Consider the following 56233-nt stretch of genomic DNA (forward strand, 5'->3'; position numbering starts at 1 on the left):
GCGACATCCCGCTCCTCCATCCCGCCAACGACCATAGCCATCAACAAGACAAACGACACTGTCACGCCCGAATCACGACTTTCCCAACGGAGTCCTAAAGGACGGAGATTCCCACCTGCCTGCCGGTGGTCACCGGCTGGGGCTTCGGGTGGGTTCCTGTTTCTTCGCGCTGCGCCGGTACGAGTACCGGTCTTACCCGCGCTCCGCAGGCTGATACGGCCAGTCCGGCCGCCTTCGCGATGTTGACCGCCGCATTGATGTCCCGGTCAAGGACGGTCCCGCAGGCCCCGCACGTCCACACGCGGAGGCTGAGGGGCTTGGGGCCGTCCTTGACGCCGCAGGCCGAGCAGACCTGAGAGGTCGGTTCGAAGCGTCCGATGCGGTGGAAAGTCCGCCCATACAGGGCGGCCTTGTACTCCAGCATCGCGGTGAATGTCGACCATCCGGCGTCGTGCACAGACTTGGCCATGCGGGTGCGGGCCAGTCCCTTGACCGCCAGGTCTTCCACTGCAACCGCTTGGTTCTCGCGAATGATCTTCATGGAGAGCTGGTGGTGGAACTCGCGCCGCGCGTCGGCGGTCTGTGCGTGGGCGCGTGCAACCTTAATTCGGGCCTTCGCCCGGTTTTTCGATCCCTTGGCCTTCCGGCTGAGATCCTGCTGAGCCTTCTTCAGCTTCTTCTCGGCCCGGCGTAGGAAGCGGGGGCTGCCGATCTTCGTTCCGTCGGAGAGGATCGCGAAGTGGGTCAGGCCCACGTCGATGCCGACGACGTTGTCCGTGGCGGGCAGCATCTCGGGGTCGGTCTCGACCACGAACGAGGCGAAGTACCGGCCCGCACTGTCCTTGACCACGGTCACCGTGGACGGTGCCGATGGCAGGGAGCGGGACCACTTCACGGCCACGTCACCGACCTTGGGTAGCCGGAGCTTCCCGCCGGTCGTGATCTTCCATCCGGCGTTCGCGGTGAACCGGACCGCCTGCCGGGTGTCCTTGCGGGACTTGAAGCGGGGCGGTCCCATCTTGGGGCGCTTGCCCCTGCGGCCGTCGAAGAAGTTTCGGTACGCGGCGTCCAGGTCCCGAAGGGACTGCTGCAACACGACCGAGGACACCTCGTCAAGCCATGCCCGCTCGGGAGTCTTCTTAGCGACGGTGAGCTGCTTGGACAGTTCGGCCGAAGGGACGAACGGCAGCCCCGCCGCACGAGCCTCCTCGCGGACGCGGAGCGCGTCGTTGAAGACAACCCGAGCGCACCCGAACGCCCGCGCCAACGCTGTGCGCTGACCGAAACTCGGGTACACGCGGAAGCTGTACCGAAGCTGCATGACGATCACCATACTCTTTGGTTTATGTCACCACGGTGGAATCCCAATCCGGACGTACGTATGTACGGGTTCTACAACCTGCATGTCCATTTGGCTTTCGTCACGAAGTACCGGCGTAAAGCCATCACGGACACCATGCTCACCAGGTGCGAGGAGATCATGCGGGAGGTGTGCGCGGACTTCGAGGCCGAACTGAAGCAGTTCAACGGCGAGGACGACCACGTGCACCTGCTCGTGCACTACCCCCCGAAAGTCCAGCTCTCCAAGCTGGTCAACTCCCTCAAGGGCGTGTCCGCCCGAATGCTGCGCAAGGAATACGACGCGCACGTCCGGCGGTACTTGTGGGGCGGGCACTTCTGGTCCGGCTCCTACTTCGCCGGTTCCTGTGGCGGCGCCCCGCTGACCGTCGTACGCCAGTACATCGAGAGCCAGAAGCGGCCTGCCTGACCGTCACCCCGGAGCCGGCAGCGAACTCCGCCGCTTCGCGGCTCCGGGCCAAGGATGGCCTTCACCCCCGCCCTAAAGGACGGAGCACTGGCCAAGATCAGAGGTAGACCGCGCCCTTGCCGTCGTCGCCGTCGGTGTCCGGCCGGACGAAGGAGCGGGTCAGGCTGGCCAGGACGGTGCCCGCGAGCGGTTCGCGCCGCCACACGCAGTCCTCGCCCAGCACCGTCCAGGTCGCCGGCCCGGTCTCGTACGGCTCGCGCTTGCGGTATCCGGAGCCGAAGTAGTCCGGCCGCACGGTCAGCCCCCGGACGAAGTCGGCCGCCTGCGCCCGGGTCTTGGGTGCCGCGCTCTCGGCCAGCGTGTACGGGTCGTTCACCGCCGACGCCGAGGGGGCCGGACTCGCGCTGCCCCGCCCGTTCGGGCTCGCCCCCGTCGGCGACTTGGCGCCCTGGTCCGGTGTCCTCTCACTCGTGCACGCCACCAGCAGCAGCGCTCCTGCCGCCGCCAGCAGCGCCGGTCTGCGTAAGCCCACTCCCACCCACCCCTTCGCACTCGTCGCACCGTCTTGACGACCGGCGACCGCCGCTTGCCGCGTGCACATGCCATGGTGCGCCAACTGGGTTGCTCAGGCTACGAGTTGAGATGAACCGTGACCCCCCGGCCACGGCTCGGTGACAGTCCTACGGCCGGGTGACGACGGAGTCCCGCAGCGGCCCGTCCGCCCAGCGGGCCGCCTCGACCCGGCTCCGGATGCGCACCACGGTCAACTCCGGCCGGTCGTCCAGCAGTCGCGTCACCCGCGCGGCCGTCTTGCCGTGGGTGTTCCACGCCCAGCGGACGATGTGCTCGGGGTCGGTGAGGATCGTCCACAGGGGCGGCTCGACGTTGCCGTTCCACAGCCGCTGCCGGCGAAGGCGACGTACCAGGGTGCGCCGGATCACCTGCCGCATGACGCGGCGCCGGGGGAGGTCCAGCCAGAGCAGCACGTCGGCGCGGGCGGCGAGGTGGGCACGCACCGAGCCGTACTGCCACTCGGTCACCCATCCGGCCTCGGCGCTGAAGCGGTGGACGTCGGCCTCGAACGAGGGGCGCCTGGTCCAGCCGGGGCCGTGGAAGAGCGCGTCGATCTCCACGTGCGGCACCCGCAACGCGACGGCGACACGGGCGGCGAGCGTCGTCTTGCCCGCGCCGGAAGTGCCGGCGACGAGCACCCGCCGCGGTCGGTGGGGCAGTGGGTCAGCCGGTCCCAGGAGTGGCACGCCGCCACGGTAGCAACGCCGCCGCCGGCCACCGCGCGGGGGCGCCCCGACGCAAGCTCGCCGGGCGGCTCTCGTAGGCTCCCCGCGACCACCCCGCCCGTCAAACGACGCCGGCGGCCCGGCACCGAACGCGCCCGACACGTACTGGACACCGTCCCTTCCCCGCAGCGACACCCGTCCGGCCGTACGGCTGCTGCACGATCTTGGGACGTGACCACCAGCCCTGCACTGCGCACCCTCGACCGCCGCCGCTTCCTCGCCCTCGCGGGGGGCACCTTCGGGGTCCTGGCCGCGGGCCAGTTGACCCAGGCGCTCTCCGCGCGCGCCGCGGAACTGGACCCCGCGCCCTTCTCCCTCGGCGTCGCCTCCGGTGACCCGGACCACCACAGCGTCGTGCTGTGGACCCGCCTGGTGCCCGACCCGCTCGACGCGGAGACCGGCGGCATGCCCGCGACGCCCGTCGAGGTGCGGTGGGAGGTCGCGAAGGACGAGTCCTTCCGGAAGGTCGTCGCGAGCGGCGCGGTGACGGCGCTGCCCGAGTCCGCGCACACCGTGCACGTCGTCGTCGACGACCTCGCCCCCGACCGCTGGTACTGGTACCGCTTCCAGTACGGCGAGGTCCGCAGCCGCACCGGACGCACCCGGACCATGCCGTCGCCCGGGGCGAAGGCCGACCGGCTGCGGTTCGCGTTCGTGTCGTGCCAGTCGTGGACGGGCGGCGCCTACCCCGCCTACCGCGACCTGGCGGAGCAGGACCTCGACTTCGTCCTCCACCTCGGCGACTACATCTACGAGACGACCGACGGAGGCCTCACCGAGTTCCGCCGCCTGCACGCCCTGTACAAGACCTCGCCCGAACTGCGGGCGGCCCACGCCCGGTTCCCCTTCTTCGTCACCTGGGACGACCACGAGGTCCAGAACAACTACGCGGCCGACGTGCCGGGTGGCGCCGGTGACGGCCGTCCCTTCCTGGAGCGCCGCGCCAACGGCTACCAGGCGTACTACGAGCACCTGCCGCTGCGGCCCGAGCAGCGGCCCACCGGCCCGGACGCGCTGATGTACCGTCAGGTGCGGTTCGGGAAGCTCGCCGAGTTCAGCGTCCTCGACACCCGCCAGTACCGCACTGACCAGGCGTACGGGGACGGCCGCAAGGAACCGGGCCCCGAGGTCTGGAACCCGGAGCGCACGATGACCGGCCCGGAGCAGGAGAAGTGGCTGCTCGGCAACCTGGACCGCTCCAAGGCCCAGTGGAACGTCATCGCCCAGCAGACCATCATGGCCGCCTTCGACTACGACCTCGGCCCGGGGAAGATCGTCAACCTCGACCAGTGGGACGGGTACGCGGGTGCCCGCGCCCGTATCCTCGACTTCCTCGCCGACCGCGACGTCGCCAACCCGGTGGTGCTCAGCGGCGACTGGCACACCCACTGGGTCAACGACCTGAAGACCGACTTCGACGACCCGCACGCGCCGGTCGTCGCCACCGAGTTCGTCGGCACGTCGATCTCCTCCGGCGCCGGCTGGGACGCCGACGTGCGGGCGGGTCTCGTCGCCAACCCGCACGTGAAGTTCTACAACGGCACCTACCGCGGGTACGTGCTGTGCGACGTGACCCGCGACCGGTGGCGCGCCGACCTGCGCATCGTCCTCAAGGGCGACGACGCGGCCTCCCCGGCCTTCACCATCGCCGCCTTCGAGGTCTGCGACGGGCACCCCGGGGCCCGGAGGATCGACGCCGGCGACGGACTGGTCGGCCGGATCACCGACAAGGTCACCGGCAAGCCGCTCGCCAACGTCCAGGTGACGGTCACGGCGGCGGACGGCACCCGGTTCGCGGCCGTCACCACCGACACCACCGGCGAGTACCTGGCCTTCGCGCCGCCCGGACAGTACGCGGTCGCCGTGGGCGGCGTCGGCCACGAACCGGCGACCGCCACGGCCACCGTGCGCGCGGGCGCGCAGACCCGGGGCGACGTGGCCCTGACGCGTGCCGCCGTACGGGCCGGCACCGGCCGTCCGGTGCCCGGGCCGCAGTCGCAGGCGGCGGCCACGGACGTCACGCTGTCCAACGGCATGCTGTCGCTGGCCGTCTCCGCGGGCTCCCAGGACCCCCAGCTGTCCGGGGTCACCCTGGGCAAGCCGCTGGACCTGGCGGCCGTGGGCCACCTGGACCAGCTGGACTGGATGAACCTGCCGTACGCCTCGGCGGCGCGGCCGCGCGGGAGCAACGCCTGGCAGCAGCTGACCGTGCGGTCCACCGCCCTGGAGGTGCTCGCCGCGGGCGGCCCGGTCGCCTCCGCGCGCGCCACCGGGGCGAGCACCCAGGTCGCCGACGTCCAAGTGGTCACGACGTTCACGATCGGCGACGGCGAGCCCTGGGTGACCGCTGAGAGCGTCTTCACCAACCGGGGAACGGCGTCGCGCACCTTCTGGCTGGGCGACGTGCTGGACCACGACGGCGCCGGCCAGCGCAGCGGCGTCGCCGGGCACGGCACCGTGACCGCCTCCGCCCCGGCCGACTTCGAGCCGACGGCCCCGTGGGTGGGCATGACCGGCTCCGACGGTCAGACGTACGGGCTGCTCTACGACGAGCCGGGCTTCACCGTGTACGCCTGCGGGATCTGGGCGATGACCCAGCGTCAGGTGACGATAGAGCCGGGCGCCGCGTTCACCCTGCGGCGGCGGATCGCCGCCGTCGACAACGGCGGCGCGGCCGACCCGTTCGCGGTGCTCGCCGCGCTCTGATCAGGGCTCGGAGCCGACGCGGCGGCGGTCCCCCGGTCCCGGGGACCGCCGCCTCCGCAGCGCTCGGCCGGTCAGCGGTCGGTGGACTCCAGCGCCCGCGCGGTGTAGCGCGCGCCGCTGACCTCCCGGGCCGGGACGGCGGCGGCGAGCGCGGCGCGTTCGTCCTGCGACAGGACGAGGTCGGCCGCCGCGGCGTTCTCCTCTAGGTATTTCCGCCGCTTCGTACCGGGGATGGCGACGGCCCCCTGCGCGTCGACCCAGGCGAGCGCGACCTGGCCCGGTGTCGCACCGCGTGCTTCGGCGATCTCCCGTACGCGCTCGACCAGGACGAGGTTCGCGGCGATGTTCTCCGGCGAGAAGCGGGGCAGTCCGCGGCGCGCGTCGTCCGGCGCCAGGTCGTCGACGCTGCGGATGGCCCCGCTGAGGAAGCCGCGGCCCATGGGCGAGGAGGCGACCAGGCCGATGCCCAGTTCGTCCATCGTCGCCTTGCGGCCGTTGTCCAGCAGGTCCTGGGTGAACAGCGACATCTCCGACTGGACCGCGGTGAGGGGGTGGACGGCATGGGCCCGGCGGATGGTCTCCGAGGAGACCTCGGAGAGCCCGATGTAACGGACCTTGCCCGCGGTGACCAGTTCCCCCATCGCGCCGATGGTGTCCTCGACGGGCGTCGCGGGATCGACCCGGTGCATGAAGTAGAGGTCGATCACGTCCGTGCCCAGGTGGCGCAGCGAGCGCTCCACGGCCCGGCGGACGTGCTCCGGCCGCCCGTCGAGGGGACCGGGCGTGCCGTCGTCGGCGAAGTCGAGGCCGAACTTCGTCGACAGGACGACCTCGTCCCGGCGGTGTCCGAGCGCGCGGGCGATCAGCCTCTCGTTCTCGAAGGGGCCGTAGGACTCGGCCGTGTCGATGAAGGTGACGCCCAGGTCGACCGCGCGGTTGAGCGTGATCACGGACTCCCGCTCGTCCCCCGCCCCGTAGTCCACGCTCATCCCCATCGCACCCAGGCCCTGCACCGGCACGCGCAGTCCCTGGCCGCCGAGGTCCACCGTCCGCATCGCGATTCCCTCCCGCAGTGGTGACGATCCGCCCCGGTGCGCCGGTGCGCACGGCGGTCGTCAGCCACCTGCATGACCGGGCGGCTCCCGTGTCCGTGACACCGGCGGCGACGGGGTGTGCCCCACGGCTACGCGTTCCGGATGGCGTGCACCAGGCCCGCGACGAGGGTCGCCCGTTCGCCCATGGCGTCGACGACCACGTACTCGTGGTCGGCGTGCGCCCCGCCCCCGACGGCTCCGAGACCGTCGAGGGTCGGCACTCCCAGTGCGGCGGTGTGGTTGCCGTCGCTTCCGCCGCCCACGGCCCTGCCCTCGATGCCGGGCAGCAACCGCTGCGCCAGGGCGAAGAGCGCGGCGGACGCCGACTCCGGCATCGGGGGCCGCCGGACGCCGCCGCGGACCGAGATGGCGGCTCCCTCCAGGTGCGGGGTCAGAGCGGCGAAGCCGGCTTCGACGCGTTCCTTCTCCTCGGCCGTCTCGACCCGTACGTCGGCGACGACGGTCGCCTCGGCGGGCACCACGTTGTCGACGGTGCCCGCCGACGCCACAGTCGGGGTGACGGTCGTACCGGCCTCGGGCCGGCTGAGCGCCGCGACGGCCAGCACCTGGTGCGCGGCCTCGACGAGGGCGTTGACCCCGGCCTCGGGCTCCAGTCCCGCGTGCGAGGCGCGGCCGGTGACGGTGACCTCGAACGTGCCGCAGCCCTTGCGGCCCGTCTTCAGCGCCCCGCCCTCCGCTGCGCCCTCGAAGACGAGCACGGCGCCGCAGGCGAGGGCCCGCTCCTCGATGAGCGCCCGGGAGTGGGGGGAGCCGACCTCCTCGTCGCAGGTCACCAGGATCTCGACGCCCGACCGGTCCTCCAGGAGCGCCACACCGTGGACGGCCTGCACGAGACCGCCCAGCATGTCGAAGACGCCGGGGCCGGTGGCGTGGCCGCCGGCGACGGTGAACGGGCGCCGTGCGAGGGTGCCGAGCGGGAACACGGTGTCGTGGTGTCCCAGGATCAGCACCTTGGGGTCGCCCCCGGAAGACCAGCGGACGTGCGGCCCGCCGGGGCTCTCGACGCAGACGGCCTGGCCGCCGAGGCGCCTTTCGATGACGCCGGCGACGGCCTTGGCCGATGCCGTCAGGGCGTCGACGTCGCGCGACGGGGACTCGACCTCGACGAGCGTCCTGAGGTCCTCGATCATGGCGTCGACACTCACGGGGCCGATCCTGTGCATCGTCATCCCGCCAGGGTAGTGAGCACACCGGCCGGTACGCCCACGTCAGTTGCCGGCCTCGCGTGCCACGCGCTCGAGCCGGCCGCGGTACTCCTCCCACCAGGCCCGGTCGTCCGACGGGATGCTGTCGTTGCCCTGCAGGAAGCCGACGCTGCCGTCGATGAGCTCGCGGAGGATGTCGGCGTGGCCGGCGTGCCGCTGGGTGTCCGCGATCACGCGCACCAGGACGTGGCTGAGGGTCGTCGCCCGGCGTTCCTCCGGCCACCACGGGACGTGGCCGACCGCGTCGAGCGGCAGCGCCTCGATTGTGCTGTCCGCGTGCTCCCAGGCCCGGCGGTACAGCCCGGTGATCTCCTCGCGCGTCTCGTCGGCCGTGGCCCACATGTCCGCGTTGGCCTCCGCGTCCTCCCGGTACCAGGAGGGCCGCTCAGCACCGAAGAACGGCCGCCCGAAAGTGTCGCCCAGGTAGCCCAGCTCCACACCGGCGGCGTGCTTGACCAGCCCCAGCAGGTTCGTCCCCGTGGGCGTGAGGGGGCGGCGGACGTCGTACTCCGACAGCCCGTCCATCTTCCACAGCAGGGTGTCCCGCGCGTCCTGCAGGTACCGGAGGAGGTCCGCCTTGGGATTCGGTTCGATCATGCCGGGCAGTCTCCCACCCGGCACCGACAGCGGCCCCCCTGCGCGGGCGGTCGCGGACGCGGAGAAGCCGGGCGGCGCGCAGCGGTCGGCGGTCTGCCCTTCACCCTCCGCTCCCCCGGAGTTCGCGTGGACGATCTTCGGTCGCGTCAGGGTCGAACCCTGCCCTGTCACCGGATCGACCGAGGGGAACCATGCGCGTACGGACCAAGATCGCTTCAGCCGCGGCAGCCTGCCTTGCGGCGGCGGCACTCATGGCGGCCACGGGCCTCGGATCCGCCGAGGCCTCGACCCCGGCGGTCGCGAAGGCGGCGGTCGCGAAGGCGGCCCCCACGGAGTACACGGCCGAACTCCGGCACACCTTCGCCGCGTTCGACGCGCGGCAGGGTGTGGCCGTCGACCGGAAGTACTTCTACGCCGTCAACAACCAGACCATCACCAAGCACGACAAGGCGACCGGCGAACCTCTCCTGCAGTTCGTCGGCGACGCCGACGGCCCGATCATCCACATGGACAGCGCCACCGTGGTCGGCGACAAGCTGTACGCGGCGACCTCGAACTACAACACCACGCCCGAGAAGAGCTCCGTCGAGGTGTTCGACACCCGGACGATGAAGCACATCGACACCTTCGGCTTCGGCATCGACCGCGGCTCGCTGACCTGGCTGGACCGGCACGACGGGGCGTGGTGGGCGGCCTTCGCCAACTACGACAAGCCCCCGGCGGGCTCGACGGAGCCGTACGGCGGTACCGACAACACGCAGATCGTCAAACTCGACGACCGGTTCCGGGTCGTGGAGGCCTGGACGCTGCCGCAGGAACTCCTGGACAAGATCCGGCCGATGAGCAACTCCGGAGGTTCGTGGGGCCCCGACGGCCGGCTGTGGATCACCGGCCACGACTACGACGAGGCCTACGTGATGGACGTCCCGTCCGAGGGCTCGGACCTGCGCTGGGTGGCGACCGTCAAGCTGCCCGACGTCGAGGGCCAGGCCATCGCCTGGGACCGCTCCGGCAGGACCCCCGAGCTGTGGACCATCAAGCGCTCCACCGAGCAGGTGCTGGTCTTCCAGGCCCCCTACACCTCGATCGAGGACCCGCACACCCGCCAGTGGCGGGTCGTCGGCCCGGGCCACTTCGTGGAGTGACGCCGCTCGCGTCCGCCGGGTGGCGTGGGGCACCCACGCCACCCGGCGAACGCCTTCCGGCACCGTCTGCGGGGTGGTGGCCCGCGGCGGGTGGGGATTCCCGAGCTCGGAGCGCGGGTTCGATTCCCGTCGCCCGCTCCGGCGGAAAGCCCCGGGCAAGCAGCCCGGGCTCCTTTCCCGTCGAGTCCGGATGCGGCGTCTCGCGCCGGGCCCGTGCCCGATGCCATGTCATCCGCCTCCGCACGCCGGCTCCCGGACCAGGCGCATGGGGCTCAGAGCTCGGGCAACCGTATGGTCATCCCGTACAGTCGGGTGGTCTGCATGTCGCTCTGGTTGTCATCAGTGACCATGAGGACCTTCAAACGACCGTCCGGGGTGGTCCCGGTGATCGTCATGCCCTCGATGTTGCCGAGCAGGGGGTTGGCCTGCGACTGCTTGTTCGTGGCTCCGAGCGGCGGGCAGTTGACCATGTCGACCAGCAGGGTCTTGTTCATCAGGGAAACGTCGTCCTGGCCGGACAGGTTCTCGACGTGGGTGATGTCGTCCGCCTCGCGCGGGTCGGCGAGATAGACCCGGATGATATTGCCGACGCTCTTGTCGAAGCCTCGCTCCAGAACGAGGAGCCTGCCGTCACCGGACGCGCAAATGTCCGACAGCAACAGGCCCTTGTCGCGCACGTAGCCCCACTGCACGCCGATCCGGAACTCGTCGCCGGTCGTCTCGCGTTTCCACGCCTGGAAACGCACGTAGGCGCTCTCGTCACCCCTCAGCGCGCCCTCCATCGACGCCACCAGTGTGAGGCCGCCGGGCTGCATGGCGAGGCCCTCGAAGGTCTCGTTGACCACGGCCCGGCCCGCAGGCGCGAGGAGGAGGCTGTCCGGCACCGGCAGGCTGTCGATGAACTTTCCCTCCGGGGTGTAGCGACGAACGGCCGGTTCCTCGGAGGCGATCAGGAGCGTGCCGTCCTCATCGAAGACCAGGGCCTCGAAGTCCGTCTCCTTCCCGTTCTCGTCGTACAGCGCCACGACTTCGACGGGCTCGTGGGTGGCGGCGTCCAGGTGGAAGAGCAAGGAGCGGTCCGCGAGGGCGGCTACACGTCCCTCGGGGCTGACCGCCAGGGCCGACATGTTGCCGACGAACTTCTCCTCGAAACAGGTCTTGTCGAGGGCATCGGAGAACCAGTCGACAACGGCCCAGGCGGAGCAGGCGTTCGGCTCCGAACCCTCAGAAAATTCGGTCATCGTAAACCCCTTCGCATTGTTCGAAAACCCTCCACACCGGACTTCTCGGCCGGGCCCGTCACCTGGGATGTCCTCGCAGTAAGTTCCAGCGATTCCTCACTACCGCGCGCGAAGGCGTTGCCGCCAAGGAGCGATCCCGCTGCGCGGGAGTGATCACGGCGTCGGAACCCTACTGGATGGCCTCGATCGCCGGACCGGGTCCACGGCAGTCCGGCAAGCCGGTGATGATGATGCGCGGCCACGGCGAGGACACGGTCGGCACTTTCCACGGCCTTCGACGCCTCCGACGAGATCGTCGGCCGCATCGAGCAGTGGTTCCCCGGTTTCCTCACCCACGACACGACCATGGCGTCCTTCCGGGACCTGCGCCCGATGCTCTACCGGGCCGTCGCTCCCTTCGTGCAGGACAGCCACGAGAACAGGCGCGAAGCCGCCGTCATTGCCGCGCTCATCCTCGCCGAACACCCCGCACTAGCCGAGCAGCGTGATCACCTCGCCGTGCACGCGAGCCGCGTCCTCGACACCAACGGCCACGAGCCCAACCGCCGCATCGCCCGGAGGGCCCTTGAAGCGTGGGGCCACGACGTCCCCGGCCCCGAACCTTTCCGGGCGGAGCCCTGGGACCGGGGGCCGCACAGCGACGGCCGCGGCGATCTCGAACCTCCCTTCTGACCCATCCGCGCAGGGCCCACCGGCGGAACACCGCGGCAGGTGGGAGACACCAGCCCAAGGACGCGCGACTTCCGCGGACCCGCGAAGGGCGTCCCGGGGCGGACGCGGCATCAGATGTCGCACCCCCGGCGGACGATCAAGAATCGCTTACGATCCAGCCATGGGCGCTTTGTCAGGATCTCAGGCGATGTGGTCGAACCTGCGGCGACGGGACCCCGTTCTGCTGTCCCCCGCCGCCCTGACCGCGGTCATCGGGGTCCTGGCGATCCTCACCCCTCAGGACGTCCCCTTCACCCGCCTGCTGCCGGCGGCGCCCGCGCTCGCCGCGTCGCTCTGGTCCGTGCGGGCGACCCTCACCCTCGGGATGATCTGCCTGCTCCCGGTCATCGGCTACGCCCTGGCCTTCTCCGACATGTCCGCCCTCTACACCGCCGGGGCGATCGGCGCCGTCAGCCTGGCCGCCGCCTACGCCAGCCATCTGCGCCTGCAGCGCGAACACACCCTCGCCCAGGTCCGCGCCGTCGCCGACGCGACGCAGGAGGTCCTCCTCAGGCCGGTGCCCGAACGCATCAGGAACCTGGAGATCGCGACCTTCTACCTCGCCGCGGCACCCCAGGCACGCATCGGCGGCGACTTCTACGCCGCGGCCGACACCCCCCACGGCCTGCGCCTGATCCTCGGGGACGTCCGCGGCAAGGGCCTGCGCGCCGTCGGGGTTTCGGCCGCCCTCCTCGGCTCCTTCCACGAGGCCGCCTACGAGGCCCCCGACCTGGCGCACCTCGCGCACCGTCTGGAGACCACCATCGCCCGGTACACCGCGGCGGTGCCCGCCGAGGACGACTGCGAACGCTTCGCCACCGCCGTCATCGTCGAGATCCCACCCGCGGCCGACCATGCCTCCGTGCTCAGCTGCGGGCACCCGCCCGCCCTCCTGGTGCACGACGGCCGCACCCGGGCCATCGAACCGGTGGTCCCCTCACCACCGGTCAACCTGGCGGCACTTGTCGGCTCCGGCTACCACGTCGACCGCGTTCCCCTGGCCGTCGGCGACCTGCTGCTGCTCTACACCGACGGCGTCAGCGAGACCCGCGACCCGGGCGGCGCCTTCTTCCCCCTCACCGCATGGACCCGGCAGGCCGCCACCACCGCACCGGCCGGGTTCCTGCGCCTCCTTCACCAGGCCCTCCTCCGCCACAGCGACGGCGTCCTCAACGACGACATCGCCTGCGTCGCCATCCGCAGGACCGCCGCGGGCACCCCGTGAGGCTGCCACCGCCGAGTATTTCCTATTGAATTGATGGGAAAGCATTGACGGTGGTCCGACAGGCTGCGCAGGATGAGGAACGTGCCCCAGACGCCCATGGACGTTGAGACCGCGCCGTCCGGCTCCGCACCGCCGCCGGAACCGGAGCCGACCGGGCCCGGCCGCGCCCACTGGCTGCGGGTGGCCCGTGAGACGGCGGACGACCTGGCCACGGACGCGGTCGCCAGGGACCAGGCGGGCAAGCCCCCGTTCGACGAGGTCTCCCGGCTGCGCGAGGCGGGGCTCCTGCCGTTGCTGGTGCCCGCCGGGTCCGGCGGCGGGGGCGCGGACTGGGCCACGGCGTACGCCGTGGCCCGCGAGATCGCGGCGGCCGACGCCGCGATCGCCCAACTGCTCGGCACGCACTACTTCGTGTCGTGGAGCGCCCGGCTCCTCACCGGGCCCTCGGCCGCCACGGGGCTGGAACGGCGTTCCGCGGCCGGGCAGTGGTGCTGGGGCGGTGGATTCGCCCGCCATGATCCGCCGCTGACGCTGGCCAGGACCGCGGGCGGCTACCGGCTGGAAGGCCGGCAGAGCTACGTCACGGGCGTCCTCGTCGCCGACCGCATCGCCGTACGCGCCGTGCGGGCCGACACCGGGGAACCGCTCGCCGTCGCCGTCGACCCCGCCCGGCACGGCGTCGCGGTCGGCGCGGAGGACGATCCCTTCGGCCAGCGGCTCGCCGCCGGGGGCGGCGTGGAGTTCGCCTCCGTGGCGGTCACCGCCGACGAGGTGCTCGGTTCGCTCTCCGCCGAGGAGGACGTCCTGTCGCCCCTGGCCTCGCTGGCCTCGCCGCTGGGGCGTCTGATGTCGGTCCAGCTCCGACTCGGCACGGCCGAGGGCGTGCTCGCCGAGGCCCGCGAGTACAGCAGGGCGGGCCAGCGGCCGTGGCACCCGGAGTGGCCGGCCGGATCGCCCCAGGACCCCCACGTGCTCGCCGCGTACGGCGAGCTGACCGTCCTCACCCGCTCCGCCTCCGCGCTCGCCGGTCAGGCGCTGGAGGCACTGGAGGGCGGCCTGGCACGAGGGGAGGACCTCGGCTACGAGGAGTGCGCGGAGATCTCGGCGCTCGTGGCCGTGGCCGAGGTCGCGACGTCCACCGCCGTCCGGGAGAGCACGACGCGCGCCCTGGACGTCATCGGGCCCCGCTCCGCGTCCGCGCGCCTGGGCCTGGACCGTTTCTGGCGCAACGCGCGCACCCACACCCTGTACGAGCCCGTGGCCCCCCGCCTCCGCGACGTCGGGGACTACTACCTCAACGGCACGCACCCCCCGTTCACGCTGCCCGTATGACCCGGAACCGACACCACCGGCACCCGACGGGATAATGCGCCCATGCGGATCTCAGCCAGGGCGGACTACGCGGTACGTGCCGCGCTGCAGCTCGCCGCGTCACCGGAGGCCGGGCCGATGAAGGCCGAGGCCATCGCCGCCGCCCAGGACATCCCGCACAAGTTCCTCGAGGGCATCCTCAACGAGATGCGGCGCGCCGGGCTTGTCCTCAGCCAGCGGGGCGGCAACGGCGGCTACCGCCTGGCGAGGCCCGCCGGGTCCATCAGCATCGCCGACGTCATCCGCGCCGTCGACGGACCGCTCGTGTCGGTCCGCGGGGTCCGCCCCCCGGACCTGGCGTACACCGGCCCCGCCGAGTCGCTGCTGCCGCTGTGGATCGCGCTGCGGTCCAACGTGCGCGAGATCCTCGAGGGCGTGTCGCTCGCCGACGTCGCGGGGGCCGAACTGCCGCGCGGCGTACTGGCCTTGACGGAGTCCCCCAGCGCCTGGACGAACCCCTGACCGGGCACCGCCCCGGACGTGCGCGCACCGCGAGGAGCGGCTCGCCGTACGCCGGGAACGGCGGACGGCGGCCCGCGGCGACGTATCGTTGTTGATCTCTTCGACAGGAGCCGCCATGAGCACGCCGCAGGACCTGATGATCGTCAGCATGGATGTGCCTTCGAGCCCTCCCGTCGAACCGGGCGACCTGTCGCTCGCGCTCGCGGGGGCCGAGGTGATCGATCTCCTCGGAGCGCGGGCGGTCACCCTGGACGGTGACCGCCTGGTGCCGGCGGACGGGCCGGCCACCGGTGACCACCTGCTGGACCAGGCGGCGTCGGCGCTCGTCGACCAGGCGCCCTACGAGTCGGTCGAGGACTGGCTGTGGCGCAGGGGCCGCAACCTCTCCTCGGTCTACCGCGGCGTGCTGCAGGCGACCGGCCTGACCGCCGTGAGCCGCCCCCGGTGGCGGCCCTGGGCCACCGGGGAGCAGGTGCTGCTGGACTCCCCCGCCCGCCGGGAGGCGCTCGGCCGCCGGTCGTCCGGGGAGCCCGTCCTGGCCGCCCTCGCCTCCGCCGCCGGGGTCCCCGGGGACCGGACCGCCGGCGACCTCGCCGACGTCGGCGACGACGCCGTGGCGACGGTGCTGGCCGCGGTCCACGACGCCGTCGAGGAACTGCAGTCGGTGCGGCAGCGGAAGGACATCGAGAAGGCGGCCTTCGACAACATCTGGCGGGCCTGAGGTCGAGGGCGGCGCCGCGGCCGCGGCCGCGGCGCCCCGGAGGCGTTCCCGCGTCAACGGCGACTCACCCCGGAGGGGTTCCCTCGAACTTGCCCTGACCGTACGTGGGTTCGCCCGTCCCGGACTCCTCCCGCACCGCCAGGGCCGGACGCCGCATCTGCACCCCGCCATCGTGAAATGGCACCTCAACTATGCCCCGCCAAGTGACGAGTTGGGACGAACATGCTTCGCCCGGCCCGCCCACGGGCCTGCCCGGACCGGGACTTGCGGCGGCGGGGCGTCCGGCCGGGACGGCCACGATGAACACTGCCCCAACTCGCTGAGTACGGGGCGGTTCCGCACGGTGAGCGCGGAGGATGGGTACGATCCGGCAGCAACATCCCATACACCAGGAAGCGGCTGTCGTGTCCCACAACACAACCATTCAGGACCGGTATGCGGCGCGTCTCGCAGAGGACCTGGAGAACAACGCCAAGGAACAGGAAGCGGTCCGGGAGCAGGTGGCCGGTCTCCAGGCCCGCCTGACCCGGCTCGAGGACGAGCGGGCCTGGCTGACCCGGCTGCAGGGCAGCGTGACGACCGGTGGACCCCGCGTCGCCCCGCGCGACGAACCTGCCGATGCCGTGCCGGCCGAGGAGGTCCCGGCCCGAGAAATCCCGGCCGAGGAGGTTCCGGCCGAGGTGGTTCCCGCCGCCGGCGTGGCCGGGGCGCCGGAGGAGGTCGCTCCCCGGGCCGTCCCGCGGCCCCGCACACGGAAGCCGGCCGGTGGGGCGAAGGCCCGGAAGGCCGGCAAGAAGGCGGCGCCGTCCCGCGACAAGGAGAAGCCGACGCTGCGCGGCCTCGTCGCGGACGTCCTCGCCGCCGATGAAGAGCCACGCATGGTCAGTGAGTTCGTCGACGCGCTGGCCAAGCGGCATCCGGATCGCTCCGCCCCGAGCGCCCCCGTCGTGCGCAACGCCCTGGAGGCGTTGGTCGCGAAGGGGCTCGCCGAGCGGTCCCGTCGTCAGGGCAGCGTCTTCTACACCCCTGTCACACCGTCGGCCGGGACCACCGGTGACGGCGCGGGCGCGGCAGCGTCCGAGGCCGGGGAGCCGGTCGCGGCGACAGCCTGACCGGGCGCCGTGGCAGGGGCACGCCTCTGCCACGGCGGAGTGGCCACAGAGCTGGGGTGGGCACCTCGGCCGTACGGGGCGGTCAGGTGGCGACGTTCCTCAGGGCGGCGCCGAGCGCCTTGAGGTCCAGGCCTTCGAGGTGGTCGAGGAAGTGACGGCGCACGGACACCAGGTTGGTCCGCCATGCCTCCTTGAGGCGCGCGAGGCCGGCGTCGGTGAGGACCGCGTTCCAGCCGCGGGCGTCCTCGGCACATTTGACGCGCTGCACGAGCCCGTCGTTCTCCAGCCGGTGGACGACACGCGTCATCCCGCTGACCGACAGTTCGCAGGCCCCGGCGAGGTCGCTCATCCGCATCTGCCGACCGGGCGCCTCGGAGAGGTTCATCAGGGTCAGGTACTCGATGAGCGGGAGTCGCTGCTCGCGGACCAGATCAGCGTCCATGACACGGGGCAGGGCGTAGATGACACGACTCAGCGACCGGACGACCGCTTCCTCGTCGGGACTGAGCGGCACTATCGCCTCGGGGGCCGCTTCCTGCCGCGGCATGACGTCTGACATGCCCCTAGTTTACTTGCGCGGCGAAGGAAGTGAACGCTTCCTAACGGCGGGATCCCGGAGTCCCCGCACATCCGGAATTATGACCCGGTTCGTCCGTTCCGTCGGTCACGGTAGGTCTCCGGCAGCCGCAGCCTGTCGTTCTGTCTTCGTCCGGCCACGGGAAGTCGCCGTCGCGCCGTGCCGTGGCTTCGGCGCGGGGACCGTCGTACCCGTGTGGGAGTAGATGCTCGTATCATGGGGAGGATCCTCGGGAGGAGACCATGACCGCTACGGCATCGAAAGCCGACTCGTGCAACAACCTGGCGCTGCGCAAGGCGGCCCGTTACCTCGGCGCGACCTACGACAAGGCCCTCGCCCCGGTCGGCCTCCGTGCGACGCAGTTCAGCATCCTGCAGCAGCTCAGCGTCCACGAAGAGATGACGATCACCGCCCTCGCCGACATCATCGCGATGGACCGTACGACGATGGCCTCCAACCTCAAGCCGCTCGCGCGGGAGGGCCTGGTCACCGTCGAGACGTCGGCGACCGACCGCCGCGCGCGGATCGTCACGCTCACACCGGACGGCCTCGCCAGGATGAAGGCGGCGCTCCCCCTCTGGAACGACGCCCAGACCCGGTTCGAGGAACGGTTCGGGTCCGCGGACGCGGCCCTGCTGCGCGGGTTCCTCAAGGCCGTGCTGGACACCGGCTTCGAACCGTGGGCGGAGTGAGCGGCTCCCGCCGGGGCGCGTCATGACCTGCTGACGGCGACGTCGTCTGGGGCGGGGGCCTCGACGGCGGCCGGGGCCGGGTCGGGGCGGCCGGGTGCGGTGCGCCGTCGCCGGCGGTCGTTGCACCAGGCGACCGCGCACGCCGCCCCGTACAGCAGGCTGATGGGCGTGGCGAGCAGCAGCATGCTGATCGGGTCGGTGCTGGGGGTGGCGATCGCGGCGAAGGCGGCGACCCCCATGAGCATGCCGCGCCACCAGCCGGTCATCCGCCGGGCGCTGATCACCCCGCCGAAGTTCAGCAGCACGAGGAGCACGGGCAGTTCGAAGGAGAGGCCGAAGACGATCACCATGCGGGTGGCCAGGTCGAGGAAGTCGTCGACGGGCAGGATGTTGGTGGCGTTGTCGGGGGTGAAGGAGATCAGCACCCGGGCCGTCGTCGGCAGCGTCCGGTACGCCACCGCGGCGCCGGTCAGGAACAGGGGGATGCCCGCCCCGAGGAAGGCCAGGGTGTACTTCCGCTCGCGGCGGTGCAGTCCCGGCGCGACGAAGGCCCACAGCTGGTAGAGCCACACCGGGCTCGCGCCGACCACTCCCGCGGTGACCGACACCTTGAGCGCGAGGGAGAACGGGGAGAGGAGACCGTTGAGGGAGATCACGCCGCAGTGACCCGCACCGTCCGCCCCGGAGGCCCCGGTCAGGCGGCCGGGGGCACAGCCGGGCAGCGGATCGATGAGGAACCCGATGAGTTGCCGGTGGAACAGGGCTGCGGCGACGGTGACGAGCAGGATCGCCCCGACGGCCTTGAGCAGGCGGTTGCGCAGTTCGCGCAGGTGCTCCCGGAGGGGCATCCGATCGGGGTCACGCGGGGTACGGGTGGTCATGGCCGGTCCGTCCGGGGCGCTTCAGCGCCGGTGGGGTGCGTCCGCCGCGGTGGCCTCGGGCGCCGTGTGCGGGGTCGCGGCCCCGGGCTCAGGAGTCGCGGCCCCGGGCTGGAGGGCCGCGGTCCGCACGGCACCCGGGGCTTCACCGGAGCCGTCCTCCCGCATGGCCTTGGTCTCGCTCCTGAGGATCCGGAGCGACTGCCCGAAGGAACGGGCCATGTCGGGAAGCCGTTTGGCCCCGAAGAGGAGGAGGACGACGACGAGGATGAGGAGGATCTCGGGTGCTCCGAGCCTTCCGAACATGGGTGTTTCCTTTCTGAGGTGCCGAGGTACCGAGGCGGCGCACAAGGATCCGGGCGCCGCCGGACGGCCTCGTCACGGCCGGTGGCCGCCGGCGGGCGGATCGCGCGGGTCGAGGTCCGTGAGGTCCAGGTCCCGCAGTTCGGGCGGGAGTTCGTCCCGGAGGTCCGCCCGGGCGCCCTGCGCGAGCTCACGGAGCCCGCGCAGGGCACGCACGGTGTCGGAGACCAGCCCGGGGAGCCTGTCGGGTCCGACGAGGACGACCGCCACCACGAGCAGCGTCAGGACCTCCAGCGGGCCGATGTCGGAGAACACCGTGCCTCCCGTCTGTGGGTGGGGTTCGCCGGGACTGACCCGGCCGGGGGTTACCGCGAGGCGCCGGCGGCGCGGCGGTACGGGGCGAGGAACGTGCCGAGTTCCGCCAGCATCTCCTCGGGCGCCTGCTCGGCGACCCAGTGACCGGCGCCGCGGATGACCACGCCCCTCACGTCCTCCGCCAGGGGCTCCAGCGCGCCGCCGACGGCACCGCCCCAGCTCTCGGATCCGCCGATCGCCAGGACCGGCATCGTCAGCTTCTTCTGCGCGCGGTCATCGTTCTGACCGGTGGTGCCGTCCCACGCGCGGTAGAACCCGAAACTGCCGCGCAGCGCCGCGGGGTCGGAGAAGAGGCGGACGTAGTACTCGCGCGCGTACCGGGGCAGCTTCTCCCCGCCCTGGATGTCGAACTCGTAGCCGAAGAAGTCCGCTTCGCGCCCCCTGACCAGCCGTTCGGTCAGCTCGTGGTCGACCCGGTTGAACGGGATGTGCCAGAGCCTGTCGTTGTCCCGCTCGTCCAGGAAGAGGATCGGCGAGGCGGACTTCCGCGGGGGTCCGGGGACCTCGGCGAGGGCCACGCGGGCGACGCGCTCCGGGTGGTCGGCAGCCAGCGCGTAGCTGATGATCATTCCGGTGTCGTGGCCGACGACCGCGAACCGCTCGTGACCCAGGGCGTCCATCAGGGCGACCAGGTCGCCCGCCAGGGAGCGGGTGTCGTACCCGCTCATGGGCTTGTCGGTGAGTCCCATGCCGCGCTGGTCGACGGCGACGACGGTGTGGTGCCGGGCCAGTTCCGGCATCAGCATGCGCCACGCGTACCAGTTCTGCGGCCAGCCGTGCACCAGGAGCAACGGCGGCCCCTCGCCTCCGGTCACCACGTGCTGGCGCAGCCCGCCGGCCCGGACGAAGCGGCTGCTGAAGGTCTTGGTGAACCCGGCCGGCAGCCGGGGCGCCGAGGAGACCGAGCCGAACCCGTGCGGCGTCCGCAGGGGCGGGGTGGCGGAGGCCGCCGGCAACCCGCCCGCCAGCGAGATGCCGGCGACGGTGACGGCGGAGGCGGCCGCACCGCCGACGAAGGCGCGTCGTGACAGTCCGCGCGGGGCACGGTGCGACGCCGGCCTCGGGCCGGGGCCGTCCTGCTCGGACGGCTCCACGGGGGGCATGTTCACGGGGTTTCCTTTCACTGGGAACGAGCATATGCGCATATCTGGGCGCAGGGTTGGGGCCGCGTCCGTACGGCTCCGTACGCCCTGCGGTGAGGGGCTGGGGTCAGCGGCCGGGGAACCGCTGCTTGATCTCCTGGAGCACCCAGCCGTTGCCGTCCGGGTCGCTGAAGGTGGCGAACGAGCCGTACGAGGCACGGTCGGGATGCAGGCCCGCGAGCCGCCCCTGACCCTCCTGCCGGTGGGTGACCTCCCCACCCTCATGGCCGTGGAACAGCAGCCCGCCGGCGTCGTGGAACACCTCGCTCACCTCGATGCCCCGGGCGACCAGCTCCGCACGGGCCTCCTCGATGTCGAGGACGGCCAGGTACAGCCCCTGGGCCGAGCCCGGCTCGGCAGGGGTGAGTCCCCGACCGAACATCACCGAGCACTCCGAGCCCGGCGGGGTGAAGTGCACCGCGCGAAAGTCCTCACCGGCGGCCTTGTCCAGGTCCAGGCGGAATCCCACCGCCTCGTAGAACGCCTTGGCCCGGTCGACATCGGACACGGGCAGCATGACAAGTTCCAGCTTCGTGTACATGGGGGGTCTTCCTTCGTAGATGACGGTGCACCGCACGCCGGCGGTCACCGTTTTCCGGGGGGACGAGGACGGCGGAGCCGCACCGGCGCCACACGCCGGATTCCCGGCCGGGTCGCCGAAGGCTTCGAGCCGTACCACTGGAGCGGCTCAGCCTGTCGTCGTGGTGATGACCGTAGGCCATTAGCTCGCAACCCGCAACACACATCCTCACGAATCGGGGCGAGCGTGACCCACCTCACCGCACTTCACCGCGCTCCACCGCATGGGAAGAGAATGACGACCGTCTTGGTTTCACCCACAACGAGGAGTGATCTAGACTGGCCCGGAAAGGGAGGCCCTCACGATGCCGACACCCACGACCGAGCGCAGTCCGCTGACCCAGCCCGCAGCCGTCGACGCGCTCCTGCGGTTCCTCAACACGCACGCTTCGGGGCCGAGGCAGCTCCCGGAGCGCTTCACGGACGCCCGCAGCATGCACGCATGGCTGCTGGAGCACGACCTGGGCACGGAGGCCACCCACGTCACCGAGGCCGACGCGGCCGCCGCACGCGAACTGCGCGACGCCCTGATCACCGTGCTGCTGGCGCACGCGGGCGACAAGAACACCACACCCGGGGCACTCGCCCAGGCGGAGGAGCACCTGCGCGGCATCGCCGCCCGCTACCCCCTGATCACGGTCGTCACCGCCGAGGGAGCCGGCCTGGCGAGCACGCAGAGCGGCATCCCCGGGCTGTTCGGGACCGTGCTTGCGAGCGTCACCGAACTCGCGCACGCGGGCGTGTGGGACAGGCTGCGGGCGTGCCGCCACGAGCCGTGCCACTTCTGCTTCTTCGACCGGACACGCAACAGCTCGGCCGGTTACTGCGGCCCGAGGTGCGGTTCCCGCGCGTCCATGCGGGCCTACCGGCAGCGCAGGAAGGAGCAGGCCGCCGGAACGGCGGGCTGACCCCTCCGGCTGTGTCGCACCGATGCTCCGCCCCCGGCGCCCCGTGCCCGTGATATGAACCTCGAAGGACCGAACAGGCACAAATCGGGTGGGCCGTCCCGCGGGAGGGCCCTGCGCCGCAGCCCCGACGTCCGGACATCTGCTGACCGGCGGAAGGCGGGCGGACATGCCGCACTACGATCTTGTGGTCCTCGGCGCGGGCAGCGGCAACATGCTGATCGGGGACGAGTTCGCGCACCTGCGTTGCGCCATCGTCGAACCGGACCGCTTCGGCGGTACGTGCCTGAACCGGGGCTGCATCCCCAGCAAGATGTTCGTCGTCGCCGCCGACGCGGCCGAGGGCGCGCGGGCGGCCGCGCGGCTCGGGGTCCACGCCACCGTCGAACCGGTGGACTGGAAGACCGTCCGCGACCGGGTCTTCCACCGGATCGACCCCATCCACGACAGCGCGGTGGACTACCGACGGGACCACGGCATCGACGTGTACACCGAGGAGGCGCGCTTCATCGGGCCGAAGGTGCTGCAGGTGGGCGGGGAGCGGATCACCGCCGACACCGTCGTGGTCGCGGTCGGCTCACGGCCCCTCGTACCGGACGTCCCCGGACTGGACACCGTGCCGTTCCACACCTCCGACACCATCATGCGGATCGAGGACGCGCCCGCTTCTCTGGCCGTCATCGGCGGCGGTTTCATCGCGGCCGAGTTCGGCCACGTCTTCGGCGCGTTCGGGTCGGACGTCACGATCATCCAGCGGGGGCCGCGCCTGCTGATGGCCGAGGACGAGCAGGTGTCCGAGCGCTTCACCGAGCTCGTCTCCCGTCGGCACCAGGTCTTCCTCGGCGCCACCGTCACCGCCGTCGAACGTCGCCCCGGCGGCGTCGAGGTGAGTGTGACCTGCGCCGAGGGCGAGCAGGTCGTCCAGGCCGAGATGCTGCTGATCTGCACCGGCCGCCGGCCCAACACCGACCGGCTGGACGCGGCCGCCGGCGGGCTGGAACTCGACGGGCACGGGCACATCGTGACCGACAACACGTACCGCACGTCCGTACCGGGGGTCTGGGCCCTCGGCGACGCCGTGAACCACTTCCAGCTCAAGCACATGGCCAACGCCGAATCCCGTGTCGTACGGCACAACCTGCTCCACCCGGACGACCTGCGCACCCTGTCCAACCGGCTGGCTCCGCACGCGGTCTTCACCAGCCCGCAGATCGCGAGCGTCGGACTGACCGAGCAGGAGGCGCGCCGCCGCGGCGTCGCGTACCTGGTGAGCGTCCGCGACTACGCGGACACCGCCTACGGATGGGCCCTGGAGGACACCACCAGTTTCGTGAAGGTCCTGGCGGACCCCGGCGACCGGACGATCCTGGGCGCGCACATCATCGGTCCCCAGGCCGCGACGCTCATCCAGCCGCTGATCCAGGCCATGGCACTGGGGCAGACGGCCGACCAGGTCGGCCGGGAGGTGCTGTACATCCACCCCGCGCTGACCGAGGCCGTCGAGCAGGCCCTGCTGGACCTGTAGGCCCGGGATCCGGGTCCGCCCGGAGCGGTCCCGCCCGAGACGGGACCGCTCCGGGCCTTGACGCCCCGATGGTGAGAGCTCAGTGGTGAGGGCTACATCTTCATGTGCTTCATGTCGTGCGCGTCCGTTCCCCGACCCATGTCCATCAGCATCCGGTGGATGTCGTGGACCGGCGACGGCATGACGACGAAGGGCCGCATCATGCCCTCGTCCTCGTGGTCGAGGAGGTGGCAGTGGTACATGACCTTGCCGGTCTGGTCGGCGAGCCGTCCCGCCACGGTGACGAGGGTGTTGGCGTTGACGGTGATGGTGTCCTTCCAGCCGGACTCCTCCGGGGCGACCGGGACCGGGGCGCCGAGGGTGATGGGCTTCCTGGTCTGCGCCGTGGCGAAGTCCATGCCGGAGGAGTCGACGGCCCGCCGGTCGACGACCTGGAAGTTCATCAGGTGGATGTGCATCGGGTGGTAGATGGGCACGCCCTCGGGGGCGGCGCTGATGAAGTGCCACTTCTCCCAGGTGCCGGAGGCGGCGAAGAAGGTGGTGGTGTCCTCGAACATGGTGCTCGTGCGGCGTAGCGTCCGGGTGCCGCCCGGCATGTCGACCGTGACGATGCCGGTGCCCGGCGCCGTGCCGGCCGGGACCTGCTCCATCTCCCAGATCTGGGGCATGGCGCCGGTCTTGTCGAAGCTCAGCAGGACGAAGCGTTCGGTGGCGTCCTTGGGCACATCGGCGAGGGTGAGCCTGCGGAACGAGTTCGACAACGTTGTCGGAAGCGGGTGGAGCGCACGGCGCTTCTTCTCGACGCGGAACTGCATCACCTCCGGGAAGGGGACCATGAAGTCCGGCAGGGCCGCTCCGGCGGTCTGACCCGGGATCGTGTTGACGAGCTTGAGCTTCCTCCCGGGGAAGGCCGCGAAGTCGATGACGACGTCGGCGCGCTCGGCGGGCGAGAGGGAGATCGCCTCGTCGATGGTCTGCGGCTTGCCGAGCAGCCCCATGTCGGTGCCGATGAGCTTCATGGCGCCGCGTACGACCTTGCCGGTCTCCTCGTCGACGACGACCAGGCGGTAGACGCGGGTGGTGGAGACGTTCACCAGGCGGAAGCGGTAGGCCCGGGCCTGCACGTCCAGGTACGGCCACACCACGCCGTTGACCATGGTGAACGGGTTCAGGCTCGCCAGTGCGGGCGGGATGGTGCCCGGCATCGGCATCGCGCCGCCGCCCACGACCCGCTTCGCGAGGACCTGGCCGGTGAGCCGGCCCTGGGCGTCGGTGTCGAAGTTGACGTCCTGGATCGTCAGCGGGATCTCGTACTCGCCGCGGGGCAGTCCGAGCCGGTCCTCCTCCGCGTCGCGCACCACGTAGTTGCCGACCAGACCGGCCTGGACGTTGAGCGAGGTCACCGACATGGCGTGGTCGTGGTAGAAGAGGTGGGCCGCCGCCTGGTCGTTGGCGTACTCCCCCAACTGCCCGTTCCCGGAGGTGACTCCGAACTCCGCGGCGCCGTCGCTCAGGGCGTTCTGGTGGCCGCCGTGCACATGGACGGTGGTCCAGGCAGTGAGCCGCTCGACCTCGGGGCGGGGGGCGGCACCCTCGGCGCCGGGCCGGTTGTAGGGCAGCAGGCCGGGGCCGGGGCCCTCGGGGTCCACCCACACCGCCTTGATCGGCGTCCTGCCCTTGAGCTTGTTGTTCCAGGCGATCCGGACCCGCTCCCCGCTGCGGACCTCGATGGTCGGGCCGGGGAAGTGGCCGGCGTAGGTCCACAGCCGGGTCGGCGGCATCTGGGAGTGCAACCGGACATGGGACTCGACCATGTCGATCTCCGTGATCCCATGGCGCTTGGGGCGCAGCGCCGGCGGGACGCGCAGCGCGTCCCGGAACGGTTTCAACGTCGTGAACGTGGGCTCGTTCACGCCGTGCAGCGCATCGGCCGCCTCCGCCGTGCCCTCGAAGACGCCGGCGGAGCCGAGGACTCCGGTACCGGCGACGGCGACGGCCGCCGCGGTGACCCCGGCCATGCCGAGGACGGTCCGCCTGCTGGTCGTTGACATGTAAGTGTTCATCCTGTTCTGGGTGGTACGAGCGCGGGAGGCGGAGCTTCGAAGGGACGCACATGTGCCCCCTGGGTCCGGGGAGCGTCGCTCCGCGCGCCTCAGGACGGCGATGCCGAGCGGTCGACCGGCGACCTGAGGACATTCGGGCGCGGACGGATGCCGTCGGGCCTGTCGGCCATCGGCATCCCGCGTCAGGGCAGGCACGTCGGCCTGCCGGCCGGTCCCGACGAGGGTCCTGTCGGTCCGGCGCTCCCGGAGCGCGCATCCTCCCGGTGGGTTCGCCACCTCGGTGCGGCACTCGTACCCGGGCATTCCCCCCAGCCTGCGCTGAGCCCCCCGCGCACTATTTGCTCGGTCAAGCAAGTAGAACATTGGACTACTTGTACGTGCAAGTAGCTTGATTCGTCATCAAACCGGCGGCAATACGGGCCCGCGGACGCACGCCGCACCCCGCTCCGGCGTCCCCGCGGGATGCCGGAGCGGCCCACCCGGGCTCAGCCCAGGTAGAAGTCCCGGCGGGCGGCGACGAACTGCTCGACGGTCCGGGCGGGCACGCCCGTCACACGCTCGACGTCGTCGGACGCCCGGTCGTAGCGGTTCTCCCGGTGCAGCCGGCCCATGGTGGCGACGTGCGCCTCGACGTGCGGCGGCAGACCGGCCAGGCTGAGCACCTCGTCCCGCCACCGCTCCGGCGGCACGTCCACGTAGGCCACCTCACGCCCCAGCGCCCGGGAGAACTCCCCGGCCATCTCGGCCATGTCGAGCGTGCGCGGCCCGGTCAGTTCGAGGACCCTGCCGACGTGCGGGACCGGGTCGCGCAGGACCGTGGCGACGACCCGGGCGACGTCCTCCACGGCCACCGGAGAGGTACGCCCGGTGCCGAACGGCAGCGCGATCGTCCCGGTCTCCCGGATCGACCGTGCCGCCAGCGCGGTGAACAGCGGATTGTCCAGGAAGGACGTCGGGCGGACGTGGACCACCGGCAGGCCCGACCAGTTCAGCACCTGCTCCGCCAGCCAGTGCAGCCGCTGCTGGTGGGACTCCCCCGTGCTGGTCGCGGTCATCTGCGACACCGTCATCTGCGACATGCCCACCAGCGCGTCCAGCCGCCCGTACGCGCGGGCGACGCTCGCCACCACGGTCGCCGCGAGCAGGTGATCGGTCGAGACGGGCATCGCGAAGTACATCCGCCGCGCACCCTCCAGTGCCGCCGCCACGGTCTCGGGCCGGGTCAGATCGCCGGTGACGACCTCCGCGCCGAGCGCGCGCAGCGCGTCCGCCCGTTCGTCGTCGTGGCGGACCATCGCGCGCACCGGTACGTCCTGCTCACGCAGGAGTTCGAGGACGGCACGGCCCACGCCGCCGACCCCGGTGACGAGGACAAGATTGCCGGCAGCCATCGGTCGGTCTCCTTCTGGGTTGGCTGAGTTTGCGGTGACGGGTGTGGCCACGGACTCCCGTGGCGTACGAGGTGCCACAGGACGCGCGCTCCCACCCGCACTATTACGAGCATATGCTCCTATCTCTCGAGCGGCAAACGAGGTCTTCGCGCCTGAGCGACCGGTCACCCGCGCACCTATACTCGCCAAGAGGGAGCCGTTCGATGACCAGCAACAGCGCAGTCGGAGAACACCGCCGCGAAGGCGGGCCCGCACGGATCGAGGGCACGGGTCTCGAGGAGGTCCTGCACGGCGCCCTCCGTGAGGCCCTGTTCCGGATGGACGCCGTCGCCGCGGCGGTCTACCTGCTGGACCCGAACGGCGCCGAACTGCGAGCGGCGATGATCGCCGGCAGCCCGCCCTCCATGTTCACGGTCCCCTGCCGGATGACCATGGACATGCCCCGCGCGTCGACCCACGCCGTCACCACGGGCGCGACGGCGGTGCTGCCCGATCCCGACCCGGCCGACCCGGACCAGCGCTTCGCACTGCCCTATCCGTACGCGGCCCTGGCGTCCCCGGCCACCGCCGGCGGGCACCGCTTCGGCGCGCTCACCGTGCTGCGCCTGGAGAGCCACGGCGACTACGGCCCCGCCGACCACGCGGTGCTGCGGGAGATCGCGGACGCGCTGGCCACCGCCCTCGCCGAACTCGTGCGTCACGGCGTTGCCGTCACGACCGGCCCCGCACCCGCCCTCGTGCCGGTGTTCCACGCGAGCATCCACACCCCGGGCTGGGGGGTGCGCGGCGTCCCCGGCTCGTCCGGCGCCAGCCTGATGTACCCCCTGCGTCATTTCGCCGAGCGCCTCAACCAGGCCACGACGGTGGACCACGTCGTCGCGGCGGCCCGGGACTGCATCATGTCCCCCTTCGGCGCCGGAGCCGTGGTGCTGGCCTCGGTGAGTGCGGGCCGGCTCTGGGTCCTGGGACACAGCGGACCGTCCTCCGCCCTGGTCCGCACCGTCCACGGCGCCAGACTCGGCGCGAGCACTCCCGCGGCGGAGGCGGTGCGCGGGCACGCGCTGTTCCTGTCCGAGGGCGCACCACCGGACACGGACCCGTTCCGGCACGACGCCGGGCCACGGGCCGAGGCCTACCTGCCGCTCGTCGTCGGGAGCAGGAGCGTCGCCGAAGTGTCGCTGATGAACCCGCGCATCATCGGGGTGTGCTGCCTGGAGTTCGAGGGGGCCCGCGCGTTCCCGCCCGAGGAGCGGACGGTGCTCGGCATGATGGCCGGCATGCTGGGGGCGACGGTGGAACGCGTCGAACTGGGCACCCGGCAACGCGAGATCGCGGAACACCTGCAGCGCAGGCTCCTGCCGCCCGTCCTGTCCGAGCTGCCGGGGCTGGCCACCACCGCGCGCTACCGGCCCGCCACGACCACCTGCCAGGCGGGCGGCGACTGGTACGACGTGATCAAGGTGTCGGACGACCGGATGGTGCTCGTCGTCGGTGACGTGGAAGGCCACGACCTGGACAGCGCCGCCGTCATGGGCCAGGTGCGCACCGCGCTGACCTCGTACGCGACCGAGGGCCACCGCCCCGCCGTGGTGATCGACCGGACGGGCCGGCTGCTCGCCGAACTCGGCACGGAGCAGCTCGTGACCTGCTGCGTGGTCGCCCTGGACACCGCTGACGGTACGGCAGAGGTCGCTCTCGCCGGGCATCCGGCGCCGGTCGTACGGCGGCCAGACGGAAGCGTGGACGTCCTCGACGCGCCTCCGAACCTCCCCCTGGGCGTCACCACGCAGCACCCTTACCGCAGTTATGAGCACACACTGGCGCCGGGGTCCGTGCTGATGCTCTACTCCAACGGCCTGACCGACTCCCTCACCGGGGACCACGGCGCGTGCGCGCGGACCCTGCTCCGTGCGGGGGTCCGGGAGACCGGGGCCGCGGCCGACCTGGAACAGGTCGCCGACCGCATGGTCGCCGAGGTCTCCGGCCCCCGGTGGCGCCGGGACGACGCGGTGCTGCTCCTGGCCCGGTACGAAGGCGCCGCGGGCAAGGGGGCGCCGCGGGCGGCCAGCCTGCACGTGCAGCGGCGCGATCTGCACGGGGTCAAGGCGGCCCGGGCTTTCGTCGACGAGCAACTGCACGCGTGGTCGCTGCCGGTGGTGTCGGACACCCTCCAGCTGATCGCGTCGGAGATCGTGACCAACGCCCTCATCCACGCGGGCAGCGACGTCGACGTCCGGCTGCGGGCCTTCGGCGACCACGTCCGGCTGGAGGTACGGGACTCCGACAGCAACCCGCCCGTCCCCTCGCCGCTGGCCCTGGACGAGGAGGAGAACGCCGAGGCCGAGCACGGCAGGGGGCTGCTCATCGTGGAGGCCCTGGCCGGGCAGTGGAACACCTCGCCCAACGGCCGCGGCAAGACCGTCTCCCTGGACCTGCCCATCCCGCACGGCTGACGGATCGGGCGTGGACCGGTGCCTCGCGGTCAGTGCCGATGTGCGTGGTCGTGGTCGTGGTGGTCGCCGTGGTCGTGGCCCGCGGGCCGGCCGGCCAGGGTGCGGGCGCGCGCGGTGACCTCGCCCGAACGGACCACGTCCTGTTCGGCGAGCACGTCCTCCAGCGCGGCCAGCCAGAGCCGGTAGTAGTTCCAGGGACCGTCCGCCGGCGGTGCGTTCTCCCAGGCCCGGATCCGGGCGATCAGCGCGGCCTGGAACCGGGGCCAGGCGAAGGCACCCGCTGCGTGGAGGCCGACGGCCATGCCGAAGGCGCGGCTCTCCCACGGCTCGGCGAAGACCAGCTCGCCGTTGGAGCGGGGCGGCGCGGCCGGCCCGTCGACGTCCAGGGGCGCGGTCACGGCGTCGTCACCTTCGCCACGCCGACCATGGCGTCCCGGGTCACCAGCGGCACGAGTTCCTCCTCCGTCAGGTGCTCGGTGCCGGAGGGGCGTTCGGGCAGCACCAGCCAGCGCACCTCGCTGGTGGAGTCGCGGACGGTGATCCGCACGTCCTCGGCGAGGTCGAGTCCCATCTCGGAGAGCACCGTGCGCGGTTCCCTCACCACGCGCGAGCGGTAGGCGGGGTCCTTGTACCAGCTCGGCGGCAGGCCGAGCACCGGCCACGGATAGCACGAGCACAGGGTGCAGACCACCACGTTGTGGGTCGTGGGGGTGTTCTCCACGACGACGATGTGCTCGCCCTGAGGGCCGGTGAAGCCCAGTTCCGCGATGGCCGCGGTGCCGTCCTGGAGCAGCCGGCGCTTGTACTGCGGATCGGTCCACGCCCTTGCGACGACCTTGGCGCCGTTGAGCGGGCCCACCTGGGTCTCGTAGGTGGCGATGATCGTGTCCATCGCCGCCGGGTCGATCAGGCCGCGCTCGGTGAGCAGTTGCTCCAGCGCCTCGGTGCGCAGGGCCGGGGGGAGGTCGTCGCCCGGTCCGCCGGTGGAGGTCATCAGGGGGTCTCCAGGTAGCTCTCGAACAGCTCGGCGGTGACGGAGAAGGGCTCGGCGCCGGCGCCCCACAGTTCGCGGGAGTCGAACCGGACCGAGTAGACGTGCTGCGGGTTCTCGCCCAGGAAGTGCGCGTGGGTGTCCGGCAGCAGCGCGGCGGGCTGCACGAGCTCGACGACGCCGGGGTGTCCGCGCAGATAACCCGGCAGCCGCGTGTGCCCGGGCGGGGACATGTCCTTCGCGCGGACCCGCTCACCGACGGCGAAGGCCGGCGGGGTGTCCACGGTACGGAGCGAGCCCGGGGCGGTGGGAGCGTAGTCGGGGCGGGCCGGTTCGGGGACCGGTGGCTCCTCGACACCGGCGCCGCGCAGGTTGCGGGCGCGGGTCTCGACCGCGGTGGGCGCCAGGACGGCGCTCTCGGTGAGCACCAGCTCCGCGGCGTTCAGCCAGCGGCCGAAGTAGCCGTCGTCCAGGTAGGCGGCCCGGTCCAGGCGTTCCGTGGCGTGCCGGAAGGCGTCCACGTTGTACCCGGACACCTGGATGGAGAGGATCGCCAGCGCGAACGCCCGGCCCTGCCAGGGCTCGGCGAAGACCGGTTCGCCGGGTCTCGGCGGCCGGACGGGCCCCCATCCCCGCGTGCCCCCCATGTCCGCGATGCCCTCCATGGCGCGCCCTTCCGTGTGCCGGGACCACTGGCACATCAGCTTGGCCCCTGGGCGGCCGTTGTCCCCGGCGACACGGCCCGCGTGCCTCCCGGTTCCATCCGATGGGCAGTCGGGCCCGCGTCCTACCGGGGGTGGAGGAACTCCCGGGCTCCGCGCAGGCGGGTCCGTATGCGCCGCTGGGTGGCGCTGCTGTCGAGGCGGACGTCGAGGGGGCCGGGCACGGGGCCGTCGACGCGGCGCCCGGCGCGCAGCGCGGTGGCGTCGAGTCCGTCGCGGCGGGCGATGAGGCCGCCGAGTTCGTAGCGGTTGAGGGCGTCCGTCCCGCCGAGGTGGAACACGCCCGAGGCGTCGGACGTCGCGAGTTCCCACAGAGCGGAGGCGAGGTCCTCGACGTGCACCGGGCAGCGGACGTCGTCGGTGAACAGGACGCCGTCGCGCACGCCGGCGGCCAGGTCGTGGATCAGGCGCTCGTGCGCGGATCCGCCGTCGCCGATGATCAACGAGGTACGCGCGACCACGGCGGACGGTGCCAGGAGCCGCACCGCGGTCTCGGCGGCGGCCTTCGCCGCGCCGTACGGGCTGATGGGATCGGGCAGGCAGGTCTCGTCGTAGTGGACCCGGCCCCCGGAGAAGACGGCGTCACTGGAGACGTGGACCAGGCGGCAGCCGTGTTCCGCCGCGGCCAGGGCCACGCGGACCGAGCCGTCGGCGGTGACCTCCCAGTCGCTGTACCCGCTGCTGGCGTTGACGACGGTGTCGGGGGCCACCTCGGCCAGTACCTCGCCGAGGCGCCCCGGGGCGCGGAGGTCGAGGTGGTGCCACGGGACACCGGGGACCCCGCCGGGGTGGCGGGAGCGGTATGTCGCGGCCGTCTCGAGACCCGCGGCCGCGGCCTGTCGTACGAGTTCCCTGCCGAGGAACCCGCTGCCGCCGACGATGAGGACCTTCACGGGCTTCACGGTAGGGCAGCCGCAGGACCGGCGGGGCTCCTCCGCCCCGGAGGACGGCGAAGGCGAGGGAGGAAATTCCCGACGGGGCGACGCCCCCTCACCGGCCCGGGGACGAGTCGTGCTCGGGGCGCCGCGGCCAGGGGATCATGCCGGACGGGGAGGGCGCGCCGGTCGCCGGGGCGCCCGTGGTGTTCCAGGCCTTGATGACGGGGCGGTCGTGCTCGGTGCCGAGCCGGCTGACAGTGCCGGTGTCCAGGGCGAACAGCGATCCGGCCGACGGCGGCAGGCCGAGGCGGCGGGCGGTGAGGACGCGCAGGATGTGGCCGTGCGCGACGAGCAGCACGTCGCCCGCGGCGGGGTCGCGCAGCAGCGGCTCGACGCGGGCGAGCACGCGGTCGGCGCGGCGGCCGACGTCCTCGGGGCCCTCCCCCGGATGGTCCGGGGGGCCGGGGGCCACGCCGTCGGCCCACAGGTTCCAGGTCGGGCGGGTGCGGTGGATCTCGGCGGTGGTGACGCCCTCGTAGCCCCCGTAGTCCCATTCGCTCAGGTCCGGGTCGATCTCGGCGCCGGACACCCCGGCCAGTTCGGCGGTGCGTACGGCGCGGCGCAGGGGGCTGCTCAGGGCGAGGGCGATGTCGTGCCCGCGGAGCAGGTGGGCGACGCGGGACGCCTCCCCCTCGCCGTGCCGTGTCAGGGGCAGGTCGGTGTGGCTGGTGTGCTGTCGGGACAGGGTCCACGCGGTTTCGCCGTGGCGGAGCAGGAGCAGGTCGCCCATGGTCGTTCATCCACTTTCGGCACGGAGGAGGGGTGGTGCGGTGAGGCGGTGCGGAGCCCGCGCCGGCGGGCGCGGGCTCCGGCGGTGACTAGGCCTTGTCGTCCGCGGTGGTGACGGCGTGGCCGCCGAACTGGTTGCGGAGCGCGGCGATCATCTTCATCTGCGGGGAGTCGTCCTGGCGGGACGCGAAGCGCGCGAAGAGCGACGCGGTGATGGCGGGCAGCGGCACGGCGTTGTCGATGGCCGCCTCGACGGTCCAGCGGCCCTCGCCGGAGTCCTCCGCGTACCCCCTGAGGCCGTCGAGGTGCTCGTCCTCGTCGAGGGCGCCCACGGCCAGGTCCAGCAGCCAGGAGCGGATGACGGTGCCCTCCTGCCAGGAGCGGAACACCTCGCGCACATCGGTGACCGAGTCGACCTTCTCCAGCAGCTCCCAGCCCTCGGCGTAGGCCTGCATCATGGCGTACTCGATGCCGTTGTGGACCATCTTCGCGAAGTGGCCGGCACCGACCGCGCCCGCGTGGACGAAGCCGAAGTCGCCCGCGGGCTTGAGGGCGTCGAAGACCGGCTGCACCTTCTCCACGTGCTCGATCCGGCCGCCGACCATGAGGGCGTAGCCGTTCTTCAGGCCCCAGACGCCTCCGGAGACGCCCGCGTCCACGAAGCCGATGCCCTTGGCGGCCAGCTCCTCGGCGTGCTTCTCGTCGTCCGTCCAGCGGGAGTTGCCGCCGTCGACGACGATGTCGCCCGGCTCCAGGAGGCCGCCGAGCTCGTCGACCACGGACTGGGTCGGCGCGCCGGCCGGCACCATCACCCACACCACGCGGGGTGCGTCGAGCTTGTCGACCAGTTCGGTGAGGCTGCCGACGTCGGCCAGGTCGGGGTCCCGGTCGTAGCCGACGACGGTGTGGCCGGCGCGGCGGATCCGCTCGCGCATGTTGCCGCCCATCTTGCCGAGGCCGACGAGTCCGAGTTGCATGTCAGGTGCTCCTTCTGTGTGTCGCGGGTGTGGTCGGCGGGCGGCGCGCACCCGGGGCCGGGCGGCGCCGCCGTGGGAGTCCCCCCGGGTCAGTTGCCCCGCAGGGAGCGGTACGCGGCCACCAGGGCCGCGGTGGAGGGGTCGAGTCCGGGCACGTCGGCTTCGCCGGTCAGGGCGGGTTCGACGCGCTTGGCGAGGACCTTGCCGAGTTCGACGCCCCACTGGTCGAAGGAGTCGATGTTCCACAGGGCGCCCTGGACGAAGACCTTGTGCTCGTAGAGCGCGATGAGCTGGCCGAGGACCGAGGGGGTCAGTTCGGCCGCCAGGACGGTGGTGGTCGGGTGGTCGCCGCGGAAGGTCCGGTGCGGGACCTGCTCCTCGGGCACGCCCTCGGCGCGGACCTCGTCGGCGGTCTTGCCGAAGGCGAGCGCCTGACCCTGCGCGAACAGGTTGGCCATCAGCAGGTCGTGCTGGGCGGTGAGTTCCGCGCTCAGTTCGCCGGCCGGGCGGGCGAAGCCGATGAGGTCCGCCGGTATCAGCTTCGTGCCCTGGTGGATCAGCTGGTAGTACGCGTGCTGCCCGTTGGTGCCGGGCGTGCCCCACACGACGGGGCCGGTCTGCCACTCCACGGGGTGCCCGTCGCGGTCCACGGACTTGCCGTTGGACTCCATGTCCAGTTGCTGCAGGTAGGCGGTGAACTTGGACAGGTAGTGGGAGTACGGCAGGACGGCGTGCGCCTGGGCGTCGAAGAAGTTGCCGTACCAGACGCCGAGCAGTCCGAGGATCAGCGGCGCGTTGGCCTCGGCGGGCGCGGTGCGGAAGTGCTCGTCGACGGTGTGGAAGCCGTCGAGCATCTCACGGAACCGCCGCGGGCCGATGGCGACCATCAGGGAGAGGCCGATCGCCGAGTCGAAGGAGTAACGGCCGCCCACCCAGTCCCAGAACTCGAACATGTTCTCCGGGTCGATGCCGAACTCCGCGACCTTGCCGGTGTTGGTCGACAGGGCGACGAAGTGCCGGGCGACGGCGTTCTCCTCGCCGTCGAGCCCGGCCAGCAGCCAGCTGCGCGCGGAGGTGGCGTTGGTGATCGTCTCGATGGTGGTGAAGGTCTTGGACGCGACGACGAACAGGGTCTCGGCCGGGTCGAGGCCCTGCAGGGCCTCGTGGAGGTCCGCGCCGTCGACGTTGGAGACGAAACGGAACGTCAGCGAGCGGTCGGTGAAGGGGCGCAGCGCCTCGTACGCCATGGCGGGGCCGAGGTCGGAGCCGCCGATGCCGATGTTGACGACGTTCCTGATCCGCTTGCCGGTGTGGCCGGTCCACTCACCGGAGCGCACCCGGTCGGCGAAGGCGGACATCTTGTCGAGCACCGCGTGGACCCGCGGCACGACGTTCTCGCCGTCCACCTCGACGACGGCGTCCCGCGGCGCGCGCAGGGCGGTGTGGAGGACGGCCCTGCCCTCGGTGACGTTGATCTTCTCGCCGCGGAACATGGCGTCGCGCAGCTCGAACACGGCGGTGGCGGCGGCCAGTTCGCGCAGCAGGGCGAGGGTCTCGTCCGTGACCAGGTTCTTGGAGTAGTCGATGCGCAGGTCGCCGACCTCCACCGTGTAGCGCCGCGCGCGTGCGGGGTCCGCCGCGAACAGCTCGCGCAGGTGCGGTCCCGGCCGCGTGGCGGCGCGGTGCTCCGCCAGTGCGGCCCACTGCGGGCGGTGGCTCGGCTTGGGTGTGTCAGGCATCGTCCTTCTCCTGGTTCTCGTGCTGGTGCGCGCGCTGCGGGGGCACCGGGGCGGCCTTCGCGGAACGGGCCCTGGTGGAGGGGGCCTTCGCCGGGAGGGCCTTCGTGCGGGGCGTCTTGACCTGGGTTCGCAGCGCGGCGGCGTAGGCCTCGTCCGGGTCGAGACGGCGGAGCTCCTCCGCGATGAGCTCCGCGGTGGTGCGCACCTTCAGCGCCAGGACGCGGGTGGGCTGTCCGGGGATGGACAGCCGGGCCACGGCGCCCTCGGGGCGGTCGATGAGGATGTCGCCGTGCGGGGTGCGCAGCCGGACCGCGGTCACCACGGGCCCGTCGGTGACGATCCGTTCGACGGGCACGCGCAGCCGGTCGGCGAACCAGCGGGCCAGCAGTTCGGCGCTGGGGTTGTCGGCCTCGCTCTCCACGACCGCGGAGGTGACGCGGGCCTGGGCCTGGTCCAGCGCGGCGGCGAGCATGGAGCGCCACGGCGTCGTCCGGGTCCACGCGAGGTCGGTGTCGCCGGGCGTGTACGCACCGGCCCGGGCCGCCAGTGCCTCCAGCGGCCGGTCGACCGCGTAGGCGTCGGTGATGCGGCGCTGGGCGAGGGCGCCGAGCGGGTCCTTCGCCGGTGCGTCCGGTGCGTCCGCGGGCCACCAGACGACGACGGGGGCGTCGGGCAGCAGCAGCGGCAGGACCACGGAGTCGGCGTGCCCGGCCGCTTCGCCGAACAGCCTCAGCAGCACCGCCTCGCCGGATCCGGCGTCGGAGCCGACGCGGACCTCGGCGTCGACGCGGGAGGGGGTGCGCCGGCCGGTGGTGCGCGAGGGCCGCTTGATGACGACGAGCGTGCGCGAGGGGTGTTCCTGCGCCGCCTGCTCCGCCGCCTTCAGGGCGTCGTGGGCGTTCTCCTCGTCGGTCACGATGACCATGGTCAGGACCATGCCGACGGCGGGGGTGCCGATGGCGCGGCGGCCCTGCACCAGGGCCTTGTTGATGTGGCTTGCCGTGGTGTCGGTCAGGTCGATCCTCATGGCCTGCGCCAGCTCCGTCCGTCTCGTGCGAGCATCTCGTCGGCCTCCGCGGGGCCCCAACTGCCCGCGGTGTACTGCGCGGGCCGTCCGTGCGTGTCCCAGTACCGCTCGATCGGGTCGAGGATCTTCCAGGACTCCTCGACCTCCAGGTGGCGGGGGAAGAGGTTGGCGTCACCGAGCAGGACGTCGAGGATGAGCCGCTCGTACGCCTCGGGGCTGGACTCGGTGAAGGACTCGCCGTAGGCGAAGTCCATCGTCACGTCGCGTATCTCCATCGACGTCCCGGGCACCTTCGAGCCGAAGCGCACCGTGATGCCCTCGTCGGGCTGGACGCGGATGACGATCGCGTTCTGCCCGAGTTCCTGCGTCGCCTCCGGGCCGAACGGGGAGTGCGGGGCGCGCTGGAAGACGACCGCGATCTCGGTGACGCGGCGGCCCAGGCGCTTGCCGGCCCGGAGGTAGAAGGGGACGCCCGCCCAGCGGCGGTTGTCGATGGCCAGCTTGATCGCGGCGTAGGTGTCGGTCCTGGACTCGGCGTCGATGCCGTCCTCCTCCAGGTAGCCGTCCACCTCCTCGCCGCCCTGCCAGCCGTGCGCGTACTGGCCGCGCACGGTGTGCGCGCCCAGGTCGCCGGGGAGCCGGACGGCCTGGAGGACCTTGAGCTTCTCCTGTACCAGCGACTTGGCGTCGAAGGAGGCGGGCTCCTCCATCGCGGTCAGCGCGAGCAGCTGCAGGAGGTGGTTCTGGATGACGTCGCGCGCGGCGCCGATGCCGTCGTAGTAGCCCGCGCGGCCGCCGATGCCGATGTCCTCGGCCATCGTGATCTGCACGTGGTCGACGTAGGAGCGGTTCCACAGCGGCTCGAACATCGTGTTGGCGAAGCGCAGCGCCAGGATGTTCTGGACGGTCTCCTTGCCCAGGTAGTGGTCGATCCGGAAGACCTGCTCCGGGGCGAACACCTCGTGGACGAGGGCGTTGAGTTCCCGCGCGCTGGCCAGGTCGTGGCCGAAGGGCTTCTCGATGACCGCGCGTCGCCAGGAGCCCTCGGGGGCGTCGGTGAGCCCGTGCTTCTTCAGCTGCCGCACGACCTTGGGGAAGAACTTCGGCGGTACGGACAGGTAGAACGCGTAGTTGCCGCTGGTCCCCCGGGTGGCGTCCAGCTCGTCCACGGTGACGGCGAGCTGCTTGAACGCGACGTCGTCGTCGAAGTCGCCGGGGATGAAGCGCATGCCCTCGGCGAGCTGCTGCCAGACCTCCTCGCGGAACGGCGTCCGGGCGTGCTCGCGGACCGAGTCGTGCACGACCTGGGCGAAGTCCTGGTCCGCCCAGTCGCGGCGGGCGAAGCCGACGAGCGAGAAGCCCGGCGGCAGCAGCCCGCGGTTGGCCAGGTCGTACACCGCCGGCATCAGCTTCTTGCGGGACAGGTCACCCGTCACGCCGAAGATCACCAGACCGGACGGGCCCGCGATGCGCGGCAGCCGCCGGTCGGACGGATCGCGCAGGGGGTTGGGCCACGGGGTGGTGGCGGGTGCGGTCGGGTCCTTGCTCATCGCGCGTCGGCTCCCTTGCCGTTCAGTGCTGTTCCGATGGCCTGCAGCAGTTCGGCCCAGGCCGCCTCGAACTTCGCCACGCCTTCGTCCTCCAGTTGCCGGACGACCTCGTCGAGGGGGATGCCCAGTCGTTCCAGGGCCGTCAGGTCGGCGCGGGCCCGGTCGTGGCGGCCGGTGACGGTGTCGCCGTCGACGCGGCCGTGGTCGGCGACGGCGTCGAGCGTCGCCTCCGGCACGGTGGTGACCGTTCCGGGCGCGACGAGTTCCTCGACGTAGCGGGTGTCCCGGTACGCCGGGTCCTTCACGCCCGTGGAGGCCCACAGCGGCCGCTGCTCGTGGGCGCCCGCCGCGGCGAGCGCGGCCCAGCGGTCGCCGGTGAAGAACTCCCGCTGCGCCCGGTACGCCAGCCGGGCATTGGCGAGCGCCGCCCTGCCCTTCAGGCCCGACGCCTCGTCCGTGCCCAGCTCCGTCAGCCGCCGGTCGACCTCCGTGTCGACGCGGGAGACGAAGAAGGAGGCGACGGAGTGCACGGTGGACAGGTCGATCCCGGCCGCACGCGCCTTCTCCAGACCGGTCAGGTAGGCCTCCATGACCTCGCGGTGGCGCTCCGGCGAGAAGATCAGCGTGACGTTCACGCTGATGCCGAGGCCGGTGACCTCCGTGATGGCGGGCAGGCCCTCCGCGGTCGCCGGGATCTTGACCATCACGTTGGGGCGGTCGACCAGCCAGGCGAGCTGCCGGGCCTCGGCGACGGTAGCCCGCGTGCGGTGGGCCAGGCGCGGGTCGACCTCGATCGACACCCGGCCGTCCCGGCCGCCGGTCGCCTCGTACACGGGTCGCAGGAGGTCGGCCGCGGCACGCACGTCGGCGGCGGTCATCATGCGGACGGCTTCGTCCGGGGTGACGCCGCGCGCGGCCAGGTCGGCGAGCTCTTCCCGGTAGTCCTCCCCCGAGCCGATGGCGGCACGGAAGATGGACGGATTCGTGGTGACGCCCACCACACGTCCCGATGCGACGAGTCGGGCGAGGTCGCCGGAGGCGATGCGTCTGCGCGACAGGTCGTCCAGCCAGACCGAGACTCCCTCGGCGGCCAGTCGCTGCAACGGTTCCGCGGTTGCGGTTGGTTCTTCGTTCACTGTGATCATCTTCTTTCTGCGCTCGCGTCAACCGCGGCGGACCCCAAAGGATTCCCGGCTGTGGGGAGCCGTGTTTCCGCAGGTGACCGAGGTGTTCCTCCCCGCGGGCATGACAGCGCGGGCCCCGGGAATGTGACGAGCGACGAAGATCACGCCGCGCATGGGTGCCGCGCGGGCCCGCCGGCCCTTGCCCGCCGCCTGTCCCCGCGACGACGTGTCATGCGGATACGCTCCGCCCGGCACCGACGAGGTCGCCGGAGACGTACTCCTGCTCGGACGCCACCACGCGCGGGCCTTCGGCCGCCCACAGCCGCAGCCGGGCGTCGTGCAGCCAGTACGCCGCAATTGCTGCGGAAACATCCATGATGTCTGCTATCTCCTGATAGGTGAAACCTTCAACGGCCGCGAGGTACACGGCGAACCGCTGCTCCTTCGGCAGCGTGAGGAGTGCGGCCCGGACGTCCGCCTCGGACAGCAGGACGAACTCGTCCAGCGCGGACATCCGCACCCCCTCCGGGATCCCGGACTCCGGCGGCAGCACGCACACCTCCGGGTGGGGGCCGACGAACGCCGAGGCCAGGAGGTCGTAGAGCCAGGCCCGGTGGTCGATGCCGTCGAGGAGGCGCGGGAACGCGGCGTACGCCCGGGTGAACACCTCCAGGACGAGTTCCTCCGCCTCGGCCGGGTCGCCCGTGACGCCCAACGCGGCCCGGTACACGGGGTCGAGGAGGGTCAGCACGTCACGCTCGAAGCGGGCCTCGCGCCCGGTGGAACCGTCCTCGTCCCCGACGGCCGGCCGCACCGGCCCCTCGGCGGCCTGCCAGGCCTGCGGGGCGCGGACGGTCCTGCGGTGGCGGCCGCCCCCGGGAGCCGTACCGCTCCCCCGCACGTACGGTTCACCGTCGACGCTCCGGCCCCGGTGCCGGCCACCGCCCGGGCCGGACGCCGCGTACCGGATTCCTGCGGTGGACTGGGCGTTCGTCAGCGACTGAGGCATGTGCGTCTCTTTCCGGGATGACTTGCGGGGTCGGTACGGTCGCGCGGGCAGGGTGGCCACGCCGCACGGCTCGGCATTAATTGCTTCGCGTAGCAAATATATATCCTTCGCGAAGCAAGTAAAGTGGGGGCATGCAGGATGCCGCACACCGCCCGGAATCCGACCCGGATCTGCCAAATCCGCTCAATCCGGACGAAGAAGCCCTCATGCGGTCCCTCAGCCGTGTCATCTACGCCCTGCCCCGCGCACTGGACGCCGACATGACCCACGAGCAGCGGCTCCCCCTCATCGAGTACCGGGCGATGATGAACCTCTCGGAGGCGCCCGGGCGGCGGATGCGGATGAGCGACCTCGCCGCCGCCTGCGAGATGTCGCTCAGCGGCATGACGGGCGTGGTGCGCCGGCTGGAGGGCCAGGGATTCATCCGGCGGGTCAGGTGCGAGCGGGACGCCCGGGGCTCGAACGCCGTCCTCAACGACGCCGGGCTGGCCCGCCTGGAGGAGGCATGGCCGACCCACCTGGCCTCCATGCGCCGCCACTTCCTGGACCACCTCGCGGGTCTCGACCTCCGGGCGCTCGGCGCGGCGCTGCGTGGCGCGGCGACCTGACTCCGCCCCTTTCCCGAGGTCAGAGCCGCGCCGACGCACCCGTACCCCCGCAGCAGTGCGGGGACCTGATCTCGCGCCGCCCCGTCCGGGACGTGCATACTCAGGCCCTGCGGGCGCGCCGGCACCCGCGACGATCGGGAGGTACGCGATGGTGTCGTCGTCAGGGACGGAATCCCGGAGGGTCACGATCCATGACGTCGCCCGGTCCGCGGGGGTGTCCCGGCAGACCGTGTCGCGGGCGCTCAACGACAAGGACGAGATCGACGGCGCCACCAAGCAGCGTGTGCTGGAGGCCGCCCGCGAGCTCGGCTACCGGCCGAGCCGGTTCGCCCGCGGCCTGGTCCGGCAGGACACCACCACGATCGGGCTGGTCATCCCCGACCTGCTCAACCCGTTCTTCACCGAGGTCGCCGCGGCCGCGCTGGAGGCGGCCCGGGCGCGCGGCTGGCACGTCGTCGTCTACGACACCGGGGACCGGGCCGAGGAGGAGTTCGGCACCCTGCAGGTGATCGCCTCGCAAGTGGACGCGGTCGTCGGCTACTTCAGCTGCTCCGAGCACGACCTCGAACGCTTCACCCGCGGAGTGCCCGTGGTGCTCATCGGGCGTGAGCACCACACGGCGCGGTTCAGCTCGATCCGCATCGACGGCGAGGAGGGCGTCAACGCCGCGGTCGCGCACCTGGTCGCCGCGGGCCACCGGCACATCGGCATGCTCGACCACGACGGCCGTGCCGAGCCGAGCGTCCGGCGCGAGTGGTTCGCCGCGGCCGCGGCGGCCCACGGTATCGACGCGGCCAGGGTGGTCGGGGCCGCCCAGTCGGCCGACGGCGGCGGGACGGCGCTCAGGAAGCTGCTGGCCGAGCATCCCGACGTCACCGCGGTCTTCACCTTCAACGACATCATCGCCATCGGCGCCCTGCGCGAGGCGCGCCGGCTCGGCAGGGCCGTCCCCGAGGACCTCGCCGTGGTGGGCTTCGACGGACTGCAGCTCGGCACGCTCGTCGAGCCCCCGCTGTCCAGCGTCGCGCTCGACACGCGCCGGCTCGGCGCGCTCGCCATCGACCAGGTCGCACGGCTGCTGACCGGGCTGGAGCCGCTCGGGGCCGACGACCTCGTCGTCCGCGCCGAACTGCGGCTGAGCGGCTCCGCTTAACCTGCCGGACCCGTGTGCGCCGCAAAGTCTTGACACTTGACGGCGCCGGAGCGCACACTTCCGAACAATTCTCAATGGCCCCGTGAGCGTTCACGTGAACGCTCACGTGAACGCTCACGGGACCGGAACACGTGGTTTTGCCCAACCTTGCGAAGGCGCTCGGTGCGTGCACCGGAACCCGTCGCTCCCCCTGTCCCTTCTCTCCAGCACGGCCCGCCTGAGGTGTCAACGTCGACCCGGCTGGCGCCCACGCCAGTCGTCCTCCGGAACGGAAACCATGAGCAGCACAGTCACGCGCATCCGCGTCGCCGCCGTCGCCGCGGCAGCCAGCATCGCCGTACTCGCCGGATGCTCATCGCCGGCCCCTTCGGGTGACAGCGCATCGGCAGACGCCTGCGCGCCCGCGAAGGGCAAAGTCACCCTCCAGTACTGGAACACCGTTCCCGGCATGGACGAAGTCGTCGCGCTGTGGAACAAGAAGAACCCGAACATCCAGGTCGAGACGAAGAACATCTCCAACGACCAGTACGGCACCATCGGCAACGCCCTCAAGGCGGGCAAGGCGCCGGACCTCGCCCAGGTCGGCTACGACGAACTGCCCAACCTGCGCAGCCAGGACGCCTTCGCGGACGCCTCCGCCTGCAAGGCGGCCACCGACGCCAAGTCGGCGTTCGTGCCCTGGACCTGGTCGCAGGCCAGCTTCGGCGGCACCGGGGTGTTCGCCATCCCGCAGGACACCGGCCCGATGGCCCTCTACGTGCGCAGCGACATCTTCAAGAAGCACGGCCTGGAGATCCCCAAGACCTGGGACGAGTACGCGACCGAGGCGCAGAAGCTGCACAAGGCGGACCCGAACCTCAGCATGACGTTCTTCGACCCGAACAACGCCGAGTGGTTCAACGGTCTCCTCTGGCAGAACAGCGCCGAGATGTACTCCTACTCCGGCGACAAGTGGCACGTCGCCGTCGAGTCCGAGCAGAGCAAGCAGGTCGCCGACTACTGGCAGAAGCTGATCGACGCCAAGCTGGTGCGGACCGACCTCGCCCATGGCTCGACGCAGATGTACACGGCGTACCAGAAGGACCAGATCGCCACCTACGTCGGCGCCGCCTGGGGCTACAGCATGTTCCGCGACAACCTCCCCAAGCAGGCCGGCAAGTGGTCGATCGTGCCGATGCCGACCTGGGGTTCGAGCGCCGCGTCCGGCGACTGGGGCGGCTCCACCGTCGCCTTCATGAAGGGCGGCAAGCACCCGTACGAGTCGGTCAAGTTCAACACCTGGCTGAACACCGACCCCGAGGCCCTCGCGCTGGAGAACAAGCTGGGCGGCCTCTACCCGGCGGCCACCGCCGGTCTGGCGCTCCCCGCGCTCTCCCAGGGCGTGGCCTACTACGACAACGAGAAGATCTTCGACGTCTTCGCCGAGTCGTCCAAGAACATCGACACCGAGTTCACCTGGGGCCCGACCCAGAAGACGGTCAACCTGGCGCTCCAGGACGCGATGGCCAAGGCGACCGCCGGTGACGGCACCGTCGCCGACGCTCTCACGGCCGCCCAGGACGCCGCGCTGAAGTCCATGAAGGACCAGGCGATCCCGGCCACGGCGGGCAAGTGACCGTCGCATGACCGACCTCGCAACCCGCGCGACGCGCGGGGTGGCGACCACCGAGGGCCGCCGTCGCCGCCACAACGGCGGCGGCCCCCGGGCGGGCACCATCGCCGCGTTCGTGACCCCGTTCTTCCTGCCGTTCGTCCTCTTCTACCTGGTGCCGATCGGCTACGCGCTCTGGCAGAGCCTGCTCGTCGTGCGCCGCACCGGCGGCCAGTACGGCACGTCGTACACGACCTTCGGCGGTCTGGAGCAGTACACGCAGGTCTTCCAGAACACCGAGTTCTGGGGCAGCATCGGCCGCATCGGGCTGTTCGGCATCGTGCAGGTGCCGGTGATGCTCTTCGTGGCGCTGGTCATGGCGCTGCTGCTCGACACCCCCCTGCTGAAGCTCAAGGCGTTCTTCCGCATCTCGGCGTTCATGCCGTACGCCGTGCCCGGCGTCATCGCCGCGATCATGTGGTCGTACCTCTACTCGCCGCAGATCAGCCCGGTCGTCGACCTGCTCAAGGGCGTCGGCCTCCAGCCCGACTTCCTCGGTCCGGGTGCCGTGCTGTGGTCGGCGGCGAACGTGTCGACCTGGCTGTGGACCGGCTACAACATGCTGATCATGTTCTCCGCGCTGCAGTCGATCCCGCAGGAGCTCTACGAGGCCGCCAAGCTCGACGGCGCCAGCAACTGGGCGATCGCGTGGCGGATCAAGGTGCCGATCATCGCCCCGTCGGTCGTCCTGACCACGGTGTTCTCCATCATCGGCACGCTGCAGCTGTACGCCGAGCCGGCGGTGCTCCGCCAGATCTCCTCGAACATCTCGAGCACCTTCACCCCGAACATGCTCGCGTACACGGTGGCCTCCGGGAACAACTACCAGCAGGCGGCGGCGATCTCCGTGGTCATCGCCGTGATCACCTTCGTCTTGAGCTTCGGGTTCATGCGACTGACCTCGAAGAGGGCCGGACTGTGAGCGACCAGACCCCGATCCGCGAGAGCCGCGTCAGCCGCACGGCCGCCACGGCCCTGATGTTCCTGCTGGCGGTCTACTTCCTGCTGCCGGTCTACTTCCTGGTCGTGGCGGCGACGAAGCCGCAGGGCGACCTCGCCTCCACCAACGGCCTGGCGTTCTCGCACTTCGACCTCTTCGCCAACCTCGACACCCTCTTCACCCGCAGCGACGGCATCTTCGGGCGCTGGGCGCTGAACAGCGTGCTGTACGCGGTGCTGGGCGCGGCGGTCGGCACCCTGATCTCGGCGCTGTGCGGCTACGCGCTCGCCAAGTTCCCCTTCCGGGGCCGCGAGTTCCTCTTCTCCGTCATCCTCGGCGGGATCCTCGTACCGACCACCGCGCTCGCGCTGCCGCTGTTCCTGCTGTTCTCGGCGACCGGGCTCGTCAACACCTACCTCGCGGTGTTCCTGCCCAGCATCGTCAGCCCGTTCGGCGTCTACCTGGCCCGGATCTTCGCCGCGTCGGCCGTCCCCCAGGAGATCCTGGAGTCGGCGCGCCTCGACGGGGCCGGGGAGTTCCGGACGTTCTTCTCGGTGGCGTTCAAGCTGATGACGCCCTCGCTGGTGACCATCTTCCTGTTCCAGTTCGTCGCGATCTGGAACAACTTCTTCCTGCCGATGGTGATGCTGCAGAAGGAGTCGCTCTTCCCGATCACGCTCGGCCTGTACCAGTGGAACGGCCAGACCGCCCGCGCCCCGCTCCTGCAGGAGTCGGTAATCACCGGTTCGCTGGTCTCGATCGTGCCCGTCATCCTCGTGTTCATCCTCCTCCAGCGGTTCTGGCGCACCGGACTGGCCGCCGGCTCGCTCCGCTAGCCCCGCGCCGGCACCCCTGCCCTCCCTCGCCCTTCCCTCCCCCCGCCGCCCCGCCAGCACAGAAGGTCCCGTTGCCATGCCCCGATCCGCCGTCTTCGTGCCCCACTTCCACTGGGACCGGGAATGGTACGAGCCCTTCCAGGTGTTCCGGCACCGGCTCGTCACCGCCCTGGACACCGTGCTGGAGACGGCCGAGACGAACCCGGACTTCCGCTTCACCGTCGACGGGCAGATGGCCGCGGTCGAGGACTACCTAGAGATGCGGCCGGAGAACCGCGAGCGCGTCACGGCCCTGGTCGCCGAGGGCCGGCTCGCGATCGGGCCGTGGCTGATCCTGCTCGACGAGTTCCTCTGCTCGGGCGAGACCATCGTCCGCAACCTGCAGATGGGGTGGGCGGCCGCGGCGGAGCTGGGCGGCTCCATGCCCATCGGCTACCTCCCGGACATGTTCGGCCACGTCGCACAGATGCCGCAGATCCTGGCGCGCGCCGGGATCGAGCACGCGGCGCTGTGGCGCGGGGTGCCCGGCTCCGTCGACGGCCACGCCTTCCGCTGGCGCGCCCCCGACGGCTCGGAGGTGCGCACCGAGTTCCTCTTCGACGGTTACGACAACGGCCTCGACGTCCTGCTGGTGCCCGATCAGATCGGGCGCGCGCTGGGCGAGTACGCGGAGATGACGGCCGGGCGGTGGGGCGACGACCCGGTGCTCGCGATGGCCGGCACCGACCACAACGCGCCGGACCCGCGCCTCGCGGAGTGGCTGCGGCAGGCCTCGGGCGAGGGACGCACCATCACCATCGCCACGCTCGACGAGTACATCCGGGAGCACGCGCGCGACGAGGTCCCGGCCGTCGTCACCGGTGAACTGCGCAGCCACGTACGCGGCAACATCCTCCCGGGCGTGCTCTCGGTACGCCGCGGGCTCAAGCGCCGGATGGCCGTCGCCGAGCGCACCGTCGACCACGCCGAGCGGCTGAACGCGCTGTGGTCCGGACGTGACGACGCGCCGTTCCTGTCGCTCGCCTGGCACAAGATCATCGAGTCGAGCGCCCACGACTCGGTCGTCGGCTCCGGCACGGACGAGACCGCCGACCAGGTCGACGCACGGCTCGCCGAGGCCGCGCACGCCGCGCGCGCCGTACGGGACGCGGCGCTGGCCGGACCCGCCGCCCGCGTGCCGAGCGACGGCCACCTGGTCGCCAACCCGCTGACGGTCCCGCGCACGACGCTGGTCGAGGTCGACGTGGTGGCCCCGCCCGAGGGGACCGTCCTCGTCGCGACCGCGGCCGACGGCTCGGAGCACCCCGTACAGCTGGTCGCGCAGGCGCCGACCGTGCTCAGCGACGAGCGCATGGACGCCTCGCAGCTCGAACGGGTGCTGCGCCGCATCCACCGCCGCGAGCTGTTCGGCCGCCAGATCGACCACTACGAGCTCACCGCGGGGTCGCTCGTCTTCCACCTCACCGAGGTGCCCTCCAGCGGTCCGTTCGACCTGCTGATCCTGCGCCGCGAGGTCGCCGCCGCTGCCGCCGCGCACCCGGGTGAGTGGCGGGTGCTGACGCTGGAGGAGGCACGGGCGACCGCCCTGGTGCCGGTCGCCGTCCCCGCCTCCGGGCTCGCGAGCTTCACGGTCGCGCCGGCCGGGCGGGCGCCCGCACCGGGGACCGCCTTCGCGCCGGCGACGGCGACGGCCGGGTCGCTGTCGAACGGGCTGGCCGAGGTCGTGATCGCCGCCGACGGCACCCTGGAGGTGACCGGGGCGGACGGAACCGTGCTGCGCGGGGTCGGCCGTCTCGTCGACGGCGGTGACCGCGGCGACAGCTACAACTACGGCCCGCCGGCCCACGACCTGCTCGTCTCGGAGCCGACGGAGGTCGCCGTCGAACTCCTCGAGAACGGCCCGCTGCGGTCGCGGGTGCGCGTCACCCGCGTGTACCCGTGGCCCGCCGCGCTCTCCCCCGACCGCGACGTACGCGGTGACCGGATCGTGCCGACGCCGGTGGAGACCCTGGTGGAGCTGCGCGCGGGCGAGCCCTTCGTGCGCGTCACCACGTCGTTCCTGAACCAGGCCGCCGACCACCGGCTGCGCTTCCACGTCCCGCTCCCCCGGCCGGCGGCCGGCTCGGCGTCGGCCGGGCAGTTCGCCGTCACCGAGCGCGGGCTGACCGCCGAGGGCGGCTGGGGCGAGTACCCGATCCCGACCTTCCCCGCGAGCACCTTCGTGTCGGCCGACGCGGCCACCGTGCTGCTCGACCACGCCACCGAGTACGAACTCACCGCCGGGGGCGCCGAACTCGCCGTGACCCTCCTGCGCGCGATCGGCTCGATCAGCGTCAACATCCATCCGCTCCGCGACGAGCCGGCGGCGAGCGAGATCCCCACGCCGGGGGCGCAGGACCTCGGGGTGCGCGTCGAGAACCGCTTCGCCGTCCTGCCGTCGGCGACCGGCTGGCAGGCCGCGGACGCGGTCGCCCTCGCCGAGGAGTTCCGCAACGACGTGCTGGTCACCCGCGGTACGGCGCCGGCGGGTGGGCAGTTGCCCCCCGACGCGGCCGGCGTGCGGGTCGACGGCACGGACGTCTTCGTCTCCAGCGTCCGCCGCGTCACGGGCGACGACCTCGTTGCCGGCACCGAGGTGCGGCTGGTGGCGATGAGCGACACGGGCTCCACGGCCCGCGTCACCGGCGCGTTCGGCCGGGTGACCACGGTCGACCTGCTCGGCCGGCCGCTGGCCACCGCATCCGCGGAGGGCGCACTCGAACTCGCCCTCGGCCCGTGGGAGATCCGGACGATCGTGCTCAGGTAGCCGCGGTCGCGGCCGTGACCCCGACCGCGGTCGTGACCGCACACCGGATCCCCTTTCGCTACCAAGAAAGAGTTGTGACCTCTTGCCCTCCGAGCTCTCCGCGTATGTTTCGGACACCACCCCAGGGCGTGGCGCGCTGCGTCCGGCGCGCTCGTGGCTGCACTCCGACGCCCCCTCCCGCTCGCTCAACGGGCACTGGCGGTTCCGTCTGTCGCCCACGGCGACGGCGGCGGACGACTTCGCGGCCGAAGGATTCGACGACGGCGGCTGGGACGACATCCCGGTGCCCTCCCACTGGGTGCTCCAGGGAGACGGGGCCTACGGCCGGCCCATCTACACCAACATCCAGTTCCCCTTCCCCATCGACCCGCCCCACGTGCCGGACGAGAACCCGACCGGCGACTACCGCCGTCACTTCGACCTGCCGGCCGACTGGTCGCGGGCCGAGCGGGTCGTGCTGCGCTTCGACGGCGTGGAGTCGCTCTTCAAGGTGTGGGTGAACGGCGACGAGGTCGGCAGTGCCTCGGGCAGCCGGCTGGCCCACGAGTTCGACGTGACCGCGTCCGTGCGCCCGGGCGACAACCTCGTGGCCGTGCGCGTGCACCAGTGGTCGGCGGCGAGCTACCTCGAGGACCAGGACCAGTGGTGGCTGCCGGGCATCTTCCGCGACGTCACCCTGATCGCGCGGCCGGTCGGGGGCATCGAGGACGTCTGGCTGCGCACCGGGTTCGAGCGGGGGCGCGGCCGGATCGACCCGGAGGTCACCGCGGAGGCGGCGGCGTTCCCGGTCACCCTCCGCATCCCCGAGCTCGGCGTCGAGCGGGTCTGGGGCTCCGCGGCCGAGGTGGCCCCGTTCGAGGTCGACGGTGTGGAGCCCTGGTCGGCCGAGGTGCCGCGGCGGTACGAGGTCACCGTGGCCTCGGCGGCGGAGACCGTCACGGTGCGGACGGGCTTCCGCACGGTCGAGATCAGCGGCGACCGGTTCCTGGTCAACGGCCGCCGCGTCGTCTTCCACGGGATGAACCGCCACGAGACCCACCCCGAGCGCGGCCGTGTCTTCGACGAGGAGCACGCGCGCGAGGACCTGGCGCTGATGAAGCGGTTCAACGTCAACGCGATCCGCACCAGCCACTACCCGCCGCATCCGCGGCTGCTCGACCTCGCCGACGAACTCGGGTTCTGGGTCGTCCTCGAGTGCGACCTGGAGACGCACGGCTTCGACAAGGTCGGCTGGGCCGGGAACCCCAGCGACGACCCGGCGTGGCGGGAGGCGTACCTGGACCGGATCCGGCGCACCGTCGAACGGGACAAGAACCACCCCAGCATCGTGCTCTGGTCGCTCGGCAACGAGGCGGGCACCGGCGCCAACCTCGCCGCGATGTCGGCCTGGGTGCACGCCCGCGACGCGGGACGCCCCGTGCACTACGAGGGCGACCACACCGGCGCGTACACGGACGTCTACTCGCGCATGTACGCCTCGGTGCCGGAGACCGAGCAGATCGGGACCGACGGCTCGCGCACCCCGCTGCAGGACTGCACCCCCTCGCAGGGCGCACGGCAGCGCACCAAGCCGTTCCTGCTGTGCGAGTACGCCCACGCGATGGGCAACGGGCCGGGCGCCCTCGACCAGTACGAGGCGCTGGTGCACCGGCATCCGCGCCTGCACGGCGGCTTCGTCTGGGAATGGCGCGACCACGGCATCCTGACGACGGCCCCGGACGGCAGGCCCTACTACGCCTACGGCGGCGACTTCGGGGAGGTCGTGCACGACGGCAACTTCGTGATGGACGGGATGGTGCTCAGCGACGACGTCCCGACCCCCGGCCTCCACGAGTTCAAGGCGGTCGTGCAGCCGGTCCGCTTCACCTTCGAGGCGGGCGACGACGAGGGCGACCGCGTGGTGACGATCACCAATCTGCGGCACTCGGCCGACACCGCCGACCTGCGCTTCCGCTGGCGCGTCGAGCACGACGGGACGCCCGTGGACGCCGGGGACCTGGACGTGCCCGTCGTCGTGGCGGGCGGGTCGGCGCGCGTGCCGCTGCCGCGTATCGCGGTGTCGCGGGATGCGGAGACCTGGCTCACCCTGGACGCGGTCCTGGCGGCCGGCACCGCGTGGGCGAGCGAGGGCCATGTGGTCGCGACCGCCCAGCTGGACCGTTCGGCCCGACGTGCCGTGCCCGCCGTCCGTCTTCCGGCCGACTGGCGGCGGAGCGAGGGGACGCTGACGCTCGGCATCGCCGAGTTCGCCGGCGGGGACCTGGTACGGCTCGCCGGCCGCGCCGTGGCGGGCCCGCGGCTGGAACTGTTCCGTGCCCCGACCGACAACGACGAGGGCACCTCGGGGGTGGCCGAGGAGAGCGACGCCCACGTCCCCGGGGTCTCCAACGCCGAACTCTGGCGTGGCGAAGGCCTGGACCGGCTGACCACGCGGGTGCTGTCGGTGGAGACCGCCACGGACGCGCTGCGGACCGTCGCCAGGGTGTCCGCGGCGAACACCGCGTCGTCGGTGACGGTGGAGACCGTCTGGTCCCTCCAGGGGGACGAGCTCGAACTGCGGGTGGAGATCCAGCCGTCGGGCGGCTGGACGACCGTGTGGCCGCGCATCGGCGTCCGTTTCGACCTGCCCGACGGCGCCGCCCCCGTCGACGGCGCCGAGTGGTTCGGCCTGGGCCCGCACGAGTCCTACCCCGACAGCCTCCGCGCGGCGCGCACCGGCCGCTTCTCCGCCGGCGTCGACGAGCTCTCCGTCGCCTACGCGCGCCCCCAGGAGACCGGGCACCGCTCCCGCCTGCGACGGCTGGAACTGACCAGTGGCGGCGCCGGAGTGCTGCGCTTCGTGGCCGTCCCGGACGGACAGGGGCGCCTCCCCGGCTTCACGCTCAGCCGCCACACACCGCAGCAGATCGCCCGGGCGGCGCACCCGTTCGAGCTCCCGGAGTCGGCGACCAGTCACCTGTTCGTCGACGCGGCCCAGCACGGCCTCGGCTCCCGGGCGTGCGGGCCCGACGTGTGGCCCGAGTTCGCGCTGCGCCCGGAGTCCCGGACGATCAGGCTCCGCATCACGGCGGGCTGAAGTCCCCCTGGCGGAAGGCCGCGACGAGCGGCCTTCTGCCAGGGTGGTGGCATGAAATACCTGGTGCTGATGTACGCCGACCCCGCGGCGACCGAGGCGATGACCGCCGAGGAGCGCTCCGAGGTGTTCCGCCGGCACGACGAGCTGCACAAGGATCTCGCGGACACCGGCGAGCTGCTGAACGGGGCCGGACTCGCCTACCCCAGGGACACCACGACGATCCGGCTGCGCGGGGACGGCACGACGACGGCGGACGGACCGCTCGCGGAGGCGAGGGAGCAGGTGACCGCCTACTACGTGGTCGACTGCGCGAGCCCGGAACGTGCGAGGGAGATCGCCGGCCGGGTCGTCGACTTCCACGTCGTGGCGGTCGAGGTGCGCCCCGTCCACGACTCGTTCGGGATGGAGGGGAACTGACCGGACGTCACAGCGGCGCGGCAGGCGTGGGGGGTCCCCTCCGTCCTGGGTTCAGCCCAGTCCGCAGCGATCCACGACTCGTCCGGTCGGTCGATCATGTTCGGAGCCGGATGACGAGAGCTGCTGCGGTGGCGGTGCCGAGGAAGGCGTAGCCCAAAGATCACATCGGGAGCCGGCCGGTGGATCGAGGCTGGGTGGTTCCCGGACCGGTTCGGGCCACTGCCTGCCGTGCATCGGTGCCGCTCGCCGCGTCCGGCCCATACCGCCGTACCCTGCGTGGGGCGAGTCCTTGCCACATCGCCAATAGGCGCATATGCTCCAATTTATTAGCCGACCGGTCTACTATTAGGACATTCCCATGGACCTGAAGCTCGAAGTCATCGTGCTGCCCGTGTCCGACGTCGATCGGGCCAAGGCCTTCTACGAGCAGGCGGGATTCCGTCTGGATCTCGACAAGGCCCCCAGTGAGGACTGGCGTGGGGTGCAGTTCACACCGCCCGGCTCCGAGGGCTCGATCATCTTCGGCAAGGGGATCACATCCGCCGCGCCGGGTTCGGCGCAGGGCCTGTACCTGATCGTCTCCGACATCGAGAAGGCCCACGCGGAGCTCGTCGGCCGCGGCATCACCCTCAGCGAGATCTTCCACGACGCCGGCGGACTCCTCTACCACGGCCACGACGCCGGAGAGGCCACCCACCGGATCGAGGGCCAGGAGCGGCTCACGGGCCCGCACCCCGACCGCGCCTCCTACGGCTCCTTCGCCACTTTCAGCGACCCCGACGGCAACGGCTGGGTGCTCCAGGAGATCACGCAGCGGCTCCCCGGCCGCTGACACCAGGCCGGCCGCCCCGGGGCGCCACGGGCCCAGACCAGCCCGCGCGGCAGCCGGGCCCTCCCAGCCCTCGGGCGCAGCCCCGACACCGTCGGCGGGCCGGATTCCAGCACCGAGCGCACATGCTCCTCGCTGTCCAGGTCCCGGCCACGCCATGACGCCCGAGAAACTTTGCGTAAGGAAATTCTCATGAACATGACTCCCATAGAGCCGCCCGCGCAAGAAGGCTCCGGCCCGAAGCCGGCCTCACACCGTGCCCGGCGCGGGTTCTCGCGACGCGCCTTCGTCGGCGGCGCGGCTGCTTCCGCTGCTGCCGCCGCCGGGATCTCGCTGGTCGGCGGATTGACGCCGTCCGCCACAGCCGCCCCCTCCATGCGCAGGCCGAGTGGTTTCGGCTCGGTCTCCACCGCTCCGATGCTCCCGGCGGGGTTCACCAAGACGTTCTCCAGCAGGTTCGTGCGGGCCGGCGGGCTGCGTCAGCACGTGGTCATCGGAGGTGACGGCCCGCCGCTGCTGCTGGTGCACGGCTGGCCGCAGAACTGGTACGCCTGGCGCATGGTCATGCCGGCGCTGGCCCGGGACTTCACGGTCGTCGCAGTCGACCAGCGCGGTATCGGGCTGACCGACAAGCCTCAGGACGGGTACGACACCCGCACCATCGCCAACGACCTGGTCGCGCTGATGGACGCGCTCGGCCACCGGCGGTTCGCCGTGGTCGGCACCGACACCGGAATGCCGATCGGCTACGCGCTGGCCTCGGATCACCCGGACCGGGTCGCCGCCGTGGCCCTCGGCGAGGTCCCCGGCCCTCCGGGAGCGCGTCCCTCACCGCCCCTGTTCATCGACGACGCCACCAACAACCACCTCTGGCACATCCCCTTCAACCGGGTCGACAGCAAGGTGACCGAACAACTCGTCAGCGGACGGGAGGACATCTTCTTCGGCTACGAGTTCGACATCCAGGCCGGCAGCAACAAGCTGCCCCGCTACGCGCGCGACTACTACGTCCGTCTGCTCTCCAACCCCGAGTCCCTGCGTGGCAGCTTCGAGTTCTACCGGGCGTGGGGCGTTTGGAGCACGCAGAACGCGGAGCGCGCGAAGAAGAAGCTGACGATGCCCGTCCTGGGGATCGGCGGAGCGGAAGCCGCGGGCGAGAAGGTAGGGGAGGCGATGAAGCCCCTCGCGGAGGACGTGCAGACCGTGTCCATCCCCGGCGCCGGCCACTGGTTCGCCGAGCAGGCCCCCGAGGCCACGGTGGCGGCACTGACCGCGTTCCTGGCCCCGTACCGCGCATCCGCCTCGCGTCGCTAGCGGCCAATGCCCGGACTTCTGGGCAGGCCCCTGACGAGACAGGAACGAGCTCGACCGGCGTGGTCACAGCCACAGCTCTTCACCGAAGAGCTTCGTCGGTCCGCCCGTCTCCTGCCCTGGTCCCACGGCCACGACCTCTGATTGTGGCCGTCCTGCCCGCCGGGTACCCCGGCGGGCAGGGGCCGGGGGCGAACGCCACCTGATGGCGCAGCCGCACCCGGCCGGCACGGGGGGCCGCACAGCGTCGTGCGGCCCCCTTCGGGCGGAGGCCGTGTCCGGGCGGCTGCCCCGACACGGTCCGCCCGCCGTCTGCCCCGCAGCGGCGGAGTCCTCACCTTCCCCGACGGGAGTCATGGATGTTCTCCGACATAGGCCCGCTCGAAGTCGTCACACTGATCGTGCTGGCCGTCATTCTGGTCGGGCCCGACAAGCTCCCCAAGATGGTGTCCGACACCGTGCGGACCCTGCGCAGGATCCGCGAGCTTTCGCAGAGCGCGCAGGTCGCCATCCGCAGCGAACTGCCCCCTGAGCTACAGGACCTGACCTCCGGGGATCTCAACCCGAAGGCACTTCTGACCAAACACCTGCCCACTGCCGAGAGCCTGGGTCTGGGCCTTACCGAGCTGACCTCCGACTTCGACCGTGAGGGACAACCGCCGGCCGGCCCCCCGGCACCGCCCCGGAAGAACCCCGGCCCGATTCCCGTGACCACCGACCACCGGCCCCAAGCAGGCACCAGCGCGGAGCACCCCAGGGACCACTGACGGCAATCCACCCACCAGCCCTCGCCGTCGGCCCCGCGCCGTCGGCCCGGCCGGTCGGCACATCCCTCAACACCCGGGACAAGCGTCCCCCATCCACCGGCCGCCAGGCCACCCGTACAGGAGCGCCGCTCCCGTGTCCCTCAGTACTCCAGAAAAGGAAACGCCCATGTTCGGCAGGCTCGGAGCCCCCGAGATCATCCTCATCCTCGTCGTCGTCCTGCTCCTCTTCGGTGCCAAGCGCCTTCCCGACATGGCCCGTTCCTTCGGGCAGTCCCTGCGGATCCTCAAGAGCGAGACCAAGGCCATGCACAGGGACGATGCGGCCGCGGACGCCCCCTCAACCAGCGCTGCCGCCCCTGTCCTGCACCCCGCACCCGACTCCCGGCACACCGCCCACCGAGCAGCCGAGGAAACCACCCCTGATCGACGCTGATGCGCCCAGTCCACCGACCGACACATGCGCGACCCGGTGCCGCGCAGGATGAGACCGGGAGTGTCCCATGCCCACCCTGACGACGCCCGACGCGGCGCGGATGCCCCTGGCAGAGCACCTGCGCGAGCTACGCAACCGCCTGATCAAGGCCGTCGGAGCAATCCTCCTCGTGACAGTCGTCGCGGCCCTCTTCTACCGGCAGCTGATCGGATTCCTCATCGACCCCCTGCCAGGCTGCACTCCAGGCCGACTGACCGGCCACGACAACGCAGGGCACTGCGGCCTGATCTCCCTCAACGGACTTCTCTCACCCTTCAGCCTCGCACTGAAAGTGTCCATCACCGCAGGAGTCATCGCCTCCAGCCCGGTATGGCTCTACCAACTGTGGGCCTTCGTCGCACCGGCACTCCACCGCAACGAGAAGAAGTACACACTCGCCTTCCTCGGAGCCGGCATCCCCCTGTTCCTCACAGGCGCCGCCGTGGCCTACTGGACACTCCCGACCACAGCACGAGTACTGATCTCCTTCACCCCCGACAACGCCACCAACCTCCTACCCGTCGACGACTTCCTCGACCTGGCCACCCGCATGGTCCTCGTCTTCGGCCTCTCCTTCGAACTCCCCCTCCTCCTCGTACTGCTGAACCTCGGCGGCATCATCACCGCACGCCGAATGACCGGCTGGTGGCGCGCCATGCTCATGGGCATCACCCTCTTCGCCGCGATCGCCACCCCCAGCACCGACCCCCTCAGCATGCTCCTGCTCGCCGCACCGATCAGCCTGCTCTACCTGGCAGCCTGCGCCATCGCCTGGTGCAACGACCACCGACGCGGACGCACCGGCAGCGCCGGGCCGGACGAAAGCCCGGAGGACGTCCCAGCATCCTCCTTGGACCTGACACCGGCGCCCGTCGAACCCCCCGAGAACATCGGCGTCAGCCGACCGTGACGCGGCCCTTGTGACGCCCGGCGGCCCGCCGCCCCGCGGCAGGGTGTCCGATGAGGGGCTGTCGGTGTTGATCACGGTGAGACAGGCGGTC

General features: G+C 71.7%; 52 protein-coding genes. 26 read left to right on the forward strand and 26 right to left on the reverse strand.

Features of this window, described 5'->3' with window-relative positions:
• Window positions 1-94: 94 nt before the first annotated feature.
• Window positions 95-1321: an RNA-guided endonuclease InsQ/TnpB family protein gene (locus ACFV3E_RS26355; protein WP_500536981.1), complete on the reverse strand. Its 1227-nt coding sequence runs from the start codon at window positions 1319-1321 to the stop codon at window positions 95-97.
• Between the two features lie 24 nt (window positions 1322-1345).
• On the opposite strand from ACFV3E_RS26355, the gene tnpA reads away from it, so the two are divergent.
• Window positions 1346-1768, forward strand: a complete 423-nt coding sequence (tnpA, locus tag ACFV3E_RS26360) for an IS200/IS605 family transposase (RefSeq protein ID WP_500536886.1) — start codon at window positions 1346-1348, stop codon at window positions 1766-1768.
• Window positions 1769-1865: 97 nt separating this feature from the next.
• Here tnpA and ACFV3E_RS26365 read toward each other — a convergent pair whose 3' ends face one another.
• Window positions 1866-2300: a hypothetical protein gene (locus ACFV3E_RS26365; protein WP_500536887.1), complete on the reverse strand. Its 435-nt coding sequence runs from the start codon at window positions 2298-2300 to the stop codon at window positions 1866-1868.
• 148 nt (window positions 2301-2448) lie between these two features.
• Entirely contained in the window at window positions 2449-3027 is a 579-nt protein-coding gene (locus ACFV3E_RS26370) for a P-loop NTPase family protein (RefSeq protein ID WP_500536888.1), read from the reverse strand.
• A 210-nt stretch (window positions 3028-3237) separates the two neighbouring features.
• Here ACFV3E_RS26370 and ACFV3E_RS26375 point away from each other — a divergent pair, with 210 nt between their 5' ends.
• Window positions 3238-5772, forward strand: coding sequence for an alkaline phosphatase D family protein (locus tag ACFV3E_RS26375; protein WP_500536889.1), 2535 nt, complete (start codon window positions 3238-3240; stop codon window positions 5770-5772).
• 71 nt (window positions 5773-5843) lie between these two features.
• Here the strand turns inward: ACFV3E_RS26375 and ACFV3E_RS26380 are convergent, their stop codons facing one another.
• The 3 genes from ACFV3E_RS26380 to ACFV3E_RS26390 form a co-directional block, all read right to left on the reverse strand.
• A complete protein-coding gene (locus tag ACFV3E_RS26380; protein ID WP_500536890.1) occupies window positions 5844-6827 on the reverse strand; it encodes an aldo/keto reductase in 984 nt (327 codons plus the stop codon).
• A 128-nt stretch (window positions 6828-6955) separates the two neighbouring features.
• A complete protein-coding gene (locus ACFV3E_RS26385; protein ID WP_500536891.1) occupies window positions 6956-8056 on the reverse strand; it encodes a M20 family metallopeptidase in 1101 nt (366 codons plus the stop codon).
• Between the two features lie 39 nt (window positions 8057-8095).
• Window positions 8096-8689: a DinB family protein gene (locus ACFV3E_RS26390; RefSeq protein WP_500536892.1), complete on the reverse strand. Its 594-nt coding sequence runs from the start codon at window positions 8687-8689 to the stop codon at window positions 8096-8098.
• 191 nt (window positions 8690-8880) lie between these two features.
• Between ACFV3E_RS26390 and ACFV3E_RS26395 the strand changes: the two genes are divergently transcribed.
• Entirely contained in the window at window positions 8881-9834 is a 954-nt protein-coding gene (locus ACFV3E_RS26395) for a hypothetical protein (protein ID WP_500536893.1), read from the forward strand.
• A 272-nt stretch (window positions 9835-10106) separates the two neighbouring features.
• Here ACFV3E_RS26395 and ACFV3E_RS26400 read toward each other — a convergent pair whose 3' ends face one another.
• Window positions 10107-11075: an esterase-like activity of phytase family protein gene (locus ACFV3E_RS26400; protein WP_500536894.1), complete on the reverse strand. Its 969-nt coding sequence runs from the start codon at window positions 11073-11075 to the stop codon at window positions 10107-10109.
• Between the two features lie 345 nt (window positions 11076-11420).
• Between ACFV3E_RS26400 and ACFV3E_RS26405 the strand changes: the two genes are divergently transcribed.
• The 6 genes from ACFV3E_RS26405 to ACFV3E_RS26430 all read left to right on the forward strand — a co-directional run bounded on the left by ACFV3E_RS26405 (window position 11421) and on the right by ACFV3E_RS26430 (window position 16677).
• Window positions 11421-11747 carry a hypothetical protein gene (locus ACFV3E_RS26405; RefSeq protein ID WP_500536895.1) on the forward strand — a complete coding sequence of 109 codons (327 nt, stop codon included), beginning with the start codon at window positions 11421-11423 and terminating at the stop codon, window positions 11745-11747.
• 187 nt (window positions 11748-11934) lie between these two features.
• Window positions 11935-13011, forward strand: coding sequence for a PP2C family protein-serine/threonine phosphatase (locus tag ACFV3E_RS26410; protein ID WP_500536982.1), 1077 nt, complete (start codon window positions 11935-11937; stop codon window positions 13009-13011).
• 96 nt (window positions 13012-13107) lie between these two features.
• Window positions 13108-14343 carry an acyl-CoA dehydrogenase family protein gene (locus ACFV3E_RS26415; RefSeq protein WP_500536983.1) on the forward strand — a complete coding sequence of 412 codons (1236 nt, stop codon included), beginning with the start codon at window positions 13108-13110 and terminating at the stop codon, window positions 14341-14343.
• A 42-nt stretch (window positions 14344-14385) separates the two neighbouring features.
• Window positions 14386-14844, forward strand: coding sequence for an RrF2 family transcriptional regulator (locus ACFV3E_RS26420; RefSeq protein WP_500362661.1), 459 nt, complete (start codon window positions 14386-14388; stop codon window positions 14842-14844).
• Window positions 14845-14959: 115 nt separating this feature from the next.
• Complete coding sequence (locus tag ACFV3E_RS26425) at window positions 14960-15565, forward strand: GOLPH3/VPS74 family protein (RefSeq protein ID WP_500536896.1); 606 nt, start codon at window positions 14960-14962, stop codon at window positions 15563-15565.
• Between the two features lie 404 nt (window positions 15566-15969).
• Window positions 15970-16677 (forward strand): hypothetical protein, encoded by a 708-nt coding sequence (locus ACFV3E_RS26430; RefSeq protein ID WP_500536897.1) that lies wholly within the window; start codon window positions 15970-15972, stop codon window positions 16675-16677.
• An 82-nt stretch (window positions 16678-16759) separates the two neighbouring features.
• On the opposite strand, the gene ACFV3E_RS26435 is transcribed toward ACFV3E_RS26430, so the two are convergent.
• Window positions 16760-17236 (reverse strand): MarR family winged helix-turn-helix transcriptional regulator, encoded by a 477-nt coding sequence (locus tag ACFV3E_RS26435; RefSeq protein WP_499516195.1) that lies wholly within the window; start codon window positions 17234-17236, stop codon window positions 16760-16762.
• Window positions 17237-17496: 260 nt separating this feature from the next.
• On the opposite strand from ACFV3E_RS26435, the gene ACFV3E_RS26440 reads away from it, so the two are divergent.
• Complete coding sequence (locus ACFV3E_RS26440; protein WP_500536898.1) at window positions 17497-17946, forward strand: MarR family winged helix-turn-helix transcriptional regulator; 450 nt, start codon at window positions 17497-17499, stop codon at window positions 17944-17946.
• A 20-nt stretch (window positions 17947-17966) separates the two neighbouring features.
• Here ACFV3E_RS26440 and tatC (ACFV3E_RS26445) read toward each other — a convergent pair whose 3' ends face one another.
• The 5 genes from tatC (ACFV3E_RS26445) to ACFV3E_RS26465 form a co-directional block, all read right to left on the reverse strand.
• Complete coding sequence (tatC, locus tag ACFV3E_RS26445) at window positions 17967-18827, reverse strand: twin-arginine translocase subunit TatC (protein ID WP_500536899.1); 861 nt, start codon at window positions 18825-18827, stop codon at window positions 17967-17969.
• A gap of 21 nt (window positions 18828-18848) precedes the next feature.
• Complete coding sequence (gene tatA / locus ACFV3E_RS26450; RefSeq protein ID WP_500536900.1) at window positions 18849-19130, reverse strand: Sec-independent protein translocase subunit TatA; 282 nt, start codon at window positions 19128-19130, stop codon at window positions 18849-18851.
• Between the two features lie 72 nt (window positions 19131-19202).
• On the reverse strand, window positions 19203-19442 hold the full coding sequence (locus ACFV3E_RS26455) for a twin-arginine translocase TatA/TatE family subunit (RefSeq protein ID WP_500536901.1): 240 nt from the start codon (window positions 19440-19442) through the stop codon (window positions 19203-19205).
• Window positions 19443-19492: 50 nt separating this feature from the next.
• Window positions 19493-20605 (reverse strand): alpha/beta fold hydrolase, encoded by a 1113-nt coding sequence (locus tag ACFV3E_RS26460; RefSeq protein ID WP_500536984.1) that lies wholly within the window; start codon window positions 20603-20605, stop codon window positions 19493-19495.
• A gap of 106 nt (window positions 20606-20711) precedes the next feature.
• The gene (locus ACFV3E_RS26465; protein ID WP_500536902.1) at window positions 20712-21185 is read right to left on the reverse strand and encodes a VOC family protein; all 474 of its coding nucleotides are present in this window, start codon (window positions 21183-21185) and stop codon (window positions 20712-20714) included.
• Window positions 21186-21528: 343 nt separating this feature from the next.
• On the opposite strand from ACFV3E_RS26465, the gene ACFV3E_RS26470 reads away from it, so the two are divergent.
• Both ACFV3E_RS26470 and ACFV3E_RS26475 read left to right on the forward strand, forming a co-directional pair.
• On the forward strand, window positions 21529-22131 hold the full coding sequence (locus tag ACFV3E_RS26470; protein ID WP_500536903.1) for a CGNR zinc finger domain-containing protein: 603 nt from the start codon (window positions 21529-21531) through the stop codon (window positions 22129-22131).
• Between the two features lie 166 nt (window positions 22132-22297).
• Window positions 22298-23653: a mycothione reductase gene (locus tag ACFV3E_RS26475; RefSeq protein ID WP_500536904.1), complete on the forward strand. Its 1356-nt coding sequence runs from the start codon at window positions 22298-22300 to the stop codon at window positions 23651-23653.
• 92 nt (window positions 23654-23745) lie between these two features.
• On the opposite strand, the gene ACFV3E_RS26480 is transcribed toward ACFV3E_RS26475, so the two are convergent.
• Entirely contained in the window at window positions 23746-25704 is a 1959-nt protein-coding gene (locus ACFV3E_RS26480; RefSeq protein WP_500536905.1) for a multicopper oxidase family protein, read from the reverse strand.
• 497 nt (window positions 25705-26201) lie between these two features.
• Entirely contained in the window at window positions 26202-27107 is a 906-nt protein-coding gene (locus tag ACFV3E_RS26485; RefSeq protein ID WP_500536906.1) for an NmrA family NAD(P)-binding protein, read from the reverse strand.
• A 203-nt stretch (window positions 27108-27310) separates the two neighbouring features.
• On the opposite strand from ACFV3E_RS26485, the gene ACFV3E_RS26490 reads away from it, so the two are divergent.
• Window positions 27311-29560 (forward strand): SpoIIE family protein phosphatase, encoded by a 2250-nt coding sequence (locus ACFV3E_RS26490; RefSeq protein WP_500536907.1) that lies wholly within the window; start codon window positions 27311-27313, stop codon window positions 29558-29560.
• A gap of 29 nt (window positions 29561-29589) precedes the next feature.
• Here ACFV3E_RS26490 and ACFV3E_RS26495 read toward each other — a convergent pair whose 3' ends face one another.
• The 11 genes from ACFV3E_RS26495 to ACFV3E_RS26545 form a co-directional block, all read right to left on the reverse strand.
• The gene (locus ACFV3E_RS26495) at window positions 29590-29958 is read right to left on the reverse strand and encodes a nitrile hydratase accessory protein (protein ID WP_500536908.1); all 369 of its coding nucleotides are present in this window, start codon (window positions 29956-29958) and stop codon (window positions 29590-29592) included.
• Window positions 29955-30554 carry a nitrile hydratase subunit alpha gene (nthA, locus tag ACFV3E_RS26500; protein WP_500536909.1) on the reverse strand — a complete coding sequence of 200 codons (600 nt, stop codon included), beginning with the start codon at window positions 30552-30554 and terminating at the stop codon, window positions 29955-29957. Before nthA ends, ACFV3E_RS26495 begins: the two co-directional genes overlap by 4 nt.
• Window positions 30554-31216, reverse strand: a complete 663-nt coding sequence (nthB, locus tag ACFV3E_RS26505; RefSeq protein WP_500536910.1) for a nitrile hydratase subunit beta — start codon at window positions 31214-31216, stop codon at window positions 30554-30556. The genes nthA and nthB overlap by 1 nt, the downstream gene beginning before the upstream one ends.
• A gap of 122 nt (window positions 31217-31338) precedes the next feature.
• Window positions 31339-32166: an SDR family oxidoreductase gene (locus tag ACFV3E_RS26510; RefSeq protein ID WP_500536911.1), complete on the reverse strand. Its 828-nt coding sequence runs from the start codon at window positions 32164-32166 to the stop codon at window positions 31339-31341.
• Between the two features lie 97 nt (window positions 32167-32263).
• Window positions 32264-32941, reverse strand: a complete 678-nt coding sequence (locus ACFV3E_RS26515; RefSeq protein ID WP_500536912.1) for a histidine phosphatase family protein — start codon at window positions 32939-32941, stop codon at window positions 32264-32266.
• Between the two features lie 88 nt (window positions 32942-33029).
• Window positions 33030-33917, reverse strand: coding sequence for a phosphogluconate dehydrogenase (NAD(+)-dependent, decarboxylating) (gene gnd, locus ACFV3E_RS26520; RefSeq protein WP_500536913.1), 888 nt, complete (start codon window positions 33915-33917; stop codon window positions 33030-33032).
• Window positions 33918-34006: 89 nt separating this feature from the next.
• Window positions 34007-35656 (reverse strand): glucose-6-phosphate isomerase, encoded by a 1650-nt coding sequence (gene pgi, locus ACFV3E_RS26525; RefSeq protein ID WP_500536914.1) that lies wholly within the window; start codon window positions 35654-35656, stop codon window positions 34007-34009.
• Entirely contained in the window at window positions 35649-36683 is a 1035-nt protein-coding gene (gene opcA, locus ACFV3E_RS26530; RefSeq protein WP_500536915.1) for a glucose-6-phosphate dehydrogenase assembly protein OpcA, read from the reverse strand. Before opcA ends, pgi begins: the two co-directional genes overlap by 8 nt.
• Window positions 36680-38233 carry a glucose-6-phosphate dehydrogenase gene (gene zwf / locus ACFV3E_RS26535; RefSeq protein ID WP_500536916.1) on the reverse strand — a complete coding sequence of 518 codons (1554 nt, stop codon included), beginning with the start codon at window positions 38231-38233 and terminating at the stop codon, window positions 36680-36682. The genes opcA and zwf overlap by 4 nt, the downstream gene beginning before the upstream one ends.
• Window positions 38230-39378: a transaldolase gene (gene tal / locus ACFV3E_RS26540; RefSeq protein WP_500536917.1), complete on the reverse strand. Its 1149-nt coding sequence runs from the start codon at window positions 39376-39378 to the stop codon at window positions 38230-38232. The genes zwf and tal overlap by 4 nt, the downstream gene beginning before the upstream one ends.
• Before the next feature lie 208 nt (window positions 39379-39586).
• Window positions 39587-40366 carry an RNA polymerase sigma factor gene (locus tag ACFV3E_RS26545; RefSeq protein ID WP_500536918.1) on the reverse strand — a complete coding sequence of 260 codons (780 nt, stop codon included), beginning with the start codon at window positions 40364-40366 and terminating at the stop codon, window positions 39587-39589.
• Window positions 40367-40497: 131 nt separating this feature from the next.
• Between ACFV3E_RS26545 and ACFV3E_RS26550 the strand changes: the two genes are divergently transcribed.
• The 13 genes from ACFV3E_RS26550 (at window position 40498) to tatC (ACFV3E_RS26610) (ending at window position 56142) form a co-directional block, all read left to right on the forward strand.
• The gene (locus tag ACFV3E_RS26550) at window positions 40498-40974 is read left to right on the forward strand and encodes a MarR family winged helix-turn-helix transcriptional regulator (protein ID WP_500536919.1); all 477 of its coding nucleotides are present in this window, start codon (window positions 40498-40500) and stop codon (window positions 40972-40974) included.
• Between the two features lie 148 nt (window positions 40975-41122).
• Entirely contained in the window at window positions 41123-42127 is a 1005-nt protein-coding gene (locus tag ACFV3E_RS26555; RefSeq protein ID WP_500536920.1) for a LacI family DNA-binding transcriptional regulator, read from the forward strand.
• Window positions 42128-42404: 277 nt separating this feature from the next.
• Window positions 42405-43742: an ABC transporter substrate-binding protein gene (locus ACFV3E_RS26560; RefSeq protein WP_500362686.1), complete on the forward strand. Its 1338-nt coding sequence runs from the start codon at window positions 42405-42407 to the stop codon at window positions 43740-43742.
• Window positions 43743-43749: 7 nt separating this feature from the next.
• Window positions 43750-44700 carry a carbohydrate ABC transporter permease gene (locus ACFV3E_RS26565; RefSeq protein ID WP_500536921.1) on the forward strand — a complete coding sequence of 317 codons (951 nt, stop codon included), beginning with the start codon at window positions 43750-43752 and terminating at the stop codon, window positions 44698-44700.
• Window positions 44701-44756: 56 nt separating this feature from the next.
• The gene (locus ACFV3E_RS26570) at window positions 44757-45554 is read left to right on the forward strand and encodes a carbohydrate ABC transporter permease (protein ID WP_500372544.1); all 798 of its coding nucleotides are present in this window, start codon (window positions 44757-44759) and stop codon (window positions 45552-45554) included.
• A 76-nt stretch (window positions 45555-45630) separates the two neighbouring features.
• Window positions 45631-48360, forward strand: coding sequence for a glycoside hydrolase family 38 N-terminal domain-containing protein (locus ACFV3E_RS26575; protein ID WP_500536922.1), 2730 nt, complete (start codon window positions 45631-45633; stop codon window positions 48358-48360).
• An 82-nt stretch (window positions 48361-48442) separates the two neighbouring features.
• Window positions 48443-51436: a glycoside hydrolase family 2 TIM barrel-domain containing protein gene (locus ACFV3E_RS26580; protein ID WP_500536923.1), complete on the forward strand. Its 2994-nt coding sequence runs from the start codon at window positions 48443-48445 to the stop codon at window positions 51434-51436.
• Between the two features lie 51 nt (window positions 51437-51487).
• Window positions 51488-51853 (forward strand): YciI family protein, encoded by a 366-nt coding sequence (locus ACFV3E_RS26585; RefSeq protein ID WP_500536924.1) that lies wholly within the window; start codon window positions 51488-51490, stop codon window positions 51851-51853.
• A gap of 358 nt (window positions 51854-52211) precedes the next feature.
• Window positions 52212-52685 (forward strand): VOC family protein, encoded by a 474-nt coding sequence (locus ACFV3E_RS26590; protein WP_500536925.1) that lies wholly within the window; start codon window positions 52212-52214, stop codon window positions 52683-52685.
• A gap of 189 nt (window positions 52686-52874) precedes the next feature.
• A complete protein-coding gene (locus ACFV3E_RS26595; protein ID WP_500536926.1) occupies window positions 52875-53996 on the forward strand; it encodes an alpha/beta fold hydrolase in 1122 nt (373 codons plus the stop codon).
• 356 nt (window positions 53997-54352) lie between these two features.
• A complete protein-coding gene (locus ACFV3E_RS26600; RefSeq protein ID WP_500536927.1) occupies window positions 54353-54760 on the forward strand; it encodes a twin-arginine translocase TatA/TatE family subunit in 408 nt (135 codons plus the stop codon).
• Between the two features lie 166 nt (window positions 54761-54926).
• Window positions 54927-55193, forward strand: a complete 267-nt coding sequence (gene tatA, locus ACFV3E_RS26605) for a Sec-independent protein translocase subunit TatA (protein WP_500536928.1) — start codon at window positions 54927-54929, stop codon at window positions 55191-55193.
• Between the two features lie 67 nt (window positions 55194-55260).
• Window positions 55261-56142: a twin-arginine translocase subunit TatC gene (gene tatC, locus ACFV3E_RS26610; protein WP_500536929.1), complete on the forward strand. Its 882-nt coding sequence runs from the start codon at window positions 55261-55263 to the stop codon at window positions 56140-56142.
• The last annotated feature ends 91 nt before the right edge of the window (window positions 56143-56233 follow it).

The sequence above is a fragment of the Streptomyces sp. NPDC059718 genome (assembly GCF_042733315.1).
GTDB lineage: Bacteria > Actinomycetota > Actinomycetes > Streptomycetales > Streptomycetaceae > Actinacidiphila.

Excerpts from the sequence above, each read along its gene's own strand:
- ACFV3E_RS26355 (WP_500536981.1), bottom strand. The coding sequence starts at position 1,321 with ATGCAGCTTCGGTACAGCTTCCGCGTGTACCCGAGTTTCGGTCAGCGC.
- tnpA (WP_500536886.1), top strand. The coding sequence starts at position 1,346 with ATGTCACCACGGTGGAATCCCAATCCGGACGTACGTATGTACGGGTTC.
- ACFV3E_RS26380 (WP_500536890.1), bottom strand. The coding sequence starts at position 6,827 with ATGCGGACGGTGGACCTCGGCGGCCAGGGACTGCGCGTGCCGGTGCAG.
- ACFV3E_RS26385 (WP_500536891.1), bottom strand. The coding sequence starts at position 8,056 with ATGACGATGCACAGGATCGGCCCCGTGAGTGTCGACGCCATGATCGAG.
- ACFV3E_RS26390 (WP_500536892.1), bottom strand. The coding sequence starts at position 8,689 with ATGATCGAACCGAATCCCAAGGCGGACCTCCTCCGGTACCTGCAGGAC.
- ACFV3E_RS26395 (WP_500536893.1), top strand. The coding sequence starts at position 8,881 with ATGCGCGTACGGACCAAGATCGCTTCAGCCGCGGCAGCCTGCCTTGCG.
- ACFV3E_RS26400 (WP_500536894.1), bottom strand. The coding sequence starts at position 11,075 with ATGACCGAATTTTCTGAGGGTTCGGAGCCGAACGCCTGCTCCGCCTGG.
- ACFV3E_RS26405 (WP_500536895.1), top strand. The coding sequence starts at position 11,421 with ATGGCGTCCTTCCGGGACCTGCGCCCGATGCTCTACCGGGCCGTCGCT.
- ACFV3E_RS26410 (WP_500536982.1), top strand. The coding sequence starts at position 11,935 with ATGTGGTCGAACCTGCGGCGACGGGACCCCGTTCTGCTGTCCCCCGCC.
- ACFV3E_RS26415 (WP_500536983.1), top strand. The coding sequence starts at position 13,108 with ATGGACGTTGAGACCGCGCCGTCCGGCTCCGCACCGCCGCCGGAACCG.
- ACFV3E_RS26420 (WP_500362661.1), top strand. The coding sequence starts at position 14,386 with ATGCGGATCTCAGCCAGGGCGGACTACGCGGTACGTGCCGCGCTGCAG.
- ACFV3E_RS26425 (WP_500536896.1), top strand. The coding sequence starts at position 14,960 with ATGAGCACGCCGCAGGACCTGATGATCGTCAGCATGGATGTGCCTTCG.
- ACFV3E_RS26435 (WP_499516195.1), bottom strand. The coding sequence starts at position 17,236 with ATGTCAGACGTCATGCCGCGGCAGGAAGCGGCCCCCGAGGCGATAGTG.
- ACFV3E_RS26440 (WP_500536898.1), top strand. The coding sequence starts at position 17,497 with ATGACCGCTACGGCATCGAAAGCCGACTCGTGCAACAACCTGGCGCTG.
- tatC (WP_500536899.1), bottom strand. The coding sequence starts at position 18,827 with ATGACCACCCGTACCCCGCGTGACCCCGATCGGATGCCCCTCCGGGAG.
- tatA (WP_500536900.1), bottom strand. The coding sequence starts at position 19,130 with ATGTTCGGAAGGCTCGGAGCACCCGAGATCCTCCTCATCCTCGTCGTC.
- ACFV3E_RS26460 (WP_500536984.1), bottom strand. The coding sequence starts at position 20,605 with ATGCCCCCCGTGGAGCCGTCCGAGCAGGACGGCCCCGGCCCGAGGCCG.
- ACFV3E_RS26465 (WP_500536902.1), bottom strand. The coding sequence starts at position 21,185 with ATGTACACGAAGCTGGAACTTGTCATGCTGCCCGTGTCCGATGTCGAC.
- ACFV3E_RS26470 (WP_500536903.1), top strand. The coding sequence starts at position 21,529 with ATGCCGACACCCACGACCGAGCGCAGTCCGCTGACCCAGCCCGCAGCC.
- ACFV3E_RS26475 (WP_500536904.1), top strand. The coding sequence starts at position 22,298 with ATGCCGCACTACGATCTTGTGGTCCTCGGCGCGGGCAGCGGCAACATG.
- ACFV3E_RS26480 (WP_500536905.1), bottom strand. The coding sequence starts at position 25,704 with ATGTCAACGACCAGCAGGCGGACCGTCCTCGGCATGGCCGGGGTCACC.
- ACFV3E_RS26485 (WP_500536906.1), bottom strand. The coding sequence starts at position 27,107 with ATGGCTGCCGGCAATCTTGTCCTCGTCACCGGGGTCGGCGGCGTGGGC.
- ACFV3E_RS26490 (WP_500536907.1), top strand. The coding sequence starts at position 27,311 with ATGACCAGCAACAGCGCAGTCGGAGAACACCGCCGCGAAGGCGGGCCC.
- nthA (WP_500536909.1), bottom strand. The coding sequence starts at position 30,554 with ATGACCTCCACCGGCGGACCGGGCGACGACCTCCCCCCGGCCCTGCGC.
- nthB (WP_500536910.1), bottom strand. The coding sequence starts at position 31,216 with ATGGAGGGCATCGCGGACATGGGGGGCACGCGGGGATGGGGGCCCGTC.
- ACFV3E_RS26515 (WP_500536912.1), bottom strand. The coding sequence starts at position 32,941 with ATGGGCGACCTGCTCCTGCTCCGCCACGGCGAAACCGCGTGGACCCTG.
- gnd (WP_500536913.1), bottom strand. The coding sequence starts at position 33,917 with ATGCAACTCGGACTCGTCGGCCTCGGCAAGATGGGCGGCAACATGCGC.
- pgi (WP_500536914.1), bottom strand. The coding sequence starts at position 35,656 with ATGCCTGACACACCCAAGCCGAGCCACCGCCCGCAGTGGGCCGCACTG.
- opcA (WP_500536915.1), bottom strand. The coding sequence starts at position 36,683 with ATGAGGATCGACCTGACCGACACCACGGCAAGCCACATCAACAAGGCC.
- zwf (WP_500536916.1), bottom strand. The coding sequence starts at position 38,233 with ATGAGCAAGGACCCGACCGCACCCGCCACCACCCCGTGGCCCAACCCC.
- tal (WP_500536917.1), bottom strand. The coding sequence starts at position 39,378 with ATGATCACAGTGAACGAAGAACCAACCGCAACCGCGGAACCGTTGCAG.
- ACFV3E_RS26545 (WP_500536918.1), bottom strand. The coding sequence starts at position 40,366 with ATGCCTCAGTCGCTGACGAACGCCCAGTCCACCGCAGGAATCCGGTAC.
- ACFV3E_RS26550 (WP_500536919.1), top strand. The coding sequence starts at position 40,498 with ATGCAGGATGCCGCACACCGCCCGGAATCCGACCCGGATCTGCCAAAT.
- ACFV3E_RS26555 (WP_500536920.1), top strand. The coding sequence starts at position 41,123 with ATGGTGTCGTCGTCAGGGACGGAATCCCGGAGGGTCACGATCCATGAC.
- ACFV3E_RS26560 (WP_500362686.1), top strand. The coding sequence starts at position 42,405 with ATGAGCAGCACAGTCACGCGCATCCGCGTCGCCGCCGTCGCCGCGGCA.
- ACFV3E_RS26565 (WP_500536921.1), top strand. The coding sequence starts at position 43,750 with ATGACCGACCTCGCAACCCGCGCGACGCGCGGGGTGGCGACCACCGAG.
- ACFV3E_RS26570 (WP_500372544.1), top strand. The coding sequence starts at position 44,757 with ATGTTCCTGCTGGCGGTCTACTTCCTGCTGCCGGTCTACTTCCTGGTC.
- ACFV3E_RS26575 (WP_500536922.1), top strand. The coding sequence starts at position 45,631 with ATGCCCCGATCCGCCGTCTTCGTGCCCCACTTCCACTGGGACCGGGAA.
- ACFV3E_RS26585 (WP_500536924.1), top strand. The coding sequence starts at position 51,488 with ATGAAATACCTGGTGCTGATGTACGCCGACCCCGCGGCGACCGAGGCG.
- ACFV3E_RS26590 (WP_500536925.1), top strand. The coding sequence starts at position 52,212 with ATGGACCTGAAGCTCGAAGTCATCGTGCTGCCCGTGTCCGACGTCGAT.
- ACFV3E_RS26595 (WP_500536926.1), top strand. The coding sequence starts at position 52,875 with ATGAACATGACTCCCATAGAGCCGCCCGCGCAAGAAGGCTCCGGCCCG.
- ACFV3E_RS26600 (WP_500536927.1), top strand. The coding sequence starts at position 54,353 with ATGTTCTCCGACATAGGCCCGCTCGAAGTCGTCACACTGATCGTGCTG.
- tatA (WP_500536928.1), top strand. The coding sequence starts at position 54,927 with ATGTTCGGCAGGCTCGGAGCCCCCGAGATCATCCTCATCCTCGTCGTC.
- tatC (WP_500536929.1), top strand. The coding sequence starts at position 55,261 with ATGCCCACCCTGACGACGCCCGACGCGGCGCGGATGCCCCTGGCAGAG.